General features: G+C 67.9%; 47 protein-coding genes. 27 read left to right on the top strand and 20 right to left on the bottom strand.

The window, feature by feature from the left end; all coding sequences use genetic code 11:
* Positions 1-24: 24 nt before the first annotated feature.
* The 13 genes from ACRARE_RS21320 (at position 25) to ACRARE_RS21260 (ending at position 15174) form a co-directional block, all read left to right on the top strand.
* On the top strand, positions 25-1086 hold the full coding sequence (locus ACRARE_RS21320) for a sugar phosphate isomerase/epimerase family protein (RefSeq protein WP_432658432.1): 1062 nt from the start codon (positions 25-27) through the stop codon (positions 1084-1086).
* On the top strand, positions 1083-2180 hold the full coding sequence (locus tag ACRARE_RS21315) for a Gfo/Idh/MocA family protein (protein ID WP_432658431.1): 1098 nt from the start codon (positions 1083-1085) through the stop codon (positions 2178-2180). The genes ACRARE_RS21320 and ACRARE_RS21315 overlap by 4 nt, the downstream gene beginning before the upstream one ends.
* A 330-nt stretch (positions 2181-2510) precedes the next feature.
* Positions 2511-3788 carry a flavin-containing monooxygenase gene (locus tag ACRARE_RS21310; protein ID WP_432658430.1) on the top strand — a complete coding sequence of 426 codons (1278 nt, stop codon included), beginning with the start codon at positions 2511-2513 and terminating at the stop codon, positions 3786-3788.
* A gap of 389 nt (positions 3789-4177) precedes the next feature.
* A complete protein-coding gene (locus ACRARE_RS21305; protein WP_432658429.1) occupies positions 4178-5773 on the top strand; it encodes a GMC family oxidoreductase in 1596 nt (531 codons plus the stop codon).
* A gap of 89 nt (positions 5774-5862) precedes the next feature.
* A complete protein-coding gene (locus ACRARE_RS21300) occupies positions 5863-6936 on the top strand; it encodes an ABC transporter ATP-binding protein (RefSeq protein ID WP_432658428.1) in 1074 nt (357 codons plus the stop codon).
* Positions 6933-7811, top strand: a complete 879-nt coding sequence (locus ACRARE_RS21295; RefSeq protein WP_432658427.1) for an ABC transporter permease — start codon at positions 6933-6935, stop codon at positions 7809-7811. Before ACRARE_RS21300 ends, ACRARE_RS21295 begins: the two co-directional genes overlap by 4 nt.
* Entirely contained in the window at positions 7808-8614 is an 807-nt protein-coding gene (locus ACRARE_RS21290) for an ABC transporter permease (RefSeq protein ID WP_432658426.1), read from the top strand. Before ACRARE_RS21295 ends, ACRARE_RS21290 begins: the two co-directional genes overlap by 4 nt.
* Positions 8615-8694: 80 nt before the next feature.
* The gene (locus ACRARE_RS21285) at positions 8695-9708 is read left to right on the top strand and encodes an extracellular solute-binding protein (protein WP_432658425.1); all 1014 of its coding nucleotides are present in this window, start codon (positions 8695-8697) and stop codon (positions 9706-9708) included.
* A 63-nt stretch (positions 9709-9771) separates the two neighbouring features.
* Positions 9772-11403: an amidohydrolase gene (locus ACRARE_RS21280; protein ID WP_432658424.1), complete on the top strand. Its 1632-nt coding sequence runs from the start codon at positions 9772-9774 to the stop codon at positions 11401-11403.
* Between the two features lie 75 nt (positions 11404-11478).
* Positions 11479-11892: a RidA family protein gene (locus ACRARE_RS21275; protein ID WP_432658423.1), complete on the top strand. Its 414-nt coding sequence runs from the start codon at positions 11479-11481 to the stop codon at positions 11890-11892.
* A gap of 4 nt (positions 11893-11896) precedes the next feature.
* Positions 11897-12571 carry a DUF1028 domain-containing protein gene (locus tag ACRARE_RS21270; RefSeq protein ID WP_432658422.1) on the top strand — a complete coding sequence of 225 codons (675 nt, stop codon included), beginning with the start codon at positions 11897-11899 and terminating at the stop codon, positions 12569-12571.
* An 88-nt stretch (positions 12572-12659) separates the two neighbouring features.
* The gene (locus ACRARE_RS21265; protein ID WP_432658421.1) at positions 12660-14153 is read left to right on the top strand and encodes an aldehyde dehydrogenase; all 1494 of its coding nucleotides are present in this window, start codon (positions 12660-12662) and stop codon (positions 14151-14153) included.
* Between the two features lie 28 nt (positions 14154-14181).
* A complete protein-coding gene (locus ACRARE_RS21260; RefSeq protein ID WP_432658420.1) occupies positions 14182-15174 on the top strand; it encodes a LysR family transcriptional regulator in 993 nt (330 codons plus the stop codon).
* On the opposite strand, the gene ACRARE_RS21255 is transcribed toward ACRARE_RS21260, so the two are convergent.
* Positions 15110-15928: a helix-turn-helix transcriptional regulator gene (locus ACRARE_RS21255; RefSeq protein ID WP_432658419.1), complete on the bottom strand. Its 819-nt coding sequence runs from the start codon at positions 15926-15928 to the stop codon at positions 15110-15112. The two genes, ACRARE_RS21260 and ACRARE_RS21255, sit on opposite strands and share 65 nt — an antisense overlap.
* A gap of 114 nt (positions 15929-16042) precedes the next feature.
* On the opposite strand from ACRARE_RS21255, the gene ACRARE_RS21250 reads away from it, so the two are divergent.
* Both ACRARE_RS21250 and argE read left to right on the top strand, forming a co-directional pair.
* Entirely contained in the window at positions 16043-17404 is a 1362-nt protein-coding gene (locus tag ACRARE_RS21250) for an aminotransferase class III-fold pyridoxal phosphate-dependent enzyme (protein ID WP_432658418.1), read from the top strand.
* A gap of 41 nt (positions 17405-17445) precedes the next feature.
* On the top strand, positions 17446-18585 hold the full coding sequence (argE, locus tag ACRARE_RS21245; RefSeq protein ID WP_432658417.1) for an acetylornithine deacetylase: 1140 nt from the start codon (positions 17446-17448) through the stop codon (positions 18583-18585).
* A gap of 197 nt (positions 18586-18782) precedes the next feature.
* On the opposite strand, the gene ACRARE_RS21240 is transcribed toward argE, so the two are convergent.
* The 5 genes from ACRARE_RS21240 to ACRARE_RS21220 all read right to left on the bottom strand — a co-directional run bounded on the left by ACRARE_RS21240 (position 18783) and on the right by ACRARE_RS21220 (position 24029).
* Positions 18783-19862: an ABC transporter ATP-binding protein gene (locus ACRARE_RS21240; protein ID WP_432658416.1), complete on the bottom strand. Its 1080-nt coding sequence runs from the start codon at positions 19860-19862 to the stop codon at positions 18783-18785.
* 2 nt (positions 19863-19864) lie between these two features.
* The gene (locus tag ACRARE_RS21235; RefSeq protein WP_432658415.1) at positions 19865-20761 is read right to left on the bottom strand and encodes a carbohydrate ABC transporter permease; all 897 of its coding nucleotides are present in this window, start codon (positions 20759-20761) and stop codon (positions 19865-19867) included.
* A gap of 1 nt (position 20762) precedes the next feature.
* The gene (locus ACRARE_RS21230; protein WP_432658414.1) at positions 20763-21671 is read right to left on the bottom strand and encodes a carbohydrate ABC transporter permease; all 909 of its coding nucleotides are present in this window, start codon (positions 21669-21671) and stop codon (positions 20763-20765) included.
* 145 nt (positions 21672-21816) lie between these two features.
* On the bottom strand, positions 21817-23031 hold the full coding sequence (locus ACRARE_RS21225) for an ABC transporter substrate-binding protein (RefSeq protein WP_432658413.1): 1215 nt from the start codon (positions 23029-23031) through the stop codon (positions 21817-21819).
* A gap of 53 nt (positions 23032-23084) precedes the next feature.
* Positions 23085-24029: a sugar phosphate isomerase/epimerase family protein gene (locus tag ACRARE_RS21220; RefSeq protein WP_432658412.1), complete on the bottom strand. Its 945-nt coding sequence runs from the start codon at positions 24027-24029 to the stop codon at positions 23085-23087.
* Positions 24030-24336: 307 nt separating this feature from the next.
* On the opposite strand from ACRARE_RS21220, the gene ACRARE_RS21215 reads away from it, so the two are divergent.
* Positions 24337-25389, top strand: coding sequence for a LacI family DNA-binding transcriptional regulator (locus ACRARE_RS21215; protein WP_432658411.1), 1053 nt, complete (start codon positions 24337-24339; stop codon positions 25387-25389).
* A gap of 44 nt (positions 25390-25433) precedes the next feature.
* Here the strand turns inward: ACRARE_RS21215 and ACRARE_RS21210 are convergent, their stop codons facing one another.
* On the bottom strand, positions 25434-27083 hold the full coding sequence (locus ACRARE_RS21210; RefSeq protein ID WP_432658410.1) for a GMC oxidoreductase: 1650 nt from the start codon (positions 27081-27083) through the stop codon (positions 25434-25436).
* 293 nt (positions 27084-27376) lie between these two features.
* Here ACRARE_RS21210 and hutC point away from each other — a divergent pair, with 293 nt between their 5' ends.
* Positions 27377-28111, top strand: coding sequence for a histidine utilization transcriptional repressor HutC (hutC, locus tag ACRARE_RS21205; protein WP_432658409.1), 735 nt, complete (start codon positions 27377-27379; stop codon positions 28109-28111).
* 168 nt (positions 28112-28279) lie between these two features.
* Here hutC and ACRARE_RS21200 read toward each other — a convergent pair whose 3' ends face one another.
* From ACRARE_RS21200 to hisC, 6 genes are all read right to left on the bottom strand, one after another.
* Entirely contained in the window at positions 28280-28813 is a 534-nt protein-coding gene (locus tag ACRARE_RS21200; protein WP_432658408.1) for a HutD/Ves family protein, read from the bottom strand.
* The gene (gene hutU, locus ACRARE_RS21195; RefSeq protein ID WP_432658407.1) at positions 28810-30501 is read right to left on the bottom strand and encodes a urocanate hydratase; all 1692 of its coding nucleotides are present in this window, start codon (positions 30499-30501) and stop codon (positions 28810-28812) included. The genes ACRARE_RS21200 and hutU overlap by 4 nt, the downstream gene beginning before the upstream one ends.
* Before the next feature lie 14 nt (positions 30502-30515).
* Positions 30516-31331, bottom strand: coding sequence for an N-formylglutamate deformylase (gene hutG, locus ACRARE_RS21190; protein WP_432658406.1), 816 nt, complete (start codon positions 31329-31331; stop codon positions 30516-30518).
* Positions 31331-32872, bottom strand: a complete 1542-nt coding sequence (hutH, locus tag ACRARE_RS21185; protein WP_432658405.1) for a histidine ammonia-lyase — start codon at positions 32870-32872, stop codon at positions 31331-31333. Before hutH ends, hutG begins: the two co-directional genes overlap by 1 nt.
* Positions 32865-34046 (bottom strand): imidazolonepropionase, encoded by a 1182-nt coding sequence (gene hutI, locus ACRARE_RS21180; protein ID WP_432658404.1) that lies wholly within the window; start codon positions 34044-34046, stop codon positions 32865-32867. Before hutI ends, hutH begins: the two co-directional genes overlap by 8 nt.
* Positions 34047-34141: 95 nt before the next feature.
* Positions 34142-35245 (bottom strand): histidinol-phosphate transaminase, encoded by a 1104-nt coding sequence (hisC, locus tag ACRARE_RS21175; RefSeq protein WP_432658403.1) that lies wholly within the window; start codon positions 35243-35245, stop codon positions 34142-34144.
* A gap of 76 nt (positions 35246-35321) precedes the next feature.
* On the opposite strand from hisC, the gene ACRARE_RS21170 reads away from it, so the two are divergent.
* The 4 genes from ACRARE_RS21170 to ACRARE_RS21155 all read left to right on the top strand — a co-directional run bounded on the left by ACRARE_RS21170 (position 35322) and on the right by ACRARE_RS21155 (position 39788).
* Complete coding sequence (locus ACRARE_RS21170; RefSeq protein ID WP_432658402.1) at positions 35322-36095, top strand: SDR family NAD(P)-dependent oxidoreductase; 774 nt, start codon at positions 35322-35324, stop codon at positions 36093-36095.
* Positions 36096-36227: 132 nt separating this feature from the next.
* Positions 36228-37556 carry a histidinol dehydrogenase gene (gene hisD / locus ACRARE_RS21165; RefSeq protein ID WP_432658401.1) on the top strand — a complete coding sequence of 443 codons (1329 nt, stop codon included), beginning with the start codon at positions 36228-36230 and terminating at the stop codon, positions 37554-37556.
* Positions 37557-37615: 59 nt separating this feature from the next.
* Entirely contained in the window at positions 37616-38611 is a 996-nt protein-coding gene (locus ACRARE_RS21160; RefSeq protein ID WP_432658400.1) for a zinc-dependent alcohol dehydrogenase, read from the top strand.
* A 7-nt stretch (positions 38612-38618) separates the two neighbouring features.
* A complete protein-coding gene (locus ACRARE_RS21155; protein WP_432658399.1) occupies positions 38619-39788 on the top strand; it encodes an alpha-hydroxy acid oxidase in 1170 nt (389 codons plus the stop codon).
* Here ACRARE_RS21155 and ACRARE_RS21150 read toward each other — a convergent pair.
* The gene (locus tag ACRARE_RS21150) at positions 39785-41008 is read right to left on the bottom strand and encodes a replication initiation protein (protein ID WP_432658398.1); all 1224 of its coding nucleotides are present in this window, start codon (positions 41006-41008) and stop codon (positions 39785-39787) included. The genes ACRARE_RS21155 and ACRARE_RS21150 overlap by 4 nt on opposite strands.
* Positions 41009-41626: 618 nt before the next feature.
* Here ACRARE_RS21150 and ACRARE_RS21145 point away from each other — a divergent pair.
* The 3 genes from ACRARE_RS21145 (at position 41627) to ACRARE_RS21135 (ending at position 44595) form a co-directional block, all read left to right on the top strand.
* Positions 41627-43042, top strand: coding sequence for an AAA family ATPase (locus ACRARE_RS21145; RefSeq protein ID WP_432658397.1), 1416 nt, complete (start codon positions 41627-41629; stop codon positions 43040-43042).
* A gap of 3 nt (positions 43043-43045) precedes the next feature.
* Positions 43046-44140 carry a ParB/RepB/Spo0J family partition protein gene (locus tag ACRARE_RS21140; RefSeq protein WP_432658396.1) on the top strand — a complete coding sequence of 365 codons (1095 nt, stop codon included), beginning with the start codon at positions 43046-43048 and terminating at the stop codon, positions 44138-44140.
* Between the two features lie 80 nt (positions 44141-44220).
* A complete protein-coding gene (locus ACRARE_RS21135) occupies positions 44221-44595 on the top strand; it encodes a WGR domain-containing protein (RefSeq protein WP_432658395.1) in 375 nt (124 codons plus the stop codon).
* 125 nt (positions 44596-44720) lie between these two features.
* On the opposite strand, the gene ACRARE_RS21130 is transcribed toward ACRARE_RS21135, so the two are convergent.
* Entirely contained in the window at positions 44721-45710 is a 990-nt protein-coding gene (locus ACRARE_RS21130) for an MDR family oxidoreductase (RefSeq protein ID WP_432658394.1), read from the bottom strand.
* Positions 45711-45737: 27 nt separating this feature from the next.
* Positions 45738-46481 (bottom strand): FadR/GntR family transcriptional regulator, encoded by a 744-nt coding sequence (locus ACRARE_RS21125; RefSeq protein ID WP_432658393.1) that lies wholly within the window; start codon positions 46479-46481, stop codon positions 45738-45740.
* 143 nt (positions 46482-46624) lie between these two features.
* On the opposite strand from ACRARE_RS21125, the gene ACRARE_RS21120 reads away from it, so the two are divergent.
* Positions 46625-48013, top strand: coding sequence for an FAD-binding oxidoreductase (locus ACRARE_RS21120; protein WP_432658392.1), 1389 nt, complete (start codon positions 46625-46627; stop codon positions 48011-48013).
* A gap of 10 nt (positions 48014-48023) precedes the next feature.
* Complete coding sequence (locus ACRARE_RS21115) at positions 48024-51404, top strand: indolepyruvate ferredoxin oxidoreductase family protein (protein ID WP_432658391.1); 3381 nt, start codon at positions 48024-48026, stop codon at positions 51402-51404.
* A 67-nt stretch (positions 51405-51471) separates the two neighbouring features.
* On the opposite strand, the gene ACRARE_RS21110 is transcribed toward ACRARE_RS21115, so the two are convergent.
* From ACRARE_RS21110 to ACRARE_RS21095, 4 genes are all read right to left on the bottom strand, one after another.
* Entirely contained in the window at positions 51472-53577 is a 2106-nt protein-coding gene (locus ACRARE_RS21110; protein ID WP_432658390.1) for an acetate--CoA ligase family protein, read from the bottom strand.
* Positions 53564-54373, bottom strand: coding sequence for an enoyl-CoA hydratase/isomerase family protein (locus ACRARE_RS21105; RefSeq protein WP_432658389.1), 810 nt, complete (start codon positions 54371-54373; stop codon positions 53564-53566). Before ACRARE_RS21105 ends, ACRARE_RS21110 begins: the two co-directional genes overlap by 14 nt.
* 92 nt (positions 54374-54465) lie before the next feature.
* Positions 54466-55368 carry a pseudouridine-5'-phosphate glycosidase gene (locus ACRARE_RS21100; RefSeq protein WP_432658388.1) on the bottom strand — a complete coding sequence of 301 codons (903 nt, stop codon included), beginning with the start codon at positions 55366-55368 and terminating at the stop codon, positions 54466-54468.
* A gap of 12 nt (positions 55369-55380) precedes the next feature.
* Entirely contained in the window at positions 55381-56544 is a 1164-nt protein-coding gene (locus tag ACRARE_RS21095; protein WP_432658387.1) for a PfkB family carbohydrate kinase, read from the bottom strand.
* A gap of 163 nt (positions 56545-56707) precedes the next feature.
* Between ACRARE_RS21095 and ACRARE_RS21090 the strand changes: the two genes are divergently transcribed.
* Positions 56708-57652 carry an isopenicillin N synthase family dioxygenase gene (locus ACRARE_RS21090; RefSeq protein WP_432658386.1) on the top strand — a complete coding sequence of 315 codons (945 nt, stop codon included), beginning with the start codon at positions 56708-56710 and terminating at the stop codon, positions 57650-57652.
* The last annotated feature ends 19 nt before the right edge of the window (positions 57653-57671 follow it).

Here is a 57671-nt window from a genome sequence, read left to right as displayed (position 1 = left end):
CCCAGGCGGGCGAGAGGTGAGTTGATGACACAGAAACCGATCAAGGGCCCGGCCCTCTTCCTGGCGCAGTTCCTGGGCGCCGAGGCCCCTTTCGACACGCTGGAGGGGCTGGCCGGATGGGCCGCCGGTCTGGGTTACAAAGGGGTGCAGATCCCCTGCGATGCAAAGCTGATCGACCTGGATCTGGCCGCCACGTCGCAGGATTATTGCGACGAGCTGAAGGGGGTCTGCGCCGCGCAGGGCGTCGAGATCGCCGAGCTGTCGACCCATATCCAGGGCCAGCTTGTCGCCGTGCACCCCACCTATGCCCCGCAGTTCGACGCCTTCGCCCCCGAGGCCCTGCGCGGCAAGCCGCGCGAGCAGGCCAGCTGGGCCGCGGGCGAGGTGATCAAGGCCGCCAGGGCCAGCCGCAACCTGGGCCTGGACGTGCAGGTCGGGTTCTCGGGCGCCCTTTGCTGGCCCTTCCTCTACCCCTGGCCGCAACGGCCCCAGGGGCTGATCGAGGAAGGTTTCGCCGAGCTGGTGCGCCGCTGGCGCCCGATCCTGGACGCGCACGAGGATCTGGGCGTCGACTACGCCTATGAACTGCACCCGGGCGAAGACCTGATGGATGGCGCCAGTTTCGAACGCTTCGTCGCGGCGCTGGACGGGCATTCCCGCGCCACGATCAACTACGACCCGTCGCATTTCGTCTTGCAGGGGCTGGATTACCTTTCCTTCATCGACCTGTACCACGACCGGATCAGCGCCTTTCACGTCAAGGATGCCGAGCTGAACTGCGATGGCCGCCAGGGGGTCTATTCCGGGTTCAACGGCTGGACCGAGCGCGCCGGGCGCTTCCGCTCGCTTGGTGACGGGCAGGTCGATTTCGCCGGTATCTTTGGCAAGCTGACCCAATATGGCTATGACGGCTGGGCGGTGCTGGAATGGGAATGCTGCCTGAAATCCCCCGCCCAGGGCGCGGCCGAGGGCGCGCCCTTTATCGCGCGCCATATCATCGAGCCCACGCCGGTGGCCTTTGACGATTTCGCAGGCGGGGCGACGGACCGCGCAACCTTGAACAAACTGCTGGGGCTGGACGCATGAAACAGATCGCATTGGGCATGGTCGGCGGCGGGCAGGGGGCTTTTATCGGCGCCGTCCATCGCATCGCCGCACGGCTGGATGGCCGGTTCAACCTGGTGGCGGGCGCGCTGTCGTCGGATCCCGAGCGCGCCGCGGCCAGCGCCGCCGAGCTGGGGATCGCGCGCAGCTATGACGACTGGGCCGAGATGGCTCGGGCCGAGGCCGCGCGCCCCGATGGCATCCGCGCGGTGGCCATCGTCACCCCCAACCACGTCCATTTCGGCCCCGCCAAGGCCTTTCTGGAGGCGGGCATTCACGTCATCTGCGACAAGCCGATGACCGCCACCCTGGACGAGGCGCTGGCGCTGCGTGAGATCGCCGAGCGGTCCGATGCGCTGTTCATCCTGACCCATACCTATGCGGGCTATCCGATGCTGCGCGAGGCGCGGCGGCTGGTGGCCGAGGGCGCCCTGGGCCGGTTGCGTCTGGCGCAGGTGGAATATGTGCAGGACTGGCTGGCGGCGCCGGTCAGCGGCAAACAGGCCGATTGGCGCGCCGATCCGAAACAGGCGGGCACCGGCGCCATTGGCGACATCGGCACCCATGCGGCCCATCTGGCGCGCTTCGTGACCGGCCTGCCGATCGAACAGGTGGCGGCCGAGATGCACAGCTTTGTCGAAGGCCGGGTGGTGGATGACAATATCCACGTGATGATGCGCCTCGGCGCGGGGGTGCGCGGAATGCTTTGGGCCAGCCAGGTGGCGCCGGGCCATGACAACGACCTGCGCCTGCGGGTGATCGGCGAGGAAGCCACCGTAGACTGGTGCCACGACCGCGCCGAAGAGCTGCGCTTTACCCGCCTGGGCGAGGCGCCGCAGATCCTGACCCGGGGCGGTCCCGGGTTCCAGGGCCAGGCCCGGGTGCCCGGCGGCCACCCCGAGGGCTATCTGGAGGCCTTTGCCACCCTTTACGCCGATGCGGCGGACGCCATCGAGGCGGGCGCGCTGCCCGATGGCCTGCCGGGCGTCGTCGAAGGGGTGCAGGGCCTGCGCTTTATCGAGGCCTGTCTGGCTTCGGACGCCGACGATGGCCGCTGGACCGCGCTTAAGGACTGAGCAACGGGCAGGCGCCTGCGGACCGGATCGCGCCCGGCGGCGGCACCGGGCCGGTTAGGCTGGGCGTAACGGACGGGACGGGCAGGTGACTGCGCCGTCCCGTTTTGCATCCGGGCGCCGGTCCAAGGCATTGAAATTGCTTCAATCCTGGCCGGTTTCACAGCTATTCGCTAAGAAAGATTATGTGAATATAAGCGCGTCGCCCGGCGGCTGATTAGCCGTTTCCCAAGCAAGGGTTTTGAAATTCATGTTTTTGGCCCCGTCGCCCATCCCCTACCTTCGGCCTATCCCGAACGCGGGCGATGACAGACACAGGACATGAGGTAGAAAATGGCGACGAAGATCGAAACGCTGGTTGTGGGCGGAGGGCAGGCCGGCGTCGCCATGAGTGAGCATCTGGGCAAGCTGGGCATTTCGCATGTGGTGCTGGAACGCGCCCGGATCGCCGAGCGCTGGCGCTCGGAACGCTGGGATTCGCTAGTGGCCAACGGCCCGGCCTGGCACGACCGCTTCCCCAACATGGAATTCAAGGCCGACCCCGACGCCTTCGTGCCGAAGGAAGAGGTGGCCGATTACTTCGTCGACTATGCAAAGATGATCGACGCACCGATTCATGAGGGCGTCGAGGTGACCTCGGTCACCAAGAAAGAGGGCGCGCCGGGCTTCATCGTGGAAACCTCGGAAGGTGCTTACGAGGCAAACAGCGTGGTGGCCGCCACGGGCCCCTTCCAGGTGCCGGTCTACCCCAAGATCGTCCCCGAGGATGCGCCGGTGACGCAGATGCATTCCAGCGCCTACCGCAACCCGGGCCAGTTGCCCGAGGGCGCGGTGCTGGTCGTGGGCGCGGGCTCGTCGGGCGTGCAGATCGCCGAGGAACTGCTGGATTCGGGCCGCGAGGTCTACCTGTCGGTCGGACCCCACGACCGCCCGCCGCGCATGTACCGGGGCCGCGATTTCGTCTGGTGGCTGGGTGTTCTGGGCCTGTGGGACGCCGCCGCGATGGAGCCGGGCAAGGAACATGTCACCATCTCGGTTTCGGGCGCACACGGCGGCAAGACCATTGATTTCCGCGAGTTGGCGGCCAAGGGCATGAACCTGGTCGGCATGACCGGCGCCTATGCGGACGGCAAGCTGAGCTTTGCGGCCGACCTGGCCGAGAACATCCGCGGCGGCGATGCCGACTATTTCTCGATCCTGGATGCGGCCGACGCCTATATCGAACGCAACGGCCTGGACCTGCCCGAGGAACCCGAGGCGCGCCAGCTGCTGCCCGACCCCGAGTGCATGACCAACCCGCTGCGCGAGATCGACCTGGCCGAGGCGGGGATTACCACCGTTCTCTGGGCGACCGGGTTCAAGCAGGATTACCCCTGGCTGAAGGTCGATGCCTTCGACGAGGCGGGCCGCCCGGTGCAACAGCGCGGCGTGTCGCCGGAACAGGGCGTCTACTTCGTCGGCCTGCCCTGGCTGTCGCGCCGTGGCTCGACCTTTATCTGGGGCGTCTGGCACGATGCGAAATACATCGCCGACCATATCGCGACGCAGCACAAATACGCCGAGTATCAGGGCGCCGAGGCCAAACCGGCCCCCGCTGCCGCCGCCGAGTAAGCGGCCCGCACCCCTGACCCGCGCCCGCCCCGGCGCGGATCTTCCCACCCCCGCGGACCCCAGGGCCTGCGGGGTTTTTCATGCCCGGCCCCGGGGCCGAGTCGCCCCGCCCGGCCCGCCGCCAACGCGGCTTCGGAAAAACGGAAGGCTGTCGCGAGGCGGCGTCAGCAAGGCCCTGGAAACGCTGAGAAAACACCCGTTCTACCGCGCAGACAGCAGGCTTTCTGCCCATTTTTCAGGCAGGGCCGCCGGGGGGAAAACCGCATCTGCGCCTAACCTTCTGAAATGTCTAGGCTTAGGACTTCCCTAATCGGTGGCTTGAATTTTTTGAATGGGTTCTGGCCCCGCCGCGATGCGACCAAGCTTGAGCACGACTTATCGGGGATCGCATGGAAAACGACACGTTCGACTACATCGTCATTGGCGCCGGGTCCGCTGGCTGCGTTCTGGCCAACCGCCTGTCGAAGGATCCCGCGACCCGGGTCTGCATCGTCGAGGCGGGCGGCAAGGACAGCTCGCCGCGCGTGCGGGTGCCTGCCGGTATCCTGTCGCTCTATAACGATCCGAAATACGACTACAGCTTCCTGTCCGTCCCCCAGCCCGAGATGGCGGGCCGCCGGATCCCGATGAACCGGGGCAAGGCCCTTGGCGGCTCGTCGGCGATCAACTCGATGCTCTATATCCGGGGCCTGCCGCGCGATTACGACGAATGGGCCGATCTGGGCTGTGACGGCTGGGCGTGGAAGGACATGCTGCCGGTCTTCAAGGATCTGGAGAACAACCAGCTGGGCCAGGACCCCGAGCTGCACGGCACGGGGGGCGAACTGTACGTCGACCGCCACCGCGATCCGAACCCGGTCAGCCGCATGTTCATCAAGGCGGGCCGCGCCAAGGGCCTGGAAGAGACGACCGACATGAACGCCCGCCAGGAGGGTCTGGGCATCTACAACGTGACCCAGCACGACGGGATGCGTTGGTCCTCTTTCCGCGCCTTCCTGAAGCCGGTGATGGATCGCCCCAACCTGACCGTGCTGTCGGGCACCGAGACCAAAAAGCTGGTCATCGAAGACGGCAAGGTCACCGGCGTCGAGGTGGTCACCCCCGAGGGCGCAAAGGTGCTGAAAGTGGCGAAAGAGGTCGTCCTGTCGGCCGGCGCCATCAACTCGCCCGAGCTGCTGCTGCGCTCCGGCGTGGGCCCGGCCGAGATGCTGAAGGCCGCGGGGGTCGAGGTGAAATGCGACCTGCCCGGCGTCGGCCAGAACCTGCAAGACCATGTGGACGGGATGATCACCGTGCGCTCGAAATCCACCAAGACGCTTGGCCTGTCGGTGCTGAATCTGCCCTCGATGATCGCCGCGCCGTTCAAGTTCCTGGCCAATCGCACCGGCATGTTCGCGACCAACTACGTCGAGGCGGGCGGCTTTGCCCGCACCAAGTTTGCCAATGAAAACCCCGACATCCAGTTCCACTTTGTCCCCGGCTATCGCAGCCACCGGGGCCGGGTGGTGGAATACGGCCACGGCTACGCCATCCACACCTGCGTGTTGCGGCCCAAGTCGGTGGGCGAGATCCGTCTGGGCAAGGACGGTCAGCTGGAGATTGACCCCCGCTTCCTGTCGAACCCCGAGGATCTGGCGGTGCTGGTCGAGGGCATCAAGACCGCCCGCGCCATCCTGGCCGACAGCACCTTCGACGGCATTCGCGGCACCGAGATGTTGCCGGGTGACAAGGTGCAGACCGACGAAGAGATCGCCCAGGCCATGCGCGAGCAGGCCCTGACGGTCTTCCACCCCGTGGGCACCTGCAAGATGGGCACCGACGCCATGGCGGTCTGCGATCCGGCAACGCTGAAGGTGAACGGCGTCGCGGGGCTGCGCGTGGCCGATGCCTCGGTCATGCCGAAACTGATCGGGGGCAACACCAACGCCCCCACGATGGTCATCGGCGAACGCTGCGCCCGCATGATCCTGTCCGAAGCCGCCTAAGAGCGGCCGGACCCCGGCCCCTGCCCGCCCGGGCAGCGGCCAAGACGCGCGACTTTGCCCCCCGGGGCGTGAAGGGAAGGGACGACAGAATGAACCGCCAATCCGCGATCGAGATCGCCGGGGTGTCCAAGCAGTTCGGGGATTTCACCGCGCTGGACCACGTCGATTTCAAGATCCAGCAGAACGAGTTCTTCACCCTTCTGGGGCCCTCGGGCTGTGGCAAGACCACCCTGCTGCGGATGATCGCGGGCTTCGAGACGCCCAGCCAGGGCGATATCCTGCTGAATGGCAAGACGATCAGCGACAGCCCGGCGCACCGGCGCAAGATCAACACGGTGTTCCAGAACTACGCCCTGTTTCCGCATATGACCCTGGCGCAGAACATTGCCTTCGGGCTGGAAAACCTGGGCTGGAAGAAACCCGAGATCAAGGCCCGCGTCGCCGAGATGCTGGAGATGGTCCACATGTCCCAGTTCGCCGCGCGCAAGCCCGACCAGCTGTCGGGCGGCCAGCGTCAGCGGATCGCCCTGGCCCGCGCCCTGGCCCCGAAACCAGAGGTGCTGTTGCTGGACGAACCGCTGTCGGCGCTGGACCTGAAGCTGCGCCAGTCGATGCGCGACGAGCTGCGCCGCCTGCAACGCGAGACCGGCATCACCTTTGTCTTCGTCACCCACGACCAGGAAGAGGCGCTGGACATGTCCGACCGCATCGCCGTCATGGGCCATGGCCGGGTGCAGCAGATCGGCGCCCCCGATGAGATCTACGAGGCGCCGCAGAACCGGTTCGTGGCCGATTTCATCGGCGAGACCAATTTCCTGGACGGCGAGGTCCTGTCGGTCGCGGGCGACACCGCCACGATCCGCACCGCCCTTGGGTTCGACGTGACCACGGCGCAAAGCGGCGTCACCGCCCCCGGCCCCGCCGTGCTGTCGATCCGCCCCGAGAAGATCGGGATGGACACCCAGGCCGAGGGCGAGACCCGCCAGGGTACCGTGGTGTCGCGCAACTACATGGGCGGGTTCACCCATTACACCGTCGAGGCGGGCGGCGTTGCCCTGCGCGTCTCGCGCCGCAACGCCCAGGCCCGGGCGGACCGGATCGAGGTCGGCGACAGCGTCACCCTGGGCTTTCAGCCCGCCAATGCGCGGATCCTGGGCCAATGAGCCGGGCGTTCCGTTTCTGGGGGCTGGTCCCCGCCTGGGCGCTGATGCTGCTGACGCTGATCCTGCCCATCTTCATTGTCGCCGGCGTCAGTGTCGCCGAACGCGGCGCCTATGGCGGCTTTAGCTGGGGGTTCGACCTGACCTCTTACCGGCAGATCCTTTACACCGAGGGCTGGACCGACGAGCTGGAGTTCGACCCGGCCTATCTGATCATCATCGGCCGCACCCTGGCCTATGCGGCAGGGGCGACGCTGATCTCGCTGCTGCTGGCGCTGCCGGTCAGCTATTACATCTCGTTGCAATCGGCGCGGATGAAACTGCTGCTGATCTACCTGGTCACCCTGCCCTTCTGGGTGTCGATGATCGTGCGGGTCTATGCCTGGCTGATCATCCTGGGCAATGACGGCCTGGCCGAACGCGCCTTCCGCCTGTTCGGGGGCTGGGACGTGCCGGGCTTTCTGTTCACGCCCGGGGCGATGCTGATCGGCATGGTCTACAGCTATATCCCGCTGATGATCCTGCCGGTCTATGCCTCGGTCGAAAAACTGGACCCGGCCCTGATCGAGGCCAGCCACGATCTGTACGGCGGGCGCTGGACGGCGCTGCGCCGGGTGATCGTGCCGCTGTCGGCGCCGGGGCTGATCGCCGGCTCGATCCTGGTTTTCGTGCCCTGCCTGGGCACCGTGCTTGAACCCATGCTTCTGGGCGGCGGCAAGCAGTTGATGATGGGCACGCTGATCCAGAACCAGTTCGGCGGCGCGCGCAACTGGCCCTTCGGATCGGCCATCGCGATGCTGCTGCTGGTGATGGTGATCGGGGTGCTGGTGATCAATGCCCGCCGCGCCCTGGCCCGCCAGACGGAGGTCACCCCATGAGCGCCGCATCCGGCAATATCCGCGCCTACCCGGGCTTTCGCCTGCTGTCGGTGGTGTTCTTCCTGTGGCTGTACCTGCCTATCGCGGTGGTCATCTTCTATTCCTTCAACGACAACCGTCTGGTCTCGGTCTGGACCGGGTTTTCGACCAAGTGGTACGTCTCGGCCCTGGAAAACGCGGCCCTGATGAGCGCGCTGCGCGTCTCGCTGATCGTGGCGGTGATCGCCACGGTGATTGCCACGCTGATTGGCCTGGTCTCGGCGCTGGTGCTGACCCGGGCACCGGGGCTGAAGTTCCGCCGCGTCTCCGAGACGGTGGTGAACCTGCCGCTGCTCTTGCCCGAGATCGTGCTGGCGGTGGCCGTGCTGATCCTGTTCAGCCAGATCGGGCTGCAAAACGGCATGGTGCGGCTGGTGCTGGCCCATTCGGCCTTCTGCACCCCCTTTGCCTTCATGCCCATTCGGGCCCGGCTGCAAGGGATGCCGCTGGATTTCGACGAGGCCGCCCGCGATCTTTACGCCGCGCCCTTCACCGTCTTCCGCCGGGTGACCCTGCCGATGATCATGCCCGGCGTCTTTGCCGGGGCGATGACCGCCTTCGTGATCTCGATGGACGATTTCATCACCTCGAACATGCTGAACTCGGGCGGGGCCACCACCCTGCCGGTCTATATCTTCAGCCTGATCCGCCAGGGCACGACGCCGGAACTGAACGCCGTCTCGACCCTGTTGATCGCCGCCTCGCTGGTGCTGGCAACGATCGTGATCGTGTTGAACGCCCGCGCCATGCGGCGCGAGGCCTGACCCCTTTTCCGCAACCCCGTCCCGCCCCCGGACGTCACAAAGACCACCAAAATCCCAGGGGGCCCAACAAGGAGAAACCCATGAAGAAAATCCTGCTCGCCACCACCCTGATGCTGCCGCTGGCCGCGCCCGCGATGGCCGAAGGCTCGCTGAACATCTACGCCTGGGCCGACAGCATCTCGCCCGAACTGATCGAGAAGTTCAGCGAAGAGACCGGCATCACCGTCAACGTCGACAGCTTCTCGTCGAACGAAGACGCGCTGACCAAGCTGCAAGCGGGTTCCTCGGGCTACGACCTGGTCACCCCCTCGCAGCACTTCGTCAAGATCATGATCGACGAAGGCCTTCTGGAGGACATCGACGCCAACGAAATGGCCGCCTACGGCCAGCTGGACGACCGTTGGTCCGGCCAGTGGTGGGATCCCGAAAACGACTATTCCATCCCCATGGCCTATGGCACCGCCGGTTTCGCCGTGAACCGTGACCTTTACGACGGCCCCGTCGACAGCTGGTCGGTGATCTTCGAACCCACCGATCTGGCCGGGTCCATCGCCATGCTGTCCTACCCCGACGAGGTGGTGTCCGCCGCGCAGCTTTACACCGGCGTCGAGTACTGCTCGGAAGACCGCGCCGAGATGAAGAAGGTCTTCGACCTGCTGATGGCGCAGAAACCCTCTGTCGCCGCCTATACCTCGGACAATATCGAGAACCGTCTGGGCTCGGGCGAGGTTGCCGCGCACTTCTGGTGGGACGGTAACGTGCTGCGCCTGCGCAACTCGGGCGCCAATGTCGAGTTCGCCATGCCCAAAGAGGGCCTCGTGGGCTGGCTGGACAGCTACGTGGTGCCCGCCGGTGCCGCCAATGTCGACAACGCCAAGGCCTTTATCGAGTTCATGTCCGAAGTCGACAACGCCACGGCGCAGTACAACTACTACGCCCACTCCTCGCCGGTGGCGATCGACGAAGCAACCGCCGTCTACACCCCCGAGAACGCGCCCGAGCTGTTCCCGACCGTGCCGGTGATCTTCGCCCAGGCCTGCTCGCCCGCGGCGCAGGATCTGGTGACCAAGGTCTGGACCGACCTGCTGCAATAAGTGCTGCCCCCTCTCCCGCCCGGCGCGTCCGGGCGGGGGATCCCTGCGAAAGGCCCTGCCCCCTTGGACGACCTGTTGATCACCAATGCCCGCCGCATCGCCGATGGCGCGCCCCTGTCCGTGGCCGTCAAGGACGGGCGGATCACCCGCGTCAACGGGCCCATGGCCGAGGCGGCCCAGGTGATCGACGCGGGCGGGCGCTGGATCGGGCCGGCCTTCGTGGAAAGCCATCTGCATATCTTTTCCGGCGGCGTGGCGCTGAACCGGCTGAACCTGGCCCATGTGCACGACGAGGCCACCCTGGCCGCCGAGCTGCGCACCTGGGCCGAAACCCGCGCCGATCTGCCGCTGATCTGCGGTTACGGCGCCAATTACGACCTGGTGGGCGCGGGCCGCCGCCCCGACCGCCATATCCTGGACGCCATCCTGCCCGACCAGCCGCTGTTCATCGTCTCGACCGACCTGCACGCGGGCTGGGCCAATACCGCCGCCCTGCGCGCCTGCGGTTTCATGGATCAGCTGCCCGATCTGCAAGGCGCCGAGGTGGTGCTGGGCCCCGACGGCCTGCCGAATGGCGAGCTGCGCGAGAACGGCGCCATGGATCCGGTCTATGCCCTGGACCTGAACGGCGGGCGCGAGAACCTCGGGATCGGCGGCCATGATCCCGGCCCGGTCAGCGAGGCCGACCGCCGCGCCGACAAGCTTGCCATTCTCGACGCGCTGACCGCCTGTGCCGCCCAGGGGATCACCCTGGCGGTGAACATGGACGGCAACCTGTATCAGGCGGACCTGTTCACCGAGCTGGCCCGTGACGACCTGCTGCCGATCCGTGTCTCGCTGCCGATGACCATCGCGCCCGATCATGACGACGCCCGCATTGCCGCCCTGCTGGAGGCCGCGGGCCGCGGACCTGTCGGCAAGCTCAGCTTCGGGCGGGTGAAGATGTTCATGGACGGGGTCTTTGACACCTGGACCGCGCTGCGCACCGATGATTACCCCGACCGCCCGGGCTTTCGCGGCGACCCGCTTTTCGCGCCCGAGCGGTTCGCCGAGATCTGCACCCGCGCCGATGCGGCGGGGCTGCAAATCGCCACCCATTGCGTTGGCGACGGCGCGGTGCGCGCGGTGGTCGACGGCTATGCCGCCGCCGCCCGGGCCAACGGCTTGCAGGGCACCCGCCACCGCATCGAACACCTGGACATGGTCCACCCCGCCGAGGTGCCCCGCATCGCCGAGCTGGAGATCACCGCCTCGATGCAGCCGGTGCATCCGCCGGGCTCGGCCGGGCTGCCGCTGGAGCCGACGATCTCGATCATGGGCCGCGACCGCTGGCGCGACACCTTCCTCTGGGCGCGGCTGCGCGCCGCCGGCGTGCCCCTGGCCTTTGGCACCGACTGGCCGGTCTCGCCCCTGTCGCCCATGGGGGCGATCCACGCCGCCCTCAGCCGCAAGACCTGGGCCGAGGAGGTGCCCGATCAGCGCCTGCCCCTGGCCGAGGTCTTTGCCGCCTATACCGCCGGCGGCGCCCGCGCCGATCACAAGGACGGCCTGCTGGGCCGTCTGGCGCCCGGCCTGTCCGCCGATCTGATCCTGCTGGACGGCGACCCGCGCCGCCTGATCTGCACCCCCGAGGCCTGCACCGTGGCGCTGACCCTTTGTGCGGGTCGCACCGTGCACGATACCCTGTCGGGCTAGGCCCGCGACCCGACCCCTTTCCCGGCCGGGCGCCCGCGCGCGCCCCGCCCCACCCTGAAGTCCCCGGAGGCCAAGATGGCGCATACCCGTATCCGCAAGTTCAACACCAAGGAAACCTACCCCGAGCAGAACCTGGACAACGACCTGTGCCAGGCCGTCGTGGCGCAGGGCAAGATGGTCTTCCTGCGCGGCCAGTGCCCGCAGAACCTGGACGACGCAAAGAACATCGAAAGCCATGACCCGGTCGAACAGGCCCACAAGGTGATGCAGAACATCAAGCAGCTGATGGAAGAGTGCGGCGGCGGGATGGAACACGTCTGCCGGGTGCAGGTCTTCCTGACCGACGTGCGCCACCGCGAGGCCGTCTATCGGGTGATGGGCGAATACATCAAGGGCGTGCACCCCGTCTCCACCGGCCTGGTCGTCACCGCCCTGGCCCGCCCCGACTGGCTGGTCGAGATCGAAGCCACCGCCGTCATCCCGGAGTAATCGCATGACCTTTTCCCTCGTCGCCCGCTGCGCCGAGACCGGCATGTTCGGCGTCGCCGTGTCGTCTTCCTCGCCCGCCGTGGCGGCGCGTTGCGCCTATGCGCGGGCGGGCGTCGGCGCGGCCTCTTCGCAGAACGTCACCGACCCGACCCTGGGCCCGCTGGCGCTGGACCTGATGGAACAGGGCCTGAGCGCGGCAGAGGCCGTGGCCCAGGTGCAGGCGCGCGGGCGCTTCATCGAGTACCGCCAGGTGCTGGTGATCGACGCCCAGGGGCGCACGGCGATCCATTCGGGGCCGAACTCGCTTGGCATCTTCACCGAGGCCCACGGGCGCGACGTGGTCTCGGCTGGCAACATGCTGGCCGACCCGGGCGTGCCCCAGGCCATCGTCGACGCCTTCGAGGGCGCAGCGGGCCACCTGGGCGACCGGCTGATCGCCGCGATGCGCGCAGGCCTGGCCGCGGGCGGCGAGATGGGCCCGGTGCATTCGGCGGGGATGAAGCTGGTCGACCGTGTGGCCTGGCCCGTGGCCGACCTGCGCTGCGACTGGACCGAGGACTGCCCGATCGAGGCCATGGCCACCGCCTGGGAGGTCTACAAACCCCAGCTGGACGCCTATGTGCAACGCGCCCTCGACCCGCGCGAGGCCCCCTCTTACGGCGTGCCCGGCGACGAATAACGCGCCCGGGCGCGCGACCCGCGCGCCCCTCCCATGATGTCCCGGCCCGCCTCAGGGCCGGGTGCCACAGCAGCAGAAAGCCGATCCCATGACCCTGACCCATGCCGACTGGACCGCGAAGGCCGCCGCCCTGACCTTCCGCAACCAGGCCTATATCGACGGCGCCTTCGTCGATGCGATCTCGGGCGCCACCTTCGACACGATCAACCCCGCCACCGGCGCGGTGCTGACCCAGGTCGCCGCCTGCGATGCGGCGGATGTGGATCTGGCCGTCGCCGCGGCCCGCCGCGCCTTCGAGGGCGGGGCCTGGTCGCGCATGGACCCCGCCGGGCGCAAGGCCGTCTTGCTGAAACTGGCCGATCTGATCCGCGAAAACCTCGAAGAGTTCGCCCTGCTGGACACGCTGGACATGGGCAAGCCGATCACCGAGACCTCGACCGTCGACGTGCCCGGTTCCGCCCATTTCTTCCAATGGTACGCCGAGGCGATCGACAAGCTCTATGACGAGGTCGCCCCGACCGCGCCCGGCGACCTGGCGCTGGTGCGCCGTGTGCCCCTGGGGGTCGTGGGCGCCGTGGTGCCCTGGAACTTTCCCCTCGACATGGCCACCTGGAAATCCGCCGCCGCCCTGGCCGCGGGCAACTCGGTCGTGCTGAAACCGGCGGAACAGTCGCCGCTGTCGGCGCTGTTCCTGGCGGAACTGGCGACCGAGGCGGGCATCCCGGCGGGTGTCTTCAACGTGGTGCCGGGCTTTGGCGCCACGGCGGGCAAGGCCCTTGGCCTGCATATGGATGTAGATTGCCTGGCCTTCACCGGCTCGACCGCCACCGGCAAGATGTTCATGGAATACTCGGGCCAATCGAACCTGAAACAGGTCTGGCCCGAGACGGGCGGCAAATCCCCCAACATCGTCTTCGCCGATTGCGCGGACCTGGAAGCCGCCGCCGACATGGCCGCCTTCGGCATCTTCTTCAACCAGGGCGAGGTCTGTTCCGCCAACTCGCGCCTTTATGTCGAACGCAGCATCCACGACCAGTTCGTCGCCCTGCTGAAGGCCCGGGCCGAGGCCCGCGTACCGGGCGACCCGCTGGACCCGGCCACCACCCTGGGCGCCATCGTGGACGAGAAACAGACCCAAGGCATCATGGCCCGCATCGAGGCCGGCAAGACAGGCGCGCGTCTGGTGACGGGCGGCGAGCGCGTCACCGTGGACGGCAAGGGCTGTTTCGTGCCGCCGACGATCTTTGCCGACGTGGCCCAGGACGACGCGCTGGTGCAGGAGGAAATCTTTGGCCCCGTGCTGACCGTGATCCCCTTCGACACCGAAGAGGAAGCCATCGCCATGGCCAATGACAGCATCTATGGGTTGGCGGCGTCTGTCTGGACCGACAACCTCAGCCGCGCCATCCGCGTCTCGGACGCGCTGATGGTCGGCACCGTCTCGGTGAACACCGTCGATGCCCTGTCGGCCCAGACCCCCTTCGGTGGGATGAAACAGTCGGGCTTTGGCCGCGACCTGTCGCTGCATTCGCTGGAGAAATACACGGCGTTGAAAACCACCTGGATCAAGTACAAGCTGTAGGTTCAGGCGCATGGAGAAGAGGCCCAACATGATCCGGTACACCCTGCGGCAGCTCGAATATTTCGTGGCCGTGGGTGAGGCGGGCAGCATCATGTTGGCCGCTGGCAAGGTGAATGTCTCTTCTCCCTCGATCTCGGCGGCGATTTCGCAGCTGGAGACCGAGTTCGGGATGCCGCTGTTCGTGCGCCAGCACGCCCAAGGGCTGTCGCTGACCCAGGCCGGGCGGACCCTGATGGAACAGGCCAAGGTGGTGCTGCGCGAGGCCGACCGGCTGGTCGATCTGGCGGGCGACATCTCGGGGCAGGTGCGCGGGCCCATTGCCGTGGGCGGGATGCTGACCTTCGCCCAGGTGGTCCTGCCGCCGCTGCGAAAGGACTTCGTCGACGCCTATCCCGACGCCCGGTTTACCCAGGTGGAACTGGACGCCAACGAGCTGGTGTCGGCCCTGCGCCGGGCCGAGATCGACGTGGCCCTGGGCTATGACCTGGTGCTGCCGCCGGACATGAAGTTCGTCCCCCTGCTGGACCTGCCGCCCTTCGTGCTGATCGCCGCCGGTCACCCGCTGGCCGACCGCCACGAGATCGCGGTGGAAGAGCTGCGGCAAGAGCCGATGGTGCTGCTGGATCTGCCGCAAAGCTCGGATTATTTCCTGTCGTTCTTCCATGAAAAGGGCATCAAGCCCGCGATCACCGAACGCTCGCGCGATATCGCGGTGGTGCGCAGCCTGGTGGCCAATGGATTTGGCTATTCCATCGCCAACATGCGGCCCCTGAACGGCGTGTCGCCCGATGGCAAGCCGCTGCGCTTTATCCCGCTGGCGGGCAATTTGCGGCCCATGACCATGGGCTTGATGATGACCCACCAGGCGGAAACCACCAACGTGGTGCGCAGCTTCGTGGAATTCGCCCAGACCTGGTTCCGCGACGGCTTCATGCCCGGGCAGTTGCCCCATGAGGTCAGCGGTCCGCAGGCGAGCCCAGCATCGGCAGAAGCAGGGAAAAAAGCTGCGCCTGAGAGCTGATGGCGAGCCGGGCGTAAAGCTGTTTGCGAAAGACCTTCACCGTGTCGGGGCTCAGCGACAGGTGCAGCGCGATGGAGGCGGTGGAATGCCCCTTGAGAATCAGAAAGGCGACCTGCGCCTGGCGCGGGGTCAGGGCAATTCCCAACTGCCCGGCGACATTGGCGCGCAGCTGCTCGGCCACGCTGTCGCCCGGGGCCTGGGGGGGCGTCTCGGCCCCGCCAAGGCCCGCCCAATGGCGCCGCGCCAGCGCCAGACAGACCGGCGCCAGCCCGCGCGCCCGGGCCAGATCGCGGGCGGTGAAGCGCCGCCCCGACGAGGCATCGCGGCCCAGGCACAGGGTCACCGTCACCCCCGGCGCGGGCCGGGCCAGAAAGGCCAGCTCGTCCGTCAGGGTCGTTCCCTGGTAATAGGTCAGGAAATAGTCGCCGCGCATGAAATGGTCCGGCGCCACATCGCCCAGCCGGTACAGGCCATCCGTCGCGCCGTCGAGGTGCAGCTGATGGAAGGGATCCAGCAGATAGGCCCCCTTCAGATAGGCGCTGCCCAGGCGTTCGTGCACCCGGGCCTCGGCGGCGTCCAGGTGCAGCACCCGGGGCCGGTCGCGCCCGGGATAGGCCAGCATGGTGATATTGTCGAAGGCCACCGCGCCGCGCAGCCACCAGGCCAGCGCCGCTTCGAATCCCGGCGCGGTCAGCAGGTCTATCGCCGCCGCCAGGCGGGTGTCGGCGCTGTCGTCGGGCGCGGTCTGGGTCATTGGGGGGCCTCGGGTCACTCCTTGGGGGTATATACCCCCCAAAACGCCCACCTTAGAAGCAGAAAGTGAATTGCGGGGGTATGCCCCGCCCCCTTGCCAGACCCGGAGATGCAGATGACCGTGATGCCCGACACCCGCCAGATCCTCGACCAGGACGCCCACCTGATCCAATCCTTCGCCGATCTCGACGCGCTGAAGGCCCAGGGCGCGCGCACGGTGATTTCCAAGGCCAAGGGCGCCCATGTCTGGGACAGCGACGGCAACAAGATGATCGACGGCATCGGCGGGCTTTGGTGCGTCAACATCGGCCATGGCCGCGAAGAGATGATCGAGGCCATCGCCGGGCAGCTGCGCGAGCTGGACTATTACTCGACCTTCTACAACTTCACCCACCCCAAGGCCGCCGCCCTGGCCGAGAAGATCGCGCAGCTGGCGCCGGGGCATCTGAACAAGGTGTTCTTCTCCAACTCCGGCTCGGTCGCCAATGACAGCGCCATTCGGATGCTGCACCACTACAACATCCGCAAGGGCCGCCCCGAGAAGCGGCAAGTGCTGTCGCGCATCGGCGCCTATCACGGCTCGACCTACCTTTCGATGGCGATGACCCAGCCCAGCAACTCGGTCGGCTGGACCTCGGCCGCTGACGGTCTGGTGCACCACCTGCGCAGCCCCCACTTCTGGCGCGAGGCGGGCGAGATGACCGAGGCCGAGTTCCTCGACGCGCTGATCCTCGATCTGGAAACCTCGATCGACCGCATCGGCGCGGGCAATATCTGTGCCTTCATCGCCGAGCCGATCCAGGGCGCCGGTGGCGTCATCACCGCGCCCCAGGGGTACCACCGCCGCGCCTGGGAGGTCTGCCAGGCCAATGACATCAAATATGTCGCCGACGAGGTGGTCACCGCCTTTGGTCGCCTGGGCCATATGTTCGCCTCGCAGGATGTCTTCGGCATGACCCCCGACGTGATCAACACCGCCAAGGGGCTGACGTCCGGTTACCAGCCGCTGGCCGCCACCATCGTCTCGGACGAGATCCACGAGGTGATTTCCGCCCCCGACGGCTATTTCCTGCACGGGCTCACCTACTCGGGCCACCCCGCCGCCGCCGCCGCCGCCCTGACCAATATCGAGATCATGGAGCGCGAGCAGATCCCCGAGCGCGTCCGCACCACCGGCGCCTATTTCGAGAAACGTCTGCGCGAGCTGATGGATATCGAGCTTGTCGGCGAGGTGCGCGGCAGCCATTTCATGATGGGGATCGAGTTCGTGAAGGACCGCGCCACCAAGGAAAGCCACCCCGACGCGGCCCAGGTCGGCACCAAGGTGGCCCGTGCCTGCCAGAAACGGGGGCTGATCGCCCGGCCCCTGGGCAACGTGCTGATCCTGTCGCCCACGCTGATCATGGATGAACCCATGATCGACGACATCGCCGGCATCCTGCGCGATGCCATCACCGAGGTTGCCGCGGGTCTTTGACCTGCGGCCACCGCCACCGACGAAAGACCCCCTGAAAGATCATGGACAGCCTCAGCCTACTGGAAACGCTTGTTGCCTTCGACACCACGGCGCGCACTTCGAACCTCGCGCTGATCGACTTTGTCGAGACCTACCTGACCGAGCGCGGCTTTCGCGTGACCCGGGTGATGGCCCCCGAAGGCGACCGCGCCGGGCTATATGCGGCGATCGGGCCGGAAGGTCCGGGGGGCGTGATGCTGTCGGCCCATACGGATGTGGTGCCGGTCACGGGCCAGGCCTGGACCCGCCCGCCCTTCCAGCTGGCCCGCGAGGGCGACCGGCTGTACGGGCGGGGCACCACGGACATGAAGGGGTATCTCGCCGCCATGCTGGCCCTGGCGGACAAGGCGGCAGGCGCCGATCTGGCCGAGCCGCTGAAGCTGGCGATTTCCTATGACGAGGAAATCGGCTGCGTCGGGATTCAACAGATGATCGACCAGCTGGAACCCGCCATCGGCCTGCCGCGTGTCTGCTTCGTGGGCGAGCCGACCCAGATGCAGGTCACCCTGGGCCACAAGGGCAAGGCCGCCTTCCGCGCCATTGCGCACGGCCAGTCGGGCCATTCCGCCCTGGCGCCGCAGTTCACCAACGCCCTGCACCTGGCCGGTGACTTCCTGGCCGAACTGCGCGCCCTGCAAGATCACTACGCCCGCGAGGGCACCCGGGACATGGCCTATGGCGTGCCCTATTCCACCGTCCATGTGGGTACGCTGACCGGCGGAACCGCCCTGAACATCGTGCCCGACCGGGCCGAGATGACCTTCGAGTTCCGCCACCTGGCCGCCGACGATCCCGACACCCTGCGCGCGCAGATCCATGGCGCCGCCGAGCGGGTCAGCGCCGCTTACCCCGAGGGCGCCCATATCGAGGTGGCAGAGGTCAACGCCTATCCTGGCCTCGATCAGGCCGAGGACGCCCCGGTGGCCACCTTCGCCAAGGCCATGGCGCAGACCAACAGCGTGACCAAGGTCGCCTTTGGCACCGAGGCCGGGTTCTTCGAGGCCCTGGGCATTCCCACCGTGGTCTGCGGCCCCGGGTCGATGGACGGCCAGGGGCACAAGCCCGACGAATATATCGAGCTGGACCAGCTACGCGCCTGCGACGCCATGCTGGCGCGGGTGCTGGACAGCCTGCGCGCCTGATCCCCCCTGCCCCGGCATGGACACCCCCGGCGGCCCTGCGGCCCCGGGGGTTTTCTGTCGCGCCCCGGCGGATGAAAAAATGCCTCCCCGAAGGGAGGCAGTCAGGGAGGGTATTGTCGCGGCAGGCTGGGATGGATGTCGGCCTGCCGCGCCGGTTCGCGACCATCGGGGGAGAGAGCCCGGACGCAAACGGGAACTCAAAGCCGCTGTTCGGTCTCTTGCGAAAACAGCGAGGCAGTGCCGGGGTAATAGAAAAGCGGCACGGTCGAGCCAGAGGGGTAATGCACCGCGCCCGGCACGCTGAAGGAACAGCGCTTGCCCGCGATCTCGCACCAGATGATCGAGTTGGGGCCCAGCTCCTCGCACATGTCGATTTTCGCCTCCAGTCGGTTGGCGCCCTCGGGCAGATCGCCCTCCAGCACGAACAGCTGTTCCGGGCGCAGGCCCAGCAGAACCTTGCCGCCCGCGCCCTCGGGCAGCGGATAGCCCGCGACGGACTGGGTCGTGCCGTCCGACAGGGTCAGCTGCTGACCCGTCAGGGTGCCGTCCAGAAGGTTCATCGACGGGCTGCCGACGAAATTGGCCACGAAGAGGTTCGCCGGGGTGTTGTAGACCTCGGACGGGGTGCCGACCTGCTGGATATGGCCCGCCTTCATGACCACGATCCGGTCGGCCAGGGTCATGGCCTCGATCTGGTCGTGGGTGACGTAGACCATGGTGCGTTGCAGCTCTTCGTGCAGGCGCTTGATCTCGATCCGCAGTTCCATCCGCAGCTTGGCGTCCAGGTTCGACAGCGGTTCGTCAAAGAGAAAGATGTCGACGTCGCGCACCAGGGCGCGGCCGATGGCGACCCGCTGGCGCTGACCGCCCGACAGATCCGCCGGGCGCCGTTTCAGCAGCGGCTCCAGTTGCAGGATGCGGGCGGCGTCCGCCACCTTGCGGGCGATTTCGTCCTTGGGGGTGCCCGCGACCTTCAGCCCGAACGACAGGTTCTGTTCCACCGTCATCCGGGGGTACAGGGCGTAGGACTGAAACACCATGCCGATCCCGCGGTCCTTGGGTTCGGCCCAGGTGACGTTGTTGTCGCGGATCCAGATCTGGCCGTCATGCAGGTCGGTCAGCCCGGCGATGGCCGAGAGCAGCGTGGACTTGCCGCAACCCGAAGGGCCAAGCAGCACGATGAACTCGCCCGGCTCCACCGACAGGTTCAGATCGGGCACCACCACGGTCTGGCCATAGGCGATCGAGGCGTTCTTGATGTCGAGAATGGGGGACATGTTCATCCTTTCACGGCGCCGGCGGTAATGCCGCGCACGAACCAGCGGCCGGAGACGAAATAGGCCAGCAGGGGCACGGCGGCGGTCAGCAGCGTGGCGGCCATGTTGACGTTGTATTGGACCTCACCGAAGGTCACGTTGACGATGTTGTTCAGCTGCACCATCATCGGTTGGTTCTCGCGCCCGGCGAAGACCAGCCCCAGCAGGAAGTCGTTCCAGATGGCGTTGAATTGCAGCAGCCCCGCCACCACCAGCATGGGGATGGCCATGGGCAGCATCAGGGCAAAGAAGATCCGCAGAAAGCCCGCCCCGTCGATCCGCGCCGCCTGGAACAGGTCGAAGGGCACCGAGGAATAGTAGTTGCGGAACAGCAGCACGGTCAGCGGCAGCGAGAACAGGATGTGCACCAGGATCACCGCCGACAGCGTGCCGTAGATGTCGAAATAGGCGATGATGCGCACCGTGGGATAGACGAAGACCTGCAAGGGGATGAACCCCGCCAGCACGATCACCCCGAACAGCAGATTGGCGCCCTTGGGTTTCCAGAAGCTCAGGATATAGCCCACGAAGGCGCCGATCAGCACCGAGATCACGGTGGCCGGCACGGTGATCTTGACCGAGTTCCAGAACCCCTGGCTGATGCCCGAACACTGATCCAGCCCGCAATCGTCCGACCAGGCGGCGCGCCAGGCGTCCCAATTCAGCTGGTCGGGCAGCATGAAGATCTGCGCCTGGCGCACCTCGTCCAGGGATTTGAACGAGGTCACGACCATCACGTAAAGCGGCAGGATGAAGAAGGCGGCCGTCAGGATCAGGAAGAGGTAAAGGCCAACGCGGCCCAGGTTGACGCCACCGGGCTTGCGGCCCGTGGCCTGGGGGTTGAAGGTCGGATTGGCCATGTCAGTGCCCCTTCCGTGCTTTTTTCTGCTGCGCGGCGCGCAGGTAGAAAATGGGAATGACAACCGCAAGCACGGTGATCAGCAGCACCGAGGCGCCGGCGGTGGCCAGGCCGATGTTCTGCCGGTTGAAAAGGTTGTCCATGATGAACTTGGCGGGCAGTTCGGTTGACGAACCGGGCCCGCCCTTGGTCATGGCGACCACCAGGTCATAGGTGCGGATGATGCCCATGAACAGCAGCGTGGCGGCGGTGGCCACGGCGGCGCGCATCTCGGGGATGATGATCGAGACATAGGTGCGCCAAAGCGGGATCCCCTCGACCCGGGCGGCCTGCCACAGGGATCCGTCGATGCCGCGCAGCCCGGCCAGCATCAGGATCATCGCCAGGCCCGCGCCCTGCCACAGCCCCGCCAGGGCCACCGCATAGATCGCGGTCTCGGGATGTTCGATCCAGTCGAAGGTAAAGCCGCCCCAACCCAGTTCGCGCAGGGTGTTCTGGATCCCCAGCGAAGGGTTCATCAGCCATTGCCAGACCAGCCCCGTCACCACGAAGGACACCGCCTGCGGATAAAGGAAGATGGTGCGCAGGGTGTTTTCAAAGCGGATCTTGCGATCCAGCGCCGCCGCAAGCAGAAAGCCCAGCACCAGACAGCCCACCACATAGGTCACGCAGAGCAGCCCCATGTTGACCATCGCCGTGTTCCAGCGGCGCGTGTCGAACAGCTTGATGTAATGGGTGAAGCCCACAAGCTCGCTCGACGGCATCGACCGCGAGGCGGTGAAGGACAGATAGAAGGTGTAGATCGCCGTGCCCACGAACAGGCCAAGCGCGGTGAACCACACCGGGGTGAGTGAGAGGAAGGCGGGCCAGTTCCGGAACCTCGGCGGGCGCGTGTCGCTTCTGGGTGTCATGGATCTCGTCTGTTCATCTGCCGGAAGAGGGCGGGCGCGGGCCGATACCTCGGCGATACGGGTTAACAAAGCTCCGGTGGCGCGCAGGGTCACGCCACCGGAATGCGCGGGATAGCGGGGTAACGGCCCCGCCACCATTCGGATCTTAGTAGGTCAGGGCGTCCAGGAACTCTTCCTGGAAGTCCTCGTGGCCGTAGGGGGCGGCCCAGAACTCGTTGATCAGGTCGGCCAGCTGACCCTGCACGATACGGGTGCTGACAATCGCCATGTCGGCGGCGATCTCGTTCGACTTCATCTTGTCGTTGGCCAGCTGCGCGCAGACGTCATAGCTGGACATATCCACGTCGGTCCGGGCGGGGAACGACCCCTTCAGGGTGGTAAAGCCCTTCTGCACCTCGGGGTTCAGCAGGGTTTCGGCCAGCGCCAGCTGTTCCGCGTCGCCCTGATCCACCTTGGGGAAGGTGAAGGCGTCGACCACGATCATCATATCCTGGATGCCGGGGGTAATGGCGCAGCCATAGTCGGTGCCGATCTCTTCGCCCGCGGCGATGAACTCGCCCTTGGCCCAGTCGCCCTGGAATTGCAGCAGCGCCTCGTCGCGGATCACCTGGGCGGTGGCGTCGTTCCAGTTGATGCCGGAAATGCCCTCGCCGACATAGTCGTGCAGACGGTCGAAGATGGCGACGGCCTCGAGGAACTCGGGCGACATCACGATCTCTTCGTTGCCGTTCTGAAGCATGTCGTTGTACTTCTCGGCGCCCAGCATCGAGACGGCGATCTGGTTGAAGACCTTGTTGGTCTGCCAGGACTGACCCGAGAAGGCCAGCGGCAGGATGCCCGCCTCTTTGGCCGCGTCCAGCATCTCAAAGAAGCCGTCCCAGGTGGTGGGCATCTCGGAATAGCCCAGCTGTTCGGCCAGCGGGATCGAGTAGAAGAACCAGCTTTCGCCATGCACCGAGATCGGCGAGTAGTAGTATTCGCCGTCGCCGACGAAGCCGCCCATGGCGTTCTTGATCAGCTCGGGCAGCGCGGCCTCGTCCTCGGCGGTGACGGCGGCGGTGACCGGCTGCATCAGGCCCTGTTCGATCAGGTCGGCGGCGTTGCGCCCGGCGATATAGAACTTGGCGGCCGGCGGATCGCCCGCCTGAAGGCGCGAGATGAAGGCGGCGTCGTCGTTTTCATAGCCCGCGATCGAGGCGTCGACCCAGGTCACGCCCTTTTCGGCCAGCGCGTCGATGACGACCTGCTTGCCGGCGGCTTCCGAGCCGGAGACCCAGCTGTTTTGCACCACGATGTCGTCCGCGACGGCGGCGCTGCCCATCAGGACGGTCGCCAGGGCGGTGGTATAGGCAAGTTTCATGTCAGTTCCCTGTGTTGGAAAGGAGAGGAGAGAGACGTTTCTTGTTGTCCCGATCAGCGCATCAGATGCGCGACCGAGGTTTCCACGAAGGCCAGGCTGTCGCGGATCGTGGCGACCGGGTCGGCCGATCCGTCCACTTCCAGCACCATCCAGCCTTCGAAGCCTGCGGCGGCATGGCCCGTGGCCCAGGCCTGCCAATGCACCCGGCCCTGGCCGAGGGTGCAGAAATACGCGCGGTGCAAGCCATGCACATCCGCGTCAATGGGAATATCCAGCGGCATGGGCCCGGTGGCATCCTTCCAATGGGTGATCACCAGGCGGTCCGCGTGGCGGTTCAGCACCGCCACCGGGTCGGCGCCGCACAGCAGCAGATGCGCGCTGTCGGGGCACAGACCCACGTACAGCGGATCGGTCAGCAGCATGAACAGATCGACATCGCGGGCGGTGCACATCACCGAATGCCCTTCGGTGTGCAGGGCCGCAGTCAGGCCCAGCTCGGCCACCGTGGCGCCGATCTCGTTGCACAGCTGCGCCAGCGGGCGGGCATAGTCGATATCGACGAACTGTACCGGGGCCGCGCCCTTGGTGCGGCGCATCGGCAGGCCGATCACCAGGGCCTGGCCGCCAAGCGGCGCCAGGAAGGCCGCCAGGGCGCGGGCATCGGCGCAGACCTCGGCGCGCACGGCGGGATCGGCCAGATCGCCGAAGCGCTCGAAGTCATGATAGAAACCCGACACGATGGACAGGCCCAGCTCGTCCAGCCTGGCCTTTACCCCCGCGACGCTGCCATAGGCGCGCAGCGCCATCTTGTAGCCAAGCGGCCCGATCGAGGTTTCCACCCCGCGCACGCCCGCCTCGGCCACGGCGCCCAGCATCTTGTCCCAGAAGGCGCGCGGGTCGGCCTCGGCCAGGGCGTTGATCCCGTCGACATCGGCGACCCCCCAGAAATCGGGGTGGTAGAAGGTGATCAGATCGACGGCATAGTTTCGGTCGGTCAAAGTCCGTTCCCTTGCATTCGGTGCCTTGCGGCCTGTCCGGCCTTTGCCCCGCCTCTTGTCCGGGCGGTTGCAGGGCCTGTTCACGCTGTGTGTGGTAACGTTTGCCAAACTGCCGCAGCGTTCAAGCGCTTTTCTGAGTCAGCCCGGGAGGTCTTTCCGGTGAATATGTATTTTTCCTGTCAGTTGCGCAAAATTTCGGCGCAAATCTGCAAACGTTTGCCAGCACAGCCGCCTTTGTGTCACCTCCGGTTTGCCAATCGGGCCGCCGCAGGGGATCTTGCAGGACCGGACGGACAAGGGCGATTCGATGTCAGACACGAAACAAAAGAGCGTTTCCCTGCATGACGTGGCAGAGGCCGCGGGCGTCTCGGTCTCGACCGTCAGCCGCGCCCTGGCCTTTTCCGACCGCATCAATGCCAAGACCCGGGCCCGCATCCTAGAGACGGTGCGCGAGCTGGGCTATCACCCCAACATCGCCGCGCGGAACCTGCGCCTGGGTCAGCCCAAGACGATCCTGGCGGTGATGCCCAACCACAAGGGCACCCAGATCACCACGGTGGCCAATGATGCCCAGATCGGCATCGAACAGGCGATCCGCGAACTGGGCTATACCCTGTCGGTGGTCAACATGCGCGACAGCGAGGCCACCGCCGATCACGTCCTGGATCTGGTCTATGGGCGGCAGGTATCGGGCACCATCATCCTGGCGGAGAACCCGATGGAGCTGAAGGGGCGCGGCCTGATCGACGCCGGGTTGCCCATCGTCAGCCTGACCGAGGATCTGACCCATCTGGGCATCTCTTCGGTGGTCTCCAGCGACCGCCAATCCATGATGGAAGCGGTCGAAATGCTGGCCGATCTGGGCCACCAACGCTTCTATTTCATCTCTGGGCCCCAGGGCAGCTATCACAGCCGCCAGCGCGAGGCCGGGGTGCGTTCGGCGCTGATCCGGCGCTTCGGCTCGGACGAGAACCTGGTGAAATATCGCGCCGATTTCGACGTTGAAACGGGCTGCGCCGCCGCGCGGCATTTCCTGACGCTGGAGGACCGGCCGACGGCGGTGATCTGCTGGGCCGACGAGGTCGCCATGGGGTTCCAAAGCGTGGTGCAAGAGGCCGGTCTGAAGATCCCCGATGACGTGTCGCTGGTCTCTTTCGACGGGCTTTGCGCGCTGCGCTACACGCAGCCGCCGATCACCACCTTCGACCAGAACGTGCGCGAGCTCGGCGCCCATGCGGCGCGGCTGCTGGTCGAGCTGATCGACAACGGCAGCCCGCAGGACGCCCAGTTGATCGAATACCCCGCCAAGATGTTCCCCGGCCGCTCGGTCGGGGCGCCGCCGCCGCACCCCAAGGGCTGACCGGGCGGCGGGTCGGGCGGCGCGCTGCCCGACCCTGTCGCGCCTCAGGCGGCGATGTCGGCCTCGCCCTTCAGGGCCTCGGCCGCACGGCGCGCCACCCGCAGGCTGTGGGCCATAACGGTCAGCGTCGTCCCCGTGACGCCGCAGCTGGCAAAGGCGCTGGCATCGGCCACGGTGACATTGGGAACCTCCCAGACCTGGCCCCATTCGTTCAGCACCGACCGGGCCGGATCCTGGCCCATGATCGCCCCGCCCGCCTCGTGGATGGCGGCGCCCATGCTCATGGATTTGTGGAAGAATTTGCGGAACAACAGGCGGCTGAGCGGGTCCAGCCCGGGGAAGGCGCCACGGCCCATCTCGCGCAGACCCAGGGGCGATCCGACGAACTCCAGCTCGGCACCCTGCTCTTGCAGCAGGGCGATCATCTCATCCTCGATCCGCCGCGCCAGCAGCTGCTCGTACTCGTGCATCTTGCAGCGGATATGCGGCGCGGGGATGCCCCAGGCGTCGGTCTTTTTCGGGTCCAGGGTGATGCGGTTGTCGGCATAGGGCAGGGTCGAGCCGAAGCAGAAGAACGAGATCCGCGCCGGCGCCTCCGGGTCGGCCACATCGGCCCGCCCGACAGAGCCTTGCGCGGCATATTCCAGCCGCTTGGTCATCGGGGTTTCGGCGCGCATCATGAAGAAACCACCGATCGAACCGTAGTAATCGTCGAAGTCGGGGAAGGTCTGCTGCCCCCGCCCGGCGGGGAAATCGCCCTGGCCGATGACCGGCACCTGATCCATGAAATAGCGGCCCAGCTGACCGGCATTGTTGCCCAGCCCCTCGGGGTGCTCGGCGCTGGTCGAGTTCAGCATCAGCCGCACCGTCTCGATCGGCGAGGCGGCCAGGATCACCGTCTGGGCGTGCAGGGTCAGCACCGCGCGGCTGTCGCGGTCGATGATCTCTACCCCGGTGGCGCGGCCCGCCTCGACCAGCACCCGGCGGGCAATGGCGTTATAGCGCACCGTCAGCCGCCCCGTGGCCTTGGCGGCGGCCAGCGGCGCCAGCATCCGGTCGCGGCGCGGCGGCAGGATGCGCCAGGGGATCACCGGGCGCTCGGGATGGGCCGCCTCGACCCCCGCCTTGAAGGTCTTCTCGGCCTCGGTCAGCGGCACCGGCGCCACCACCTTGCTGTCCGGGGTCGCGCGCAGCCCGTCGGCGTTGCCATGCAGGCCCAGAACCTCTTCGACCTCGTCGTAATAGGGCGCCATGTCGGCATAGCTGACCGGCCAGTCCAGCCCCAGCCCGGCCCGGGTCGCGGGTTTGAAATCGTCGTCCGACCAGCGGAACAGCACCCGGCCGAAGACATGGGTGCGCCCGCCCTCCTGCTGGCCGCGCACCCAGAGGAAAGGCGCGTCCTTCGGCGTGGTATAGGGGTGTTTCCAGTCGTTGACGTAGAACTTGGCGAACTGCCGGGCAAAGAACATCGCCCGCGCCTGCACCCCCTGCCCGGTCAGCGTGGCCAGGGCGCGCTCGATCAGGTTGACGGTGTTTTTCGGTTGCCGCTTGGCCTTCACGAAATCGGAAGGTTTCTTTTGCGGTCCCGCCTCCAGCAGCAGCACCGACAGGCCCTGAGCGGTCAGTTCCTGGGCGGCAACCGCCCCCGCGGCGCCGGATCCGACGATCAGCGCATCGTATTTCTGTTCAGACATGCAAATTCCAGACCTTCTGCGCGGGGCATCCCCCGTCATTTTGGCAAACGTTTGCAAGATTGCGCGGGCGGGCGCAATGGCCCGCCGCCGATTTCCCGGGGCGCGGGCGGCGCTACTGCCCAGCAATTCAGCAAATCGCAGGGGCCGTCGGGCAACAGACCGGGCGGCAACGCCGCGTCGCCCGCGCCGCGACGATTGTTTCGCCCCCCTCATGTCTGTACATTTCGCCCCTGTCGCGCCCTGTCTCCGGGCCGCGCGCGGCGGACAGAAACCGACAGGACCGGGCAGACCAGATGGCGGCAGCGCAGACCGAAACCCTTCATTCCCGGCTTCTGGAAGAGATCACCCGCAAGATCGTCGACGGCCAGTGGCCCCCCGGCCACCTGCTGCCCAAGGAAACCGAGATGGCGGCGCAATACGGCGTCTCGCGGATGACCATGAACAAGGTGCTGACCCAGCTGGCGCAGGAAGGCTATGTCGTCCGGCGCAAGCGCACCGGCACCATGGTGGCCCAGCCCCGGGCGCAATCGGCGGTGCTGGCGATCAACAACATCCAGGACGAGGTGGCGGCCCTGGGGCGGCGCTATCGCTGGGATCTGCTGGCCTCGGACCGGCGGCGGCCCAATGGTCCGGATCAGCGCCTGCTGGATCTGGACCCGGCCGAGGCCGAGGCCGAGGCGCTGGTGCTGCACGGGTTGCACTATTCCAACGACGACCCGTTTTGCCTGGAAAGCCGCGCCATCAACCTGACCACGGTGCCCGACGCCGCGACGATGGATTTCGCCGCCGAGGTGCCGGGCAGCTGGCTGTTGCAGACCATGCCCTGGACCAATGCGCGCCACCATGTGCGGGCGATCAACGTCTCGGGGCGCGACGCGGCGCAGCTGCATCTGCCGGTCGGCGCCGCCTGTCTGGAGATTCTGCGCAAGACCCAGATCGAAGGCGCCTGGGTGACCTCGGTCCGCCTGCTGTATCCCGGCGAGGCGCATCAACTGGTGGCCGAATTCGAAGGCCGGATGGGAGGCTAGAGCCCGTCCGAAACCAGACGGCAGCCCGTTCAGAAAGCCCCTCGCCCCACTGTCCCGCCCGGCGGCACGCCGGGCAGCGCCCGACCCGCCCCCCAGGGCGGGCGCTACACGCCCACCCTCGGGTCCGGCGCTGCCCTCAGCTCTTTAACGGAGCCGAAAGGACGGCATTTACCCCTCAAGAATGAGAATCAACAGACACCCCTCGGGCACCGCCTCCGGCGCACCGTCCAGCTCCGCCAGATCGTACCGCCCCAGACCCAGCTCCGCCCGGTCCTCCCGCGCGAACAGATAGGCCGCCAGAACACCCGCGCCCGGCACGGCCTCCCCCGGCTGCACCACCACACCGCGCAGCGGCGCACGCACCATCAGGTTCAGGTCCAGCAGACCCTCCCCCGGCAACTCTGCCTCGCAGGCCAGACCGCCGTCGAAGGGATGCGGCCCGCTCTCCGGGTCGGTCTCGATCACCGAGCCGTCCTCGAACCGCAGCACCATGGCGCCGCCCTCCAGTACGGTCAGCACCCGGTCGATGCCGGGAAAGACCGAGAAGGGACCCGATCCGCCGACCTTGGCCGTGCTGATCCGCCACTGAAAATCCTCGAACCCGGCGCCTTCGGGATGGCAGATCACCTCTGCCGTCTCGCCGCCGCCGTTCTTCCAGGGGGCAAAGCGCCGCTCCGCCGCCCGGTGAATTCTACCAGTCATCCGAGGATCCGGGGCAGGTTCAGCCCGTGTTCCTTCGCGCATTCGATCGCCTCCGGGTAACCCGCATCCGCATGGCGCCAGACGCCCGACGCGGGATCATTCCACAGCACCCGCTCCAGCCGCTTGACGGCCTCGGGGGTGCCGTCGGCACAGATAACGACCCCGGCGTGCTGGGAAAAGCCCATCCCGACCCCGCCACCGTGGTGCAGCGACACCCAGGTGGCCCCCGAGGCGGTGTTCACCAGCGCGTTCAGCAGCGGCCAGTCCGACACGGCGTCGGACCCGTCGCGCATCGCCTCGGTTTCCCGGTTGGGCGAGGCGACAGAGCCGCTGTCGAGGTGATCGCGCCCGATCACCACCGGCGCCTTCAGCTCGCCATTCGCGACCATCTCGTTGAACTTCAGCCCCGCGCGGTGGCGGTCGCCCAGCCCGATCCAGCAGATCCGGGCGGGCAGCCCCTGGAATTCGATCCGCTCGCGCGCCATGTCCAGCCAGCGGTGCAGGCCCTCATTCTCGGGGAACAGCTCCTTCATCGCCTGATCGGTCTTGTAGATGTCCTCGGGATCGCCCGACAGCGCGGCCCAACGGAACGGCCCGATGCCACGGCAGAACAGCGGGCGGATATAGGCGGGCACGAAACCGGGGAAGGCAAAGGCGTTTTCCAGCCCCTCTTCCTGGGCCATCTGGCGAATGTTGTTGCCGTAATCCAGCGTCGGAATACCCGCATCCCAGAAACCGACCATGGCCGCCACGTGATCCTTCATCGAGGCGCGGGCGGCGCGGTTCACCTCTTCGGGCGCGCTTTCCTGCTTGGCGCGCCATTCGCCCACGGTCCAGCCTTTCGGCAGATAGCCGTGATAGGGATCATGGGCCGAGGTCTGGTCGGTGACGATATCGGGCCGCCCGTTCGGCATCGCCTCGCCCGCCTGCACCCGGCGCAGGATCTCGGGGAAGACCTCGGCCGCGTTGCCGATCAGGGCGACGGATTTCGCCTCGCCCGCCTTGGTCCAGCGCTCGATCATCGCCAGCGCCTCGTCCAGGTCGTGGGTCTTCTCGTCGCAATAGCGGGTGCGGATGCGGAAATCGGCGCGGGTCTCGTCGCATTCCACGGCCAGACAGCAGGCCCCGGCCATCACGGCGGCCAGGGGTTGCGCGCCGCCCATGCCGCCCAGACCGCCGGTCAGGATCCAGCGGCCGGCCAGATCGCCGCCGTAATGCTGACGCCCCGCCTCGGCGAAGGTCTCATAGGTGCCCTGAACGATGCCCTGCGCCCCGATGTAGATCCAGGACCCGGCGGTCATCTGGCCGTACATCATCAGGCCCTTCTTATCCAACTCGTTGAAATGCTCCCAATTGGCCCAATTGGGGACCAGGTTCGAGTTGGCGATCAGCACGCGGGGCGCATCCGCATGGGTGCGGATGACGGCAATCGGCTTGCCCGACTGCACGATCAGCGTCTCATCCGCCTCCAGCTTTTTCAGGCTGTCGCAGATGGCGTCGAAATCCTCCCAGGTGCGGGCCGCGCGGCCGATGCCGCCATAGACGACCAGCTCATGCGGGTTCTCGGCCACATCGGGGTGCAGGTTGTTCATCAGCATCCGCAGCGGGGCCTCGGTGACCCAGCTTTTCGCGTTCAGCTCGGTCCCGGTGGGGGGGAAGATGTCGCGGGTGTTGTGACGGGTGGTCATGGCGTGGTCCTCTCTCAAAGGCGCGGCAGCAGCGGCGCGGGCCGGGCGGCGGCCTCGGCGGCGGTCAGGATATCGGTCAGGATGGTCTTCAGCTGCGGACGCAGCCGGGCGATCTTTTCGGCGTCGACCTCGAAGGGGGGCTCTTCGACCTCCAGATGGGTGGCCTGGGCCAGCTCCATCTGGATGGCGTGGATCCCCTGCCCCGGGCGGCCATAGTGCCGCGTGGTCCAGCCGCCCCGAAAGCGCCCGTTCAACACATGGCTTTGCCCCGTCGCGGCGCAGGCAGCCAGACAGGCGGCCTCGATCTGGGCCGCGCAGGTCACGCCGCCATCGGTGCCGATGTTGAAATCGGGCAGCCTGCCTTCGAAGAGCCAGGGGATGACCGACCGGATCGAGTGGCAATCATAAAGCACCGCATAGCCATGGAGCGCCTTCACCCGCGCCAGCTCGGCCTCCAGGGCGGCGTGATAGGGGGCGTGGAAGGCCTCGATGCGCCGGGTCACCTCTGCGGCATCGGGCGCCTCCGCCCAGATCGGCACATTGTCGAAGGTGGTCAGGGGCACCAGCCCGGTGGTGGTCTGCCCGGGGTACAGCGATTGCCCCGACGGATCGCGGTTGGCGTCGATCACGTAGCGGTGGAAACTGGCGCGCACCATGGTCGCGCCCTCGATCAGCCCGCCGTAGAGCTGGTGAATATGCCAGTCGGTATCGCGCAGCAGCTGGCCCTCGGCATTCAGCTGGGCGCGGATGTCCTCGGGAACCCAGGTGCCGGTATGCGGCAAGCCAAGGACCAGCGGGCTGTCGCCCTGAACGATCTGAACCGGATCCATCACGCCACCTCCGGCAGGGTCACGCCCAGGCCCTGGATCAGCGCCCCTTCCGCCACCAGATCATGGGCGGCGGCCAGGTCGGGCGCCATGTAACGGTCATCGCCAAGCTCGGCCACGCGGCTCCGCAGTGCGGCAATCGCGGCCTTCAGCGGCGCCGAGGTCTCCAGCGGGCGGCGCAGCGCCACGCCCTGGGCGCCCGTCACCGCCTCGATCCCCAGAATGTTGTACAGGTTGCGGGTCATCAGACCCAACCGCCGCGCCCCGTGGCAGGCCATGGACACGTGATCCTCCTGGTTGGCCGAGGTGGGGGTGCTGTCGATGGAGGCCGGATGCGCCAGCTGCTTGTTCTCGCTCATCAGCGCGGCAGAGGTGACTTCCGCGATCATCAGGCCCGAATTCAGCCCCGGTTTCGGCGACAGGAAGGCCGGCAGGCCAAAGCTCAGCGCCGGGTCCACCAAGAGGGCAATCCGCCGCTGCGCGATGGCGCCGATCTCGGTCAGGGCCAGGGCGATCTGATCGGCGGCAAAGGCCACCGGCTCGGCATGGAAATTCCCGCCCGAAACGACAGAGCCGTCCGACAGCACCAGCGGGTTGTCGGTGGCGGCATTGGCCTCGATCTCCAGCGTACGGGCGGCCTGGCGCAGCAGATCCAGGCAGGCGCCGCCCACCTGGGGATGGCAGCGCAGGCAATAGGGATCCTGCACCCGCTCGTCATCGTCGCGGTGGCTGTCGCGGATCTGCGAGCCCTCCAGCAGGGCGCGCAAGGACGCCGCCACCTCCACCTGGCCCGCATGGCCGCGCAGGCTGTGGATCTCTGCGGCGAAGGGCGCGGTGGAGCCCATGGCCGCATCCGTCGACAGCGCCCCGGTCACGACCGAGGTCATCAGCGCCCGCTCCGCCCGGAACAACCCCGCCAGCGCCAGCGCGGTCGAGGCCTGGGTGCCGTTGATCAGCGCCAGCCCTTCCTTGGCCGACAGCGCGATCGCCTCCAGCCCGGCCTCGGCCAGGGCCGCGCCCGACGGCATCCGGCGGCCCTGATAGAGGGCCTCGCCCTCGCCCAGCATGGTCGCGGTCATATGCGCCAGCGGCGCCAGATCGCCCGACGCCCCGACCGAGCCCTGTTCGGGGATCAGCGGCAGCAGGTCGCGGGCCAGCATGTCCAGCATCAGCCGCACCACCTCGGCCCGGATGCCCGAGGCGCCGCGCGCCAGCGACATCACCTTCAGCACCATGATCAGCCGCGTGACCTCCGGCACCAGCGGGTCGCCCACGCCGCAGCAGTGGGACAGGATCAGGTTGCGTTGCAGTTTCGCCGTATCCGCCACCGCGATCTTGATCGAGGCCAGTTTGCCGAAGCCGGTATTCACCCCGTAGACGGCGGCATTTCCGGCGGCCACTTCGGCGATGCGGGCGGCGGCGGCGTCGATGGCGGGCCAGGCGCTGTCATCCAGCGTCACGCCCGCGCCGTCCCAGTAGATCCGCGCCAGCGCCCGCAGGGGCACCGCGCCGGGGATCAGATGTTCAACTTTGGTCTCAGCCATGGGTCACGGCTCCTTCAAAGACACGCATATGCAGGGGGTTCAGGCCGATTCGGCCCACAAGCTGGGCGGGGCGGTCCGCGTCCCAGACGGTGAAATCCGCCGACAGGCCGGCGGCCAGCCGCCCGGTCACGTCCCCAAGGCCCAGGGCGCGGGCGGCATGGCACGTCACCCCGTCGAGGCATTCCGCCACGGTCATCCCCCACAGTACCGCGCCCATGTTCATGGTCATCAGAAGCGAGGTCAGGGGCGAGGTGCCGGGATTGCAATCGGTGGCCAGCGCCATGGGCACACCGGCGGCGCGCAGGGCAGCGACGGGCGGTTTCTGCGCCTCGTTCAGCATGTAATAGGCGCCGGGCAGCAGCACCGCGACGGTGCCAGAGGCGGCAATGGCCGCCACATCCTCAGGCCCCGCATATTCGAAATGATCCACCGACAGGGCGCCATGGCGCGCGGCCAGCAGCGTCCCGCCAGATCGGGTCATCTGTTCGGTGTGCAGCTTCACCGGCAGGCCCAGCTCGCGCGCGCGGGCAAACAGCGGTTCGATCTCTTCGAGGGCAAAGGCGATCCCCTCGCAGAAGGCATCCACCGCATCCACCAGCCCTTCGGCCTGGGCGGCCTCCAGTCCGGCGATGGCCACCTCGCGGATATAGCCCGCCTTGTCGCCCGCATAGTCGGGGGGCAGGGCATGGGCCGCCAGCCAGGTGCTGCGCAGCCGGAAGGGGCGCAGCTCGGCCAGGCGCTTGGCGGCGCGCAGCATCTTCAGCTCGGTCTCGATGTCGAGGCCATAGCCCGACTTGATCTCGATGGTCGAGGTGCCCTCGGCCAAGAGCGCATCCAGACGCGGCAGGGCCTCGGCCACCAGCTGATCCACGTCCCGCGCGCGGGTGAACCGCATCGAGGCTTTGATGCCGCCCCCCGCCTGCGCGATCTCCTGATAGCTGGCGCCCTCCAGCCGCTGTTCGAACTCGCCCGTGCGGTCGCCGCCGAACACCAGATGGGTGTGGCAGTCGACGAAAGAGGGCAGCACCAGCCGCCCGCCCAGATCCACCACCTCGGCGCCCTCGTCCGACAGGGCGGGGCCGATGGCCGCGATCCTGCCGCCCTCGGTCGCGATCTGCTGCGGCGCGGCCCCGTCGGCCAGGCGCGCGTTGATCCAGATCCGGCGTGTCGTCATGGGGGCCTCTTCGGGTCAGGTCTCGGGTCTGCCATTAAGTATAGACATAAAGACCCGGACCTGCCTAGAGGGTTTCTGATCCGCCCCCGGCGCCGCTACAGAACCGCCGCCAGCCCGGCCAGGAACTGGTCGTTTTCCGCCGCCAACCCGACAGAGACCCGCAGGAAGCTGTCATAGCCCGGCTGTTTCCAGGGCTTCACGATCACCCCGTGATCAATCAGCGCCTCGGCCACCGGGCCCGAAGGGCGCGCGACGTTGACGAACAGGAAATTTCCCTTCGACGGCAGCACTTCCAGCCCCCGGGCGCGCAGAGCCTCGGCCACCCGCTCTCGTTCCGCCAGGGTCTCGGCCACCGCCGCCTGCATCCCCTCCGGCGCGCGCAGCGCCGCCAGCGCCCCGGCCTGGGCCACGGCATTGACGTTGAAGGGGGTGCGCACCAGGTGCATGGCCGCGATCAGCACATCGCTGTTGGACAACCCATAGCCGATGCGCAGCGCCGCCAACCCCCAGGCCTTGGAGAAGGTGCGCAGAATCAGCAGCGGTTTGGCGTGGGTGGCGATGCGTTCGGTGCCGGGCAAATAGTCATTGCCCTGCGCGTATTCGACATAGGCCTCATCCAGGCACAGCGCGGCCTCGGGATGCTGCGCCGCCAGCACCTGATCCAGCTGCGCGGGCGTCAGCCAGACCCCCGCCGGGTTCATCGGGTTGGCCAGCAGGATAAGCCGCACGGGCCGCGCCACGGCCTCCAGCAAGGCCGTCATGTCGATCTCGCGCCCCTCGGTCAGGCCAACGCGCGTGACCTCGGCCCCCATCATACGGGCGTAATCCTCATGCAGCGGGAAAGAGGGGTAGAGCGTCACCACCTCGTCCCCCGCCTGCAACAGCGCCCGGGCCAGCACGTTCAGCAGATCCTCGGATCCGTCGCCAAAGACGATGCGCCCGGCCTCCACCCCGGTCTCCTCCGCCAGCTGCGCCGCCAGCGCCCGGGCAGACGGATCGGGATAGATCTGCGTCCGCCCCAGCACCTCGGCCATGGCCGCGCGCACCGGCGCGGGCAGCGGGTGCGGGTTCTCGTTCGAGCCCAGCTTGGCAATGGCGCGCCCGCCACAGCGGCTGGCCACATCCTCCAGTGACAGGCCGGAATTATAGGGGGCCAGCGCCGCCAGTTCGGGACGCAGAGAGATTTCGGTTGCGGACATGGGGGGAACTCCGTTGACTAGGCGCCGGGGAGGGGGCAACTTATGTCTAGACATGTCAAGCGAAAGTGACCCGCCCATGGCCGAAACTCCGCCGCTGCCCGCCGATTGCACCTTCGATTTCACCGGTCGCCGGGTGCTGGTCACCGGCGCCAGCCGGGGCATCGGGCGCACCCTGGCCCTGGCCTTTGCCCGTGCGGGCGCCGATCTGGTGCTGACCGCCCGCAGCCTGCCCGCGCTGGATGAGACCGCCGCCGAGGCCCGCGCCCTGGGCCGCGACGTGATCTGCCGCGCCGTGGATCAGCAGTCTGTCGCCGCCGTGCAAGAGGGGCTGGCGGACCTGCCGCCCTTGGACGTGCTGGTCAACAACGCAGGGATAGAGGACGTGCGCCCCACGCTGGAGGTGGACGAGGCGCTCTGGGACAGGATCGTCGATACCAACCTCAAGGGCGCCTTCTTCGTCGCCCAGGCGGCAGCGCGCTCCATGGCAGACCGCGGCGGCGCCATCATCAACCTGGCCTCGCTGACCTCTTTCGTGGGCGTCCCCACGGCCACCCCCTATACCGCCTCGAAAACCGGCATCCTGGGCATGACCCGCGCCATGGCCGCCGAATGGGCGCCCCTGGGCATCCGCGTCAACGCCATCGCGCCGGGGTATTTCGAAACCGGCCTCACCTCGACCTTCTACGAGGACGCGGGCTGGGTGCAGGCGATGACCGACAGCGTCCCCATGGGCCGCCTCGGCAATCTCGACGATCTGGAGGGCGCGACCCTCTTCCTGGCCTCCTCGGCGGCGCGCTATATCGCCGGGCAATGCCTGGCCATCGACGGCGGCTTTCTGGCCAAAATCTAGGCAAACCGCCCCGCGCCCCGGCGCGCGGGGCGCTTAAGTATATACAAGATGACCCAGGGCGATACAGATCGCCCGACCCCTACCGAAGGCCCGCCGTCCCGGCCCCGGGCCTGACCAGACAAAGGTGCCCCTATGCCGCAAGTGACCCTTCGCTCCCTCATCGGCCTGTCGCCCGAGGACCGCGCCGCCCTGACCAACCGGTCAGAGGCCGACCTGTCCTTCTTCCTGGAGAAATCCCAGCCGATCATCGAGGCCGTCCGTACCGAGGGCGACGCCGCCCTGGTCCGTTTCGGGCGCGAGTTCGACAAATCCGAAGGGCTGACCGCCGACATCCTGAAGGCGCCCGAGCAGGAATTCGACGAGGCCTTCGACCTGGTGGAACCGGACGTGATCGAGGCGATCCGCAAGGGCATCCGCAACATCCGCAGCTTCCACGAGGAACAGGCGCCGGAACCCATGTGGCTGAAAGAGGTCAGCCCCGGCGCCTTCGCCGGTGACCGCTGGACGCCCATCGACTCGGTGGCCCTCTACGTGCCGCGCGGCAAGGGCTCGTTTCCCTCCGTCACCATGATGACCGCGGTGCCGGGCAGCGTGGCCAAGGTGCCGAACCTGGCGATCTTCACCCCCCCGGGCCCCGACGGCAAGGTCGACGCGGCCACCCTGGTGGCCGCCCGCCTGGCCGGTGTGGAAACCATCTACAAATGCGGCGGGGCCCAGGCCGTGGCCGCCGCCGCCTATGGCACCGAAACCGTCAAGAAGGCGCAGAAGATCGTCGGCCCGGGCTCGCCTTGGGTGGTCGCGGCCAAGCGCCTTCTGGCCGGCGTCATCGACCCGGGCCTGCCCGCCGGTCCGTCCGAGGTGATGATCCTGGCCGATGACACGGTGCACGGGGGCCTGGCCGCCATGGACCTGCTGATCGAGGCCGAACACGGCCCCGACAGTTCCGCCTGGCTGGTTACCCCCTCGCAGCGCGTCATCGACGAGGCCCTGGCCGCCCTGCCCGAGCTTTGGGCGCAGATGACCGAGCAGCGGGTCGGCTTCTCGCAGACCGTGCTCTGCAACGGCGCGGGCGGGATCGTCCTGGCGCGCGACATGGATGACGCCTGCGCCTTCGTGAACGAATACGCCCCGGAACACCTGGAAATCCTATCCGAGAAGCCGTTCGAATACCTGGGCCAGATCACCGATGCGGCCGAGGTCCTGATGGGCACCCATACGCCCGTCTCCATCGGCAACTTCGCCCTGGGCCCGAACGCGGTTCTGCCCACCTCGAAAGGCGCGAAGACCTGGGGGCCGCTGTCGGTCACCGACTTCCTGCGCCGCTCTTCCATCGGCTATGTCACCGAAAAGGGCTATCCCGAGCTGGCCGACACCGCCCAGACCCTGGCGAAATACGAGGGCTTCTCCTCTCACGCCAACGCGGTCAGCGAGCTGCGCGCCAAGTACCTGAAGAAATCGTAAGACCTGCGGGGCCGCCATTGCGCGGCCCCCTGCCCTGCCCCTCCAGAAAGGCCGATCCCATGCGCGCCGTCCGTCTTCACGCCACCCGCGACCTGCGTTTCGAAACCGTCGAGGCGCCCCTGCCCCCCGCCCCGGGCGAGGTGACCCTGCGCGTCACCGCCGCCGGGATCTGCGGATCGGATCTGCACAACTACGCCACCGGCGCCTGGATCACCCGCGCTCCTTCCGTCGCCGGGCATGAGTTTACCGGGGTGGTCACCGCCCTGGGCGCCGATGTGGCCCATGTCAGCCTGGGCCAGTGCGTCATCGTCGACAGCCGCCATATCTGCGGCAGCTGCCCCGCCTGTACCGAGGGCAACGGCCAGGTCTGCGACGAGCTGGGCTTCATCGGTGAAAAGATCGACGGCGGCTTTGCCGAGGCGGTCACCCTGCCCGCCCGCAACGTCGCCCCCGCCCCCGAAGGGGTGCCCGACCGGCATCTGGCCATGGTCGAGCCGCTGGCCGTGGCCCTTCACGCCGTCCGCCGCCTGGATGCGCCCGAGGGCGCCGAGGTGGTGGTGACCGGCTGCGGCCCGATCGGCGGGCTGGTGACGCTTCTGCTGACCCGCGCGGGCCATCCGGTGCGCGTCATCGACCTGAACCCGGCCCGCGTGGCGCTGGTCTGCGACGCCACCGGCGCCACCCCCGCCCCGCTTGACGCCCTGCCCCGCTTTCGCTTTGCCGTCGACACGACCGGCGCCGCCCCGGTGATCTCGGCCCTGGTCGCCCAAATCGCCGGCTGTTCCCGCCTGGCCCTGGTGGGCATCGGCGCCGCCAAACCCCTGCTGGACCCCGTCCACCTGGTGGAACGCGAGATCACCCTGCTGGGCTGCCACGCCTATGGCCCCGAGTTCTTCGACGTGGCGCCCCTGCTGCCCGCCCTCGCCCCCGCCCTCGACGCCTTCATCGCCGCCGAAATCCCGCTGGAGGCCGTGCCCGGCGCCTACGACGCCCTTCTGGCCGGGGACAGCGCGGGCCTGAAAACCATCATCCGCTGCACCCCGGACCAGGCCTGAGACCGCAATGAAAGACCTCTCCCGCCGCTTCGTCACCACCGAGGATTTCGCTCGCGCCGCGCGCCGCAAACTGCCCCGGATCTTCGCCGACTACATCGACGGCGGCTCTTTCTCGGAAACCACCCTGCGCCGCAACCGCGAGGGGTTCGACCGCTACATGCTGCGCCAACGCGTGCTGCGCCCCCTCGGCCCCGCCGATCTGACCACACCCCTGGGCCGCGGCACCGCCGCCCTGCCCTTCGGCCCCGGCCCCGTGGGCTTTATGGGCCTCTACCACCGCGACGGCGACATCTGCGTGCACCGCGCGGCCACCGACGCAGGGCTGCCTTGCGTGATCTCGACCTTCTCGATCAACGGGCTGGCAACGATGCGGGCCGCCGCAGGCCAGGTGCCCGACTTTCAGCTTTACCTCGACCGGGATCCGCAGGTGAACGCCGACTACCTGGCGCAATGCCGCGCCACCGGCGTCAAACGGATCTTCCTGACCGTCGATACCGCCATCACCTCGGTCCGCGAACGCGACGTGCGCAACGGCTTCCGCTCGGTCTCGCGCATCACCCCCGCCCTTTTCGCCCAGTTCGCCGCCCGCCCCGCCTGGTCCCTGTCCCTGCTGCGCGGCGGCTTCCCCCAGGTCGAGATGGTGGCAGACCGCCCCGAGTTCGGCCGCGGCGCCCTGGCCCAGGCGGGCAACCTCTCGTCCCGGCTGGATATCGACCTGACCTGGGACAAGGTGCGCCAGCTGCGCCAGGACTGGGACGGAGAGCTGATCATCAAGGGCATTTCCGACCCCGAGGACGCGGCGCAAGCGGCGGAGGAGGGCCTGGATGGCATCGTCTTGTCGAACCACGGCGGGCGCCAGCTTGACCATGGGCCCGCCACCATCACCCGGCTAAGGGCGGTGCGCGCCGCCCTCGGGCCCGACCGGATGCTCTTCATCGACGGCGGCTTCCGGCGCGGGTCCGACATCGTCAAGGCCATCGCCCTGGGGGCGGATTTCGTCCTGATGGGGCGGCCCTTCGCCTGGGCCGTGGCGGCGGCGGGCGAGGCGGGCGTGGCCCATCTGATCCGCCTGCTGGCCGCCGAAACCGCGATCACCCTGCAACTGATGGGGCTGACCTCGATCGCCGCGCTGAAACAGGCGGGTCCCGAGATCCTGCTGCGCGCAGAAGACCTCTAGGCCCCCTCCCCCGCCAGATCGTCAAAGGCCCCGGGCGACAGCTCTTCCCAGAAGGCCTGGATCGCCGCGGCGTTCAGGGCCGACATCCAGCCGTAGCGCTCGAAATCGTCCCGCGCCGCGCCCTCCAGCTGCGACAGGAACAGCCGCTTGTCGGCGTCGCGCTGCGTCGGCGTGCGCCCCTGCGCCAGCTCCTGGATGCGCCCCAGCCGTTTCGCCCGGGCCGAGCTGGGCGGCGGCGCCGGGTTTCGTGGCGAAACCTCTTGCAATCCGGTTGACGCCCCGCCCGCGCCCTCGCGGTAATCCTCGCGCAGGGCGGCGGTCAGGTAGCCCACGGCGTTCTTCACCCCCCCCTGCCCCGCGATGTAATCCAGCTTCTGGCCCACGTACCCCTCGCCATGCTCGCTGATCCATTGCCGCGCCAGGCGGTCGCTGACCCCCAGGGCGCGGATCCGGGCGTAGATGTCGGAATTGCGCAGCCCGGCGCCGTCGTCGATGTCCAGAATGGCCAGCTGCGGGTTCTCGGCGATCTTGAAGCGGATGTCGGTCACCGTGCGCCCCATCTTCCGGGTCTCGGGGGTCACCACGATATTGCTTGTGCGGTTCACCTCGGCCACGGCGGGCTTGATGATCTTGGCGTTCAGATGCTTGTAGGTCTCATAATAGGGGCTGTCCGCCACCCCCATCAGACGCCGGAACAAGTCCAGCGACCACCACCCCGTGCTACCCGTCCGCACGAAGCGATAGCAGTTCTCATACAGCGCCAGCGCATGGCCGCTGGTGAACCGCCGCTGGATATTCAGGTTGATCAGCGCGAAAACCTTGGGGTCGTTCAGCTTCTCCGCCAGCGCCGGGGAATAGGCATATTCGCAAACGCCCCCCTTCAGCTTGGCATAGGACAGCAGCGCCGAAACCCCCCATTCCTGCTGCCCGTCCGCATCCAGCATGTCCCATTCCGCCACCGTCTCGGCCAACCCGCGCAGGCTGGCCTTCAGCGTGTCCATGTCGTTGGAGTTGTAGCCGATCATCAGGCACAGGGTGCGGGCGTCGATGCGGTGCACCTGCTGGCTGACCAGGGTGTCATAGGCGTTCAGCAGCAGAACGTTGGACAGCTTCCTTTGCAGCAGGGTCAGCTTGCCCGACACATGGATGGCGGCGACGTGCTTTTTCACCGCGCCCCGGCGCAGGCTGCCCGTCAGCTGATCGCGTGGGATATCGTCCATGGCCTGTCCTCCGGCCTCTGCTCTTGCCTCTGGTCAGGCGCCCCCGGTTGCTCCGGGGTGCGCGGGCGGGCCTGGCGACCCTGCGGCGACTCGCCCGGCCCTGACGGCTCGCCCTGGCTCACTATCCCGGATAAGGTGCCCAGGCGCAAGCGCGGCGCTGGCACCTTTGGGCGGGAAATAGCCCCATCCCGTATTCGGGTCCCTTCGGATCGCCGGGCCGCGTAAAGGGACCCGTTTCCGGGATGGGGCTCCGGGCCGGGTCTCGCCGCCGCCCCCGGGGATTCGCCGAACGCTGCGTTTTCCCCTTGTTTACGAGGGTTGGCGGGGCTTTTCCCGCGAATCGGGGCCCTTTGTCCCGTATCCGGGTGCCTTTCGCCCCGTCCTCTGGCCCCCCTGCCCCTGTATCCGGGCACCTGATCCCCTCTAGAGAATTGAAATCAAACGTGGATATGGCCCCTAAAGATTCTTAAAAGACTCTGAAAGAGCATAAACAGACTGCCTGTTGTCGGGATTTCCCGTATTTTTAAGGGGAAGAGCGGCCAGGGTGATTCCCATCCTCCCTGCCATGTGCGATACTTTCCCGGATATCTGGAAAAATAGCGGACATGCGGAGTTTCCATGGCACCGAAGAATGGAACCGGATCCCGGTCCGACCTGCCCCCCTATTTCAACATCGACCCGGCCGAGGCGGCAAGCCATCTGTCGGATCCGATCACCACCACCCGTTTTGCCAAGGCCGCGACCTTTGCCGCCCGGGGCCGCGATGACCTGGCCAAGCGCGGCTATGCCCCCGACGGCGCCAAGCGGCTGCGCAAGTTCTCGACCTGGGAGGTCTGCCGCTATCTGATCCCCGTCGGCGCCGGTCATCTGCGCCGGGTGCTGAAGGCCCACCCGGATCTGCCCCAGGGCACCGGCGACGGCAATTCGAAGTGGTTCACCCTGGACGAGGTGCTGCGCCTGCGCGACCACTTCGCCCAGGAAGGCGATCCCAACCGCGAATATTCCGCCTGGCGCCCCGAGGGCCTGCCCGCCAAGGTCGTGGCCGTGGCCAACTTCAAGGGCGGTGTGGGCAAGACCTCGACCGCCGCGCATCTGGCCATGTCGGCGGCGCTGGACGGCTACAAGGTGCTGGTGGTGGATCTCGATAGCCAGGGGTCCATGACCTCGATCATGGGTGGCAAGGTCGAGGATGAATGGCAGACCGCCTTCCCCCTTCTGGCCGCCGATTACGCCCGCCACCTGGCCGAGGAAAACCGGGTGCGCGAGGCCCAGGGGTTGGACCCGATCCCCTTTGATGAGACCCTTAACGAGGCGTTAACGGTTTCGCCGCGAAACCTGATCCAGAAGACCCACTGGCCCAATATCGACCTGATCGGCGCCCAGCTGAACCTCTACTGGTCCGAGTTCCAGGTGCCCGTGTGGCGGATGCAGCTGCGCTCCTGGCCGCTCTGGGATGCCCTCCAGAATGCGCTGGAAAGCTCCAGCCTGCTGGACGATTACGACGTGATCTTCCTCGATACCCCGCCCGCCCTGGGCTACCTGACGATCAATGCCCTCTCGGCCGCCGACATTCTGCTGGTGCCCCTCGGCGCCTCCTTCCTCGAGTTCGATTCGACGGGCCGGTTCTTCGACATGATCTATTCCACCTTCGCCTCGATCGAAGAGGGCGAGAACCGCATCCGCCGCCAGGACGGGCTGCCCGAGATGCGCTTTGAATGGGATGCGGTGCGGGCCCTGATCACCCGCTTTGATGCCGCCCAGCAGACCGATCTGGCCAATGTGATCCAGGCCTATTTCGGCGACTTCATGACCACCTACCGGCAGGAACTGACCGCCATGGTCGGCCAGGCCGGGGAACAGGTTTCGGGCATCTACGAGACCGATTATCGCGACTTCAACCGCGACACCTATGTTCGCGGGCGCGAGACCTTCGACCGCACCTGGGCCGAGGTGAAACAGGTCATCCTGGGCACCTGGTGGCGCGACCAGCAGATGGCCCGGGCCGAGGCAGAGACAGAGGGAACGGAGGGGTAACCCATGGCCAAAAGACGCAAGCTTCAGGCGCCCTCGACCGAGGATCTTTCCAAGCTGGAAGAGGAGTTTCGCCGCGAAACCACCGCAGCGCGCGCCCCGTTAACCGCGCCGATTGCCCAGGTCGCCGCCGAGCAGGCCGGGGCCCATCAGGCGCGCCCGGCAGAGGAACGGGCGAAGATCGCCCGGGACCAGGCCGACGCCGCGCGGCTGCGCGAGGCCGAGGGCAGGGGCCTGGTGATGGCCGAGATCCCCCTGGACGAGATCGACCCCGAGGCCCTGGTGCGCGACCGGGTGGTGCTGGACGCCGCCGAGATGACCGAGCTTCAGATGTCCATCGCCGCCAACGGGCTGCGCCTGCCGGTCGAGGTCTTCGCCACCGAGGGCGACGAGCGCGGCTATCGCTATGGCCTGCTGTCGGGCTATCGCCGCTTGCGGGCGGTGCAGGCGCTGCGCGGGCTGAACCCGAAATCGGGCAAATACGATACCATCAAGGCGGTGATCCGCGACCCCGCGACCATGGGCGGCACCTTTGCCGCGATGATCGAGGAAAACGAGATCCGCGCCAGCCTGAGCCATTTCGAGCGCGGCCGGATCGCCGTCATCGCCAGCCAGCAGGGGGCCTTCACGAACATCGAGGCGGCGGTCGATGGGCTGTTCCCGATGGCGTCCAAGGCCAAGCGCTCGAAGATCCGCAGCTTTGCCCTGATCTTCGAAGAGCTGGGCGACATGCTGACCTATCCCGACCTGATCAAGGAGAAGGAGGGGCTGAAGCTGGCCCAGGCCCTGCGCGCGGGTGCCGAGGGCAAGCTGCGCGATGCCCTGGACAGCCGCACCCCGCAAAGCCCCGAGGAAGAGGCCATTTTGCTGGCCGAGGCCCTGGCCGAGATCGAACCGCCCGAGGCGGACCGCCGCCGGGGCGGACGCCCGAAGAAACAGGTGGCGCGGCAGGAACGGGCGCTGAACAGCGGCGTGGTGCTGGACTATGGCCCCGAGGGCAGCGGCTGGACCATCCGCCTGAAGGGCCGCCGCCTGGACCGGGAACTGGTGGAACTGGCGGTCTTCGAGCTGGAGCGGATGCTGTCGCGCGATGACGGCTAGGGCAGGGGCCGAGGAGGCCCCCCGGGGCCTGCACGCGGCGCAGGCTTGGCAGCACGGCAGGGCCGGGGGTAGGGTAGGGCATGGACCATTCCGGCGCCCAGGCTGACCTGCGACAGCCCGATCTTTTCGGGCCGGGCCGGGATGTGCCTTGCCTGGCGGGGCCCGAGGCCGAGGGCGCGGTGATCGAGGATCTGCCCGAGGCCCCCGGGCCAAGCCGGGTCGAGCTGCGGCGGATTGCGCCCGCGCAGAACATGCGCCGCTTTTACCGGATGTGCCTGCAACCGGATCTGTTTGGCGGGGTGACCCTGGTGCGGGAATGGGGGCGGATCGGATCGCCCGGCCAGATCCTGCTGAACCCCCATGACAGCGAGGCCGAGGCGCTGCGGGCGCTGGCGCGGCTGATGGCCCAGAAGGAACGCAGGGGCTATGCCCGGGTTGCGGCGCAGGTCGCCTGAGGGGCCGTTCGCCCGCGGTCTTCAGGTGAGACCGCAAGACCCGCGTATAACCCCATGACAGCAAAGAAAAACCCGGACACGCGCGGCGCGTCCGGGTGGGCAAAGGGCGGGGCAGGGGATGCGGGTCAGACCGTCACCACAACCCGGCCCTGGATCTGGTTGGCCATCAGCTTGGCCGCCAGGTCGGGCAATTCGTCGAAGCCATGCACCGAGTACATGGTGGCCAGCAGGTCGCGGTCCAGCTTTTCATCCAGCAGCGCCCAGGCGGCCTTGCGTTTGGCGCGGGGGGCCATCACCGAATCGACCCCCAGCAGGGTGACCGAGCGCAGGATATGCGGCATCACCGTGCCGGGCAGGGCAGGGCCTTCGGCCAGGCCACAGGCCGCCACCGCGCCGCCATAGCAGGTCTGCGCCAGCACATTGGCCAGGGTGTGGCCGCCTGCCACGTCGACGGCGCCCCCCCAACGTTCCGGTTGCAGGGGCTTGCCCGCCTCGGTCAGCTCGGCCCGGTCCACAAAGGCGGTGGCGCCCAGTTTCGACAGGTAGTCATGGGTTTCCGGGCGCCCGGTCACGGCGGTGACGGAATAGCCCAGCCGGGCCAGCAGCGCCGTGGCGACAGAGCCCACGCCCCCCGCCGCCCCGGTCACCAGCACCGGCGCGCCCTGGGGGTCGATCCCCCAATCCAGCAGCGCCTGCACGCAGAGACCGGCCGTGTAACCGGCGGTGCCAATCGCCATGGCCTGTTCCGGGCTGAAGCCCTCGGGCAGGGGCAGCAGCCATTCGGGTTTCACCCGCTGGAACTTCGAATAGGCGCCCTGTTCGGTTTCCGACAGGCCCCAGCCGTTCAGGATCACCTTGTCACCGGGTTTGAACTCTTCGGTGGCGCTTTCAACCACGGTGGCGGCCATGTCGATCCCGGCGGTCATCGGCAGGCGGCGGGCGATGCGGCCCTTGCCGGTGACGGCCAGACCGTCCTTGTAGTTGACGGTGGTATGGCTGACCTCGACCAGCACCGGCAGGTCGGGCAGATCGGCCAGGGTCAGTTCGGTCATCTCGGCGCGGGTCTTGCGGTCGCCGGCATCGACGATGCGCAGGGCGGTAAAGGTGTCGGACATGGGGTTCCCTCTGGTTGGTGCCGGCCCCTAGCTGGGCCGTTTGGCGTCGCGGGCCTGTTGGGCCGCGGCATAGGTGTCTGTCAGGTGGCTCAGCAGCCGTTCCAGCGCCAGGCGGGCGCGTTGCGCATCGCGCGCCTCGACCGCCTCCAGCAGGTTTTGCTGATGCGCCAGGGTGTCGGCGCGGTTGCGCTGGCCGACCACGATCATGTTCAGAAGCGGGATGAAGCTTTCGATCACCGTCGCCATCATCAGCCGCAGGGGCGCGTTATGGGCCGCCTCGACGATGGCGCGGTGAAAGCGCACGTCGGCGGCGCAGAACTCGGTATCGGGCAGGGCGGGGTCGGCCTGGCGGGCGAGTGCTGCGCGCATCGCCGCCAGGTCATCCTCGGTGCGCAGGTCGCAGGCCCGTTCCAGGCAGAGCGCCTCGGTTTCCAGCCGCGCCTCGATCAGCTCGTCGATGTCGAAGGCCCCCATGCCGACCATCAGCATGGCCGAGGTGGCCTGGGTTTCCACCAGTTCCTCCAGCTCGGGGCGTTTGACGAAATTGCCCCCCGTGGGGCCGCGGCGGGAATGGATCAGGTTCAGGGCGGCCAGGCGTTTCAGCGCCTCGCGCACCGTGGGGCGCGAGACACCAAAGCGGGTGGCCAGTTCCTCTTCGCCGGGCAGGCGGTCGTCGGCCTTCAGCCGCCCGTCGAGGATCGCGGCGTGGATTTCATCGGCGACCTGGCGGGCCAGACCGGCGGTGACGACTTGCCCGAATTTCACGCTCATATGCTGGCCTGGCTTTGCTGATCGTTTAATAGGTTTGACAAATATGGATATGACCGCATGACATGGGGCCATGTCTACCGGAAATCTTCCCCTGCCGCTGCGTCGGCCCCATATGGTGCCCTGAGATGGGCGGAGCTGCTGAAATGATGACGGATCTGCCCGAGGGGTTCTGGGCCGCGCTGGCGGATCTGCCGGAGCTGGCGGTGCTGCGTGGGCCCGATTGCGCGGGCCATGCGGCGGATGCCACCGGCAACCTGAGCCAGCCGCCCCTGGCGGTCTTTCGCCCCGCCACCACCGCCGAGCTGTCGCGGATCCTGGCCGCCTGCACCGCCCATGGGGTGGCCATGGTGGTGCAGGGCGGGCTGACCGGCCTGTCCAACGGCGCCACGCCCCGGGTGGGCGAGGTGGCCATCAGCCTGGAGCGGATGAACGTGCTGCAGGCCGTCGACCCGGTTTCGGCCACGGTGGTGGCGGGCGCCGGCGTCACCCTGCAACGGGTGCAAGAGGCCGCGGCGGTGGCGGGCCTGTCCTTTGGCGTCGACATCGGCGCGCGCGGTTCGGCCACGGTGGGCGGGCTGGCGGCGACCAATGCGGGCGGGCTGAACGTGATCCAGCGGGGCATGATGCGCGCCCATGTGGTCGCCCTGGAGGTGGTGCTGGCCGATGGCCGGGTGCTGGGCCATGTGCGCCCCCTGGCCAAGGACAACTCGGGCTTTGACCTCAAGCAGCTTTTCATCGGCTCGGAAGGGGTGCTGGGCGTGATCACCCGGCTGTGCCTGGCCCTGCGCCCGGCGCCGGGGCCGCAGCAGACGCTTTTTGCCGCCGCCCCCGACATGCCCTCGGCCGCCGCCCTGCTGGCCCGGCTGCGCCGCGACGCGCCGGGCCCCGTGACCGCCTTCGAGGTGCTGGACGAGGCGATCTTTGCCCGCATCCTGGCCCAGGGCCTGCGCCCGCCGTTCCCGCCCGAGGGGATCCAGGTGCTGGCCGAGGTGGAAACCGCCGACCCCGAGCCGCTGCAAACCGTGCTGATGCAGGCGCTGGAGGCGGGGGAGATCAGCGATGTGACCCTGGCGGCCTCGGGCGCCCAGGCCGCCGCCCTTTGGGCCCTGCGCGAGGGCTGCGCCGAGGCGGTGGCGGCGATGCGCGCGCCCATAGGCTTTGACATCGGCCTGCCGGTGGCGGCCATGCCCGCCTTCCTGGAAGAGACCCGCGCCGCCCTGGCCGAGATGCCCGAGACGCACCCGGCGGTCTTCGGCCACCTGGGCGACGGCAACCTGCATTACATCGTCGACACCCCCGATCACGCCCGCGCCGCCCAGATCGTGCTGGGCGCCGTGGCCCGCGCGGGCGGGGCGATCACGGCCGAACATGGGCTGGGCCGGGAAAAGCCCGGCTATCTGCCGTTGGTGCGCTCGTCTGACGAACTGGCCGTGATGCGCGCCCTGAAGGCCCTGCTGGATCCGGGCGGCCTGCTGAACCCCGGGCGGGTGCTGCCCGACCCCGAACCGACCCCCTCTCCCCTGACCAAGTGAAGCCAAGCAGATGAGCCGAGCCGACAAACTCTCCCCCGACATGGCGCAGACCGCCTTTCTGTCCGGCACCCAGGCGCTGGCGAAACTGCCGCAGCTGATGCGCCAGCGGGACGCCGCCGCCGGGCTGAACACCGCAGGCTATGTGACCGGCTATCGCGGCTCGCCCCTGGCGCAGCTGGACCGGGAAATGACCAAGGCCGCCAAGGGCTTGGCCGAGAATCACATCCATTTCCATCCCGCCTTGAACGAGGATCTGGCGGTGACCGCCGCCTGGGGGACGCAGCAAAGCTCGCTTTTCGACGGTGTGCGTTACGACGGGATCTTTGCGCTTTGGTACGGCAAGGGGCCGGGGGTCGACCGTTCGCTCGACGCCATCCGCCATGCCAATGCGGACGGCACCGATCCCCGGGGCGGGGTGCTGGTGATGATGGGCGACGACCACGGCGCCGTCAGTTCCACCCTGCCGCACCAGACCGAGCATGACATGATCGCGGTGCAGGTGCCGGTGCTGGCCCCGGCCGGCGTGCAGGATTACCTGCGCTTCGGCCTTCTGGGCTGGGAAATGTCGCGCGCCAGTGGCGCCTGGGTGGGTTTCAAATGCCAGACCGAGGTGGTGGAAAGCAGCGCCACCGTCTCGCTGGAGGGGCTGAACACCCCCGCCGTCCTGCCCGAAGGGTCGGGCAGCCATGCCCTGCGCTGGCCTGACGGGCCGTTCCCGAAAGAGGCGCGGATTGAGAAGAAACTAGCGCTGGTGCAGGAATTTGCGCGGCTGAACGGGCTGGATCAGCGGTTCGGCGCAGAGGATGCCAAGATCGGCATCGTTTCGGCGGGCAAAAGCTGGCTGGATCTGCGCGCCGCCTTGGCCCGTCTGGGGCTGACCGAGGATGACGTGGCGGCCCATGGGATCCGCCTGCTGAAACTGGGGCTGACCTGGCCGATTGACCCGGTGGGGCTGACCGAATTTGCCGAAGGCCTCGACGAGCTGATCGTGGTCGAGGAAAAGCGCCCGGTGATCGAGGATCAGGTGAAGGCGGTGCTGTTCAACATGGCCAGCCGCCCGCGCGTCTCGGGCAAGATGACCCCCGAGGGCGCGCCGCTGATGTCGGCCCTGGCGGAACTGCACCCGCATCAGATCATGGAGGCGGTGCTGTCGCGCCTTCCGCAGGCGCTGCGCGCCGCCCTGCCCACGCCCGCGCCGGTGCTGACCAGTGACGCGCCTGCCTCTGTTTCGGGGGCCGCCGCGCCCGCGCTGGATCGCGACCCCTATTTCTGCTCCGGCTGCCCGCACAGCCTGTCGACCCGTCTGCCCGACGGCAGCCGCGCCACCACCGGCATTGGCTGCCATATGATGGTGATCGGGGTCGAGGGGCGGAATACCTCGACCTTTACCCAGATGGGCGCCGAGGGGATCAGCTGGCTGGGCCTGTCGCCGTTTACGGACGAGAAACACATCTTCGCCAATATGGGCGACGGGACGTGGTTCCACTCGGGCGCGCTGGCGATCCGGGCCGCCGTGGCCGCGCAGGTCAACATGACCTACAAGATCCTGTTCAATGATGCCGTGGCGATGACCGGCGGCCAGCCCCATGATGGCGAGCTGTCGGTGCCCAAGATCGTGAAACAGGTGCTGGCCGAGGGCGTGCGCGAGGTCGTCGTGGTGGCCGAACAGCCCGACCGCCTGAAAGGGCAGCTGCCCGAGGGGGTGCGGATCTGGCACCGCGACCATATGGACGAGGTGCAGCGGCATCTGCGCGAGGTCGAGGGGGTCACGGTGCTGGTCTATGATCAGGTCTGCGCCGCCGAGAAACGCCGTCGCCGCAAGACGGGCGAGTTCGCGCCGATCGCCAAGCGGGTCTTCATCAACGATCTGGTCTGCGAGGGCTGCGGCGATTGCTCGGCCCAGTCGGGGTGCATTTCGATTGAGCCGGAAGAGACCGAGTTCGGCCGCAAGCGGCGGATCAACCAGTCAAGCTGCAACGGCGATACGTCCTGCCTGAAGGGGTTCTGCCCCAGCTTCATCAGTGTCGAGGGCGGGTCGCTGAAGCGGCCCGGCAAGGCCACGGCGCGGACCGACAGCGCGCCCTTGCCCGAGCCGGAGGTGCCGCGCATCGACGGGGTTTACAACCTGATGCTGGCCGGGATCGGCGGGACCGGGGTGCTGACGGTCAGCCAGGTTCTGGCGCGGGCCGCCCATCTGGACGGGCTGGCGGTGCAATCGCTGGACCAGACCGGGCTGGCGCAGAAGAACGGCTCGGTCGTGGGGCATCTGCGGCTGGCGCCTGATGCGCGCGCCCTGACGGCGGCCCGGGTGGGCGAGGGCGAGGCCGATCTGGTGCTGGCCTTCGACATGCTGGTGGCGCGGTCCGCCAAGGTGCGACCGATGCTGGGGCAGGGGCGGACGCGGGTGGTGGTGGACGACCGTTTGGCGCCCAATGCGTCCTTCGTGCAGAACACGGCGATGGAGTTCCGTAAATCCTCGGGGCTGGAGGCGCTGAAGGGCATGGTCGGGCAGGGGCATTGCCTGGTGGTGCCCGGCACCGATCTGGCGCTGACCACCATGGGCGATGCCATTGCCACCAACCTGCTGATCCTGGGCTATGCCTGGCAAAAGGGGCTGGTGCCGGTCGGCGCCGAGGCCCTGCGCGAGGCCCTGATGGGGGCGCGCGGCGGCGAGGCCAACCTGACCACCTTCGACTGGGGCCGCCGCGCGGCGGTGGAGCCGGATCTGCTGGACCGCCTGGGCGGCGCGCCGGAACCGGAGGCCGCGGTGGAGGAAGAAACGCTGTCGCAGCTGATTGCGCGGCGGGCGGAGTTCCTGACCGGATACCAGTCGGGGCGCTATGCGAAACGCTATCTGCGGCTGGTGGATCAGGCCAAGGCTGCCGAGGCGCCCCTGGGGCGCGAGGCGTTCACCCGCGCCGTAGCCCAAAGCGCCTTCCGGCTGATGGCCTATAAGGACGAATACGAGGTGGCGCGGCTGCATCTGGACGCGGCCCAGAAGGCGCGGCTGTCGGAGACCTTCGAGGGCGATTACAAGATCCGCTATCATCTGGCGCCGCCGGTGCTGTCGAAGACCGATCCGCGCACCGGGCGGCCTGCGAAGCGGGAATTCGGCCCTTGGATCGAATCCGGGTTCAGGGTGCTGGCGGCAATGAAGGGGCTGCGCGGCACGGCGCTGGATCCCTTCGGGCGGACCGAGGAACGGCGCATGGAACGTGCGCTGGTGGCGGAGTTCGAGGCGGAGGTGGCGGCGCTGGCCGAAGGGATGACCGCCGAGAGCCACGCCCGCGCGGTCGAGCTGGCCGAGCTGCCGCAGATGGTGCGCGGCTTTGGTCCGGTGAAAGAGGCGAATGTGGCCGCCTATCGCGCCAAGCGGGCCGAACTGGGCTGAAGGCAGAAAAAGGCCGGGACGCCGCAGGGCGCCCCGGCAGTCGGGGAGATCTGTAAGGGGTGCGCCGTCAGTCCGGCGCGCCCTTTTTCGTAAGGATCAGCGCATCCAGCAGGCGCAGGCCCCCGCCTTGGGCCAGGGGCAGGGCGCGGACCGGGTTCAGGTCCACGGCCTCGAGCGCGCCCGCGTGGGCGCAGCCCCAGTCCGACAGCGCCACCATGGCGCCGATGAGGGCCGCACGATCGCAGGGCGGTGCCCCGCGATAGCCGTCCAGAAGCGCGTCAAGGCGGGTGCGCTTCAGGAGCGCCGCAGCGCTGTCGTGGGTCAGGGGCAAGAGCTCGAAGGCCGCGTCGTCCAGCAGTTCCACCAGGGTGCCGCCCAGTCCCACCACAAGGCCCGGCCCAAAGGGCGGGCTGTCGACCAGGCCCAGCATGGCGTCGACGCCCTCGCCCACCATTTCCTGCACCAGGACGCCGTCCAGGCGGGCCTCGGGCGCATAGGCGCGGGCGGAGGTCATGATGCGCTCGAAGACCTCCGCCGCCTGGGAAGCCGTGACCGAGAGGGCCACGCCCCCGGCCTCGGTCTTGTGGCTGATGTCGGGGGAGGCGATTTTCAGCACCGCGAGGCCGGGCAGGGCGGAGATGGCCTCTGCCGCCGCCTCGGCGCTGGTGACCAGCTGCTCCGATGGGCCGGGCAGGCCGAGGGGGGCCATCAGGGCGCGGGCGTCGGATTCGGACATCTGCGCGGGCAGGGGGGCGGTGCCTTTGGGCGCGCGCCAGGTCACACGCCGCGGTGTGGTGGCCCATTGGGCCGTGGCCGTGAGCGCGGGCCGGGTGCCCGCAAGACGGGCGGCGGGGCCATAGGCCGTGGCCACGGTGTCATGCAGCCCCGCCGAGAGATTGGCCAGCGCCACGACGGGCGTTTGCCCGGCGTAGGTGGCGACGGCCCCGGCGATGCCGTGGTATTCGGCGGCCATGTCGGGGGCCATTGCGGGCGGGGCGTCCTGGGCGGCCAGCACCACGCCGACGCCCGGGTCGGCGTCGAGGATGTCCAGCACCCGGGCGTAAAGCGAGGGATCGCCGAAGGGCGCGCCGGTGACGTCCAGCGGGTTTTGCGGCGTGGCGAAACCGGGCAGCAGGTCGCGCAGGGCGGCGACCGAGGCGTCAGAGAGATCGGCCAGGGGCAGGCCCGCCTCGGCGGCGATGTCGGCCACATGGGCGACGCCGCCGCCCGAAACCCCCAGCACGGCGGCGCGGGGCAGGGCCGGGGGCGTGGGATAGGCCTGGGCCAGTTGCAGGGCGGCCAGGAAACTGTCCATGTCGGGCATGTCCAGAAGGCCCACACGGGCGCAGAAGGCCCGCGCCGCATCCTCGGTCCCTGCCAGCGCGCCGGTATGGGCGGCGGTGGCCCGTTGACCGGCGGCGGACCGGCCCACGCGCAGGGCGACGGCGGTCTTGCCTGCGGCGTGCACCCGTTCCATCGCGGCGGCCAGGGCGTCGGGGTCGCCCATGTCCTCGATCACCATGGCGATGGTATCGACGCCCGGATCATGGGCGAAATGGGCCACGTAATCGGCCAGCCCGGTGACGGAGGCGTTACCGGCAGAGACCAGCGCGGCCAGGCCGATCTGGCCCGAATGCGCCAGGGCAATGGCCGAGGCGCCCGAGGCGGAGATCAGCGCGGTCCGCCCGCGCGGCAGATCGGGGGATATGGTCGAGGAATAAAGCGCCGCGCCGCTGTCGCAGGCCACCAGGCCAAGGCAGTTCGGCCCGCAGACGGCGATGCCGTGACGGCGGGCAATCTCGGCCACCTGGGCTTCTAGCGCCGCGCCTTCGGGGCCGGTTTCGCCAAAGCCCGAGGCCAGGATGACGGCGGCTCGGGCGCCCATGCGGCCCGCCTCGTCCAGCGTCGCTGGCACCAGCTCGGCCCGCAGACCGATGACCACGCAATCCGGCGTGGTGTCCAGCGCCGAGAGCGTGGGAAAGGCCGTCAGGCCGAAGACCGACGCTGCCTTGGGGTGCACCGGGATCACCCGGCCCGTGAAACCAAAGCGGGCGAGGTTCTTCATCACGTAGCCGGCGGAATTGCCCTCGCGCTCTGACGCCCCCACCACGGCGAGGGTGGCGGGGGCAAACAGGGCGTCAAGCGCCCCGGCCCGGGGCTTAGTCGAGGCCACGGAAGGGCCCGTCGCGGTATTCGAGGTATTCCTTCAGGGTCATCTTGGCGAGTTTCGCCATCCATTCCTCGCCCTCGTCGGTGACATGCAGCCCGGCGATGGAGGTGATGTTGTAATCGAACGACGCCTGAAGACCGGCCACCAGTTGCTGGTTGTTGATCGACTTCTTGGTGTATTTCAGCGCGGGCGTGGGCATCCGGGCCATCTTGCGGGCCAGGTTTTCGGCGCGCAGGGTCAGCTCGTCGGCAGGGACGACCTTGTTCACCAGGCGCATCTTGTCCGCTTCCTGGGCGTCGATGATGTCGCCGGTGAACATCAGGTAGCGCACGTCGCGGGTGTGCAGCAGCCAGGGCATCATCAGCGCGGGCGGGCCCGAGTTGTGGCGCACCTCGGGCTCGCCGAACTTGGCGTTGTCGGCGGCGATGGCCAGGTCGCAGGACATCATCAGTTCTAGCGCACCGGCGAGGCAGTAGCCGTTGACGGCGGCGATGACGGGGATCGGCGCCTTCCAGATGTTCAGCAGCGCGGTGGCGTTCTCGGTCATGTCCTCGACCCAGAAGTCGAAGTCGACGACGAAGTCGCCCCCTTGCAGGTCATAGCCGGAGGAGAACGCGCGGCCCGCGCCGGTGATGATCAGGGCGTTGACGTCGGGGTCGGCCACGGCCTCGGCCAGGGCGGCGTCGATCTCGCGGATGCAGTCCTTGTTCATCGCGTTCAGCTTGTCGGGCCGGTTCAGCGTGATGGTGGCGAACTTGTCTTGCGCGTCCTTGGTGTAAAGGATCGTCTCGTAACTCATGGGAAAGCTCCTGTCGGGTGGCCCGGGGGCCTGGTTTTATTGGGGCCGGGGAGGGCCCGAGGAGGCGGCGGATTGGCCCGCCGCCCGGAGGGTCACTTGGCCGCCATGGCGACCGCGATGTCGGCGGCCAGGCGGGCGTTGTTGCGCACCAGCGAGATATTGGCCTTCAGGCTGCGGCCTTCGCTTTTCTCGACGATGCGGGCCAGCAGGAAGGGGGTCAGATCCTTGCGGGTCACGCCCTGGGCATCGGCGGCGGCGATCGCCTCGTCGATGATGCCGTCGATTTCGGAGGGCGCCAGGGCGTCCTCTTCGGGGACCGGGTTGGCGACCAGGACGCCGGTGCCGGTGCCCAAGGAATCATGGGCGTCGATGGCGGCGGCCAGGTCGGTGGCGGTATCGAGGCGGTGATCGGCGGGATAGCCGCTTTCGCGGGCGAAGAAGGCGGGGAAGGCGTCGGTGCCGTAGGCGATGACGGGGACGCGGTTGGTTTCCAGCACTTCCAGCGTCTTGGGGATGTCGAGGATCGACTTCACGCCTGCGCAGACCACGGTGACGGGGGTGGCGCCCAGTTCGGTCAGGTCGGCAGAGACGTCCCAGCTGTGTTCGGCGCCGCGATGCACGCCGCCGACGCCGCCGGTGGCGAAGACGCGGATGCCGGCCAGGGCGGCCAGGCGCATGGTGGCCGAGACGGTGGTGCCCGCCGAGGCCTTGCGCACCATGGCCACGGCCAGATCCCGGCCCGAGGCCTTCACGCAGTCGGTATCCTGGGCGAGCGCGTCCAGTTCTGCCTCGGTCAGGCCGATCTTGATCTCCCCCTTCACGACGGCAATCGTCGCCGGAATGGCGCCACGCGCGCGGATCTCGCCCTCGACCGCTAGGGCGGTTTCCAGGTTGGCCGGGTAGGGCATCCCGTGGGTGATGATGGTGGATTCCAGGGCAACGACGGGGGCGCCCTTGGCCAGGGCGTCGGCGACCTCGGGGGTGAGGGTCAGCATGTCGGGGGTCATCTAGGCGGATACTCCGGGTTCGAGGGAGGAAGAGGAGGAGGGGGGCAGGGCGCGGCCCTGGGGCAGGCGGTGGCGCTGCCGGTCGAGGAAGGCGGCGCTGAGGTCGGCGCGCACGGTGGTGGCGGTTTCCACGGTCAGCGCGGCCAGCAGGGCGCCGGTCAGGGCGGCCTCGGCCAGGGGCTGACCGGACAGGGTGGCGTGCAGGGTGCCCGCGATCATCGCATCGCCCGCGCCGGTCACCTCGACCGGGTGCGAGGGGATGGCGGGCACATGGGTCACGCCCTGATCATCGGCCACCACCAGCCCTTCGGTGCCGGTGCTGACCACGGCGCCGCCAACGCCCCGGGTGCGCAGGGCGCGGGCGGCCTGGGCGGCGCCCTCGGCATCGGCGCTGAAGCTGCTCGAAAGATAGGCGCTGGCCTCGTCGACATTCATGAAGAGCAGCCCGACGCCGGTCAGATCGGCGGGCAGGCGGCGCGCCTTGTGGGTCGAGACCGGGTCGATGGCCAGGGTGTAACGCGCCCCGCGCGAGCGTTCGATCAGCTGCGAGATCGTCTCCATCGGCGGGTTGCAGTCGGAAAAGAGCAAGGTCGCGCTGGTCAGGTGAGAGCGCGCGCGGTCGAGCCTGTCCGGCGTCAGCTCTTCGAAGATGTCCATGGCGGCGATGCCCAGATCCAGATCCCCCTCGGGCGACAGGATGGCGCAATATTCGGCGGTGGCGCGGGTCGGCGACAGGGCAACCTGGCTGACGTCGACGCCGCGTTCGCGCAGGTGCCCCAGCAGGTTGTGACCGGTCTGATCGTCGCCCACCACCGACAGGAAACTGGTGTCGTGGCCCAGAAGGGCGAGGTTTTCCAGCACGTTACGTGCGACCCCGCCGTAGGAATGAAAGCCGGTGGCAGGGTTCGAGGTGGCTCGCACCAGAGGCTGGCTGGCGCGGAACTTTCGGTCGAAGACGGCGCCGCCGAGGCAGACCACCCGCTTGGCCGCGGGTAGGACGTAGCCGCGCCCCAGGATATAGCCCTTGCGGGTCAGCGTGACGATATGGGCCGCCACCGTCGAGCGGGCAATCGACATCTGGTCCGCCAGCTCTTGCTGACCGGCGAAGGGGTTCTGGGTGATGTGCTTCAGAATTGCCGATTCAAGCGGCGAAAGGTCATCCATGTCGATTTTTCCCGGGGGACGCTCTCATTTCTGTAGACAACAACTGTTTTGGTCGTCAACAGTTGTTTTATGACGTTGCGGAAGCCTGTCTCCCCTCAGGTTTCGCGGCGCGAAAGAGGTGTTCCGCGATGCGCGGGCGCCCGACAGAACAAGGAGGTTTCCCATGGCCACCGACACGATCGACATGATCCCGGTCGTCGATATTTCCGACTTCATCGCGGGCGGCCCCGGCGCGGCCCAGGTGGTCGAGAAGATCCGCACCGCCGCCACCGAAAGCGGCTTTTTCCTGGTCACTGGCCACGGGGTGGACCCGGCGGTGACCAAGCGCCTGTATGATCTGGCCTATGCGTTCTTCGACGAGCCGCAGGACTGGAAGACCGGCGTCGGCCGGGGCCGCGAGGTCGAGGGCGGCCTGGCCTTTGCGCCGATGAAGGAAGAGGCCCTGGCGGGCACCCTGGGAAGGAAGACCCCGGGCGATCTGAAGGAAAGCCTGAACTTCGGCCCGCGCCTGGCGGGCGATAGCTGGCCCGACCGCCCCGCAGGGCTGGAGGCGGCGTTTCGCGAGTACTTCGCCGAGATGGAAACCCTGGCGCGGCACCTGCGCGGGGTCTTCTGTCAGGCCATCGGCCTGGCGCCGGATTTCTTCGAGAAGGATTTCGAAGGGCATCTGTCGGCGCTGCGGGTCATCAACTATCCCGAACAAAGCGAGCCGCCCGAAGAGGGCCAGCTGCGCGCGGGGGAACATACCGATTACGGTTTCATGACCATTCTGCGGTCCGAGGCCAGCGCCGGGGGTCTTCAGGTGCAGCGCCGCGATGGCGTCTGGCTGGACGCGCCCAATATCGAGGGCGCCTATGTGGTGAACATCGGCGACGCCTTCATGCGCTGGTCGAACGATGAATGGGTCAGCACCCCGCACCGCGTGGCCAACCCGCCCTCGGGCTTCCATGGCACCGCGCGGCGGCAGTCGATCCCGTTCTTCCTGAACCCCTCGGCCGAGACGATGATCGAATGCCTGCCGCCCTTCGCCAAGGATGGCGCCAAGTACGAACCGATCAGCTTTGCCGATTACATCGCCCTGAAGACCAGCCAGGCCTTCGGCGGCTGAGCCCCTATCGCGGCCCCTT

The organism is Pseudooceanicola aquaeponti (assembly GCF_050897975.1).
GTDB lineage: Bacteria > Pseudomonadota > Alphaproteobacteria > Rhodobacterales > Rhodobacteraceae > Pseudooceanicola.
Note: the sequence above shows the minus strand (reverse complement) of the source record. Positions and strands in the feature narration are given on the sequence as shown.

Coding starts and splice junctions, on each gene's coding strand:
- ACRARE_RS21115 (WP_432658391.1), top strand. CDS start 48,024: ATGAGCCGAGCCGACAAACTCTCCCCCGACATGGCGCAGACCGCCTTT.
- ACRARE_RS21200 (WP_432658408.1), bottom strand. CDS start 28,813: ATGACTGGTAGAATTCACCGGGCGGCGGAGCGGCGCTTTGCCCCCTGG.
- ACRARE_RS21215 (WP_432658411.1), top strand. CDS start 24,337: ATGTCAGACACGAAACAAAAGAGCGTTTCCCTGCATGACGTGGCAGAG.
- ACRARE_RS21155 (WP_432658399.1), top strand. CDS start 38,619: ATGAAAGACCTCTCCCGCCGCTTCGTCACCACCGAGGATTTCGCTCGC.
- ACRARE_RS21290 (WP_432658426.1), top strand. CDS start 7,808: ATGAGCGCCGCATCCGGCAATATCCGCGCCTACCCGGGCTTTCGCCTG.
- ACRARE_RS21260 (WP_432658420.1), top strand. CDS start 14,182: ATGATCCGGTACACCCTGCGGCAGCTCGAATATTTCGTGGCCGTGGGT.
- hutH (WP_432658405.1), bottom strand. CDS start 32,872: ATGGCTGAGACCAAAGTTGAACATCTGATCCCCGGCGCGGTGCCCCTG.
- ACRARE_RS21210 (WP_432658410.1), bottom strand. CDS start 27,083: ATGTCTGAACAGAAATACGATGCGCTGATCGTCGGATCCGGCGCCGCG.
- hutI (WP_432658404.1), bottom strand. CDS start 34,046: ATGACGACACGCCGGATCTGGATCAACGCGCGCCTGGCCGACGGGGCC.
- ACRARE_RS21120 (WP_432658392.1), top strand. CDS start 46,625: ATGATGACGGATCTGCCCGAGGGGTTCTGGGCCGCGCTGGCGGATCTG.
- ACRARE_RS21240 (WP_432658416.1), bottom strand. CDS start 19,862: ATGTCCCCCATTCTCGACATCAAGAACGCCTCGATCGCCTATGGCCAG.
- ACRARE_RS21160 (WP_432658400.1), top strand. CDS start 37,616: ATGCGCGCCGTCCGTCTTCACGCCACCCGCGACCTGCGTTTCGAAACC.
- ACRARE_RS21285 (WP_432658425.1), top strand. CDS start 8,695: ATGAAGAAAATCCTGCTCGCCACCACCCTGATGCTGCCGCTGGCCGCG.
- ACRARE_RS21255 (WP_432658419.1), bottom strand. CDS start 15,928: ATGACCCAGACCGCGCCCGACGACAGCGCCGACACCCGCCTGGCGGCG.
- ACRARE_RS21125 (WP_432658393.1), bottom strand. CDS start 46,481: ATGAGCGTGAAATTCGGGCAAGTCGTCACCGCCGGTCTGGCCCGCCAG.
- ACRARE_RS21170 (WP_432658402.1), top strand. CDS start 35,322: ATGGCCGAAACTCCGCCGCTGCCCGCCGATTGCACCTTCGATTTCACC.
- hisD (WP_432658401.1), top strand. CDS start 36,228: ATGCCGCAAGTGACCCTTCGCTCCCTCATCGGCCTGTCGCCCGAGGAC.
- ACRARE_RS21140 (WP_432658396.1), top strand. CDS start 43,046: ATGGCCAAAAGACGCAAGCTTCAGGCGCCCTCGACCGAGGATCTTTCC.
- ACRARE_RS21270 (WP_432658422.1), top strand. CDS start 11,897: ATGACCTTTTCCCTCGTCGCCCGCTGCGCCGAGACCGGCATGTTCGGC.
- ACRARE_RS21090 (WP_432658386.1), top strand. CDS start 56,708: ATGGCCACCGACACGATCGACATGATCCCGGTCGTCGATATTTCCGAC.
- hutC (WP_432658409.1), top strand. CDS start 27,377: ATGGCGGCAGCGCAGACCGAAACCCTTCATTCCCGGCTTCTGGAAGAG.
- ACRARE_RS21295 (WP_432658427.1), top strand. CDS start 6,933: ATGAGCCGGGCGTTCCGTTTCTGGGGGCTGGTCCCCGCCTGGGCGCTG.
- ACRARE_RS21150 (WP_432658398.1), bottom strand. CDS start 41,008: ATGGACGATATCCCACGCGATCAGCTGACGGGCAGCCTGCGCCGGGGC.
- hutU (WP_432658407.1), bottom strand. CDS start 30,501: ATGACCACCCGTCACAACACCCGCGACATCTTCCCCCCCACCGGGACC.
- hutG (WP_432658406.1), bottom strand. CDS start 31,331: ATGGATCCGGTTCAGATCGTTCAGGGCGACAGCCCGCTGGTCCTTGGC.
- ACRARE_RS21135 (WP_432658395.1), top strand. CDS start 44,221: ATGGACCATTCCGGCGCCCAGGCTGACCTGCGACAGCCCGATCTTTTC.
- ACRARE_RS21225 (WP_432658413.1), bottom strand. CDS start 23,031: ATGAAACTTGCCTATACCACCGCCCTGGCGACCGTCCTGATGGGCAGC.
- ACRARE_RS21275 (WP_432658423.1), top strand. CDS start 11,479: ATGGCGCATACCCGTATCCGCAAGTTCAACACCAAGGAAACCTACCCC.
- ACRARE_RS21130 (WP_432658394.1), bottom strand. CDS start 45,710: ATGTCCGACACCTTTACCGCCCTGCGCATCGTCGATGCCGGCGACCGC.
- hisC (WP_432658403.1), bottom strand. CDS start 35,245: ATGTCCGCAACCGAAATCTCTCTGCGTCCCGAACTGGCGGCGCTGGCC.
- ACRARE_RS21320 (WP_432658432.1), top strand. CDS start 25: ATGACACAGAAACCGATCAAGGGCCCGGCCCTCTTCCTGGCGCAGTTC.
- ACRARE_RS21095 (WP_432658387.1), bottom strand. CDS start 56,544: ATGGATGACCTTTCGCCGCTTGAATCGGCAATTCTGAAGCACATCACC.
- ACRARE_RS21145 (WP_432658397.1), top strand. CDS start 41,627: ATGGCACCGAAGAATGGAACCGGATCCCGGTCCGACCTGCCCCCCTAT.
- ACRARE_RS21265 (WP_432658421.1), top strand. CDS start 12,660: ATGACCCTGACCCATGCCGACTGGACCGCGAAGGCCGCCGCCCTGACC.
- ACRARE_RS21230 (WP_432658414.1), bottom strand. CDS start 21,671: ATGACACCCAGAAGCGACACGCGCCCGCCGAGGTTCCGGAACTGGCCC.
- ACRARE_RS21315 (WP_432658431.1), top strand. CDS start 1,083: ATGAAACAGATCGCATTGGGCATGGTCGGCGGCGGGCAGGGGGCTTTT.
- ACRARE_RS21235 (WP_432658415.1), bottom strand. CDS start 20,761: ATGGCCAATCCGACCTTCAACCCCCAGGCCACGGGCCGCAAGCCCGGT.
- argE (WP_432658417.1), top strand. CDS start 17,446: ATGGACAGCCTCAGCCTACTGGAAACGCTTGTTGCCTTCGACACCACG.
- ACRARE_RS21300 (WP_432658428.1), top strand. CDS start 5,863: ATGAACCGCCAATCCGCGATCGAGATCGCCGGGGTGTCCAAGCAGTTC.
- ACRARE_RS21305 (WP_432658429.1), top strand. CDS start 4,178: ATGGAAAACGACACGTTCGACTACATCGTCATTGGCGCCGGGTCCGCT.
- ACRARE_RS21105 (WP_432658389.1), bottom strand. CDS start 54,373: ATGAGTTACGAGACGATCCTTTACACCAAGGACGCGCAAGACAAGTTC.
- ACRARE_RS21250 (WP_432658418.1), top strand. CDS start 16,043: ATGACCGTGATGCCCGACACCCGCCAGATCCTCGACCAGGACGCCCAC.
- ACRARE_RS21310 (WP_432658430.1), top strand. CDS start 2,511: ATGGCGACGAAGATCGAAACGCTGGTTGTGGGCGGAGGGCAGGCCGGC.
- ACRARE_RS21100 (WP_432658388.1), bottom strand. CDS start 55,368: ATGCTGACCCTCACCCCCGAGGTCGCCGACGCCCTGGCCAAGGGCGCC.